The sequence below is a fragment of the Ensifer sp. genome (assembly GCF_031989085.1).
Lineage (GTDB): Bacteria > Pseudomonadota > Alphaproteobacteria > Rhizobiales > Rhizobiaceae > Ensifer.
Genome location: NZ_DALZXU010000007.1, coordinates 56,243 through 113,913 on the forward strand (window position 1 = coordinate 56,243; position 57,671 = coordinate 113,913).

Sequence of the window (57,671 nt, forward strand, 5' to 3'; positions counted from 1 at the left end):
AGAATGGCGACATTCAGCCTCCCCTCCTTCCGACCGCCGTCGGATTGGTCGAACTTATTCGCCGGCTAAAATTGAGGATCTTTAACACTGAGCGGGCCCTTGGGCCCAAGGTCGCCTCTAGCCGGATTGGAAAGTTTGTGCGTGAACCACTCCAAAACCCTGACAGCTGTCAGGGTTTTGGCGGAAAAGAGAGAAGCGGCGGCAATCGAGTGCAACTTTCGTATTCGGGACGGTGTTTGGCTCGGCAAACACCCGTTTTGCAATGATAGAAGAAGACAAGTTTCGATCTATGGGGACTGCGAAAACCCTGACAGCTGTCAGGGTTTTATTTCGATCAGCCAACCAGCCAGCGTCACAATAAAGATCGCTACGGTTTGCTTGGCCTTGAGCTGGCCAGGACCTTGTTGATCTCCTGAGCCAGTTGATCCTGCGAATACGGCTTTCCTAGTCTAGCGACCTCAAGCTCCAGACCAGGTGGTAATTCTGAGTAACCGGACGCAATCAGAATCGGAAGATTAGGCGCGATAGCCCGGACGGCTTTCGCCAATTCTCCGCCTGTCATACCCGGCATCGAATAATCTGTAATGAGCAGGTCGAAGTCCCTACCCTCGCCGAAGAGTTTCAGCGCCTCGGCGCCGGAGTGAGCCTCGACGACATCGTGCCCTAGGTCCATCAGCATGTCGGCGGAGCTCATCGCGATCAGAAAGTCATCATCCACAAGCAGTATCCGTTTCGGTCCGGAGGGCTTGCCGGTGGCTGGCGGTGCGATGGTCGGAAACACCTGCTCTGCCACGACGGAATTTGATACCGGTATCCACAATTCGGCTGTCGTGCCCTGTCCGAGAGTGCTCGCCAGGTTGAGGTGACCTTTCAACTGAAGTGCCAGGCCGTGGATCATCGAGAGGCCGAGACCCGTACCCTTGCCAAGCTCTTTCGTGGAGAAGAATGGTTCGACTGCTTTCTTTAACGTCTCCTCACTCATTCCGTTGCCGTCATCTGTGACGGAAAGAACGACATATCCTCCGGGTGAGAGCTCAACTGTCGACGATGTCAGGTCGGTTTGCCGGAGTTCAATTTGAATGGTCCCACCTTCGGGCATGGCGTCGCGAGCGTTGACGGCAAGATTAAGCAGCGCCAGTTCAATCTGGTTGGCATCAGCAGACACAAGTGGAAGATTGTCAGGCGCGACAGTGCGAATGACGATCGTGGATCCGACCGAGCGCCTTAAAAGGTCTTCCATTCCAAGAACCAGCGCCCGCATATCCACGTCGTCGATACGAAGATCCTGCTTGCGAGAAAATGCCAGGAGCCGTTGGGTGAGGGAAGCGCCGCGTTGGGCGCCCTGTTGGGCTCCGTCGATCAATCTAAGCGCCTTGACGTCCTCGCCCACATACTTGCGTAGCAATTCGAGATTGCCGAGAACCGCCATGAGGAGGTTATTGAAATCATGGGCAACGCCGCCCGTTAGCTGGCCAATAGCGTCCATCTTCTGCGCGTGACGGAGTTGTTCTTCCGCGCGTTCCCGGTGATTTACCTCCGCCATCACAGCGGCATGCGCCTGTTCCAACTCGCGCGTGCGCTCCGCAACACGTTCCTCCAAAGTCTCGTTAAGTTGCCGCTGATACTCTTCTGCTTCTACACGCGATGTCACATCCGCTGAAACACCGACCAGTTTTGTCGCCTTGCCAAATCGGTCTTTGTAGAGCTGTGCACGGACTTCGGCCCAATGGGTAGAACCGTCCTTCCAGAACGTACGATACTCAATGGAATAGTCCGCCCCGGTCTCAATGGTCGCCTTGACCGCCGCTTGCATGCGTCCAAGATCGCTGGGATGGATAGTGGCGAGCAGATCGGTATATGTGAACCGTTCTTCCGGCGCGTGCCCGAAAATAGCGCGACAGGTGGCTGAGGTTGTCAGCTCGTTCGAGGCAAGGTCGAGTTCCCAAGCGCCGAGCCGGCCAGCACTAAGCGCGGTCTGTAGGCGACGTTCGCCCTCATCGAGAGCCTCGATCCGCGATCGCGCCTCATATTGTCGGCGGCGTCCCCGCATTGCCGACCGTGCCACGCTGATGAATGTCGTCGCGTGGAACGGGCGCTCAACGAAGCTGACATTGCCCAACACCTCAGACAATCTGGCGGCAGCCGGGTTGCGTTCTGGTCCCCCACCACGATTGGTCAGGATGATGAAGGGAAGGTCTGACCAGCTGGGTTGCGTCTCAATCCAGGCCGCAACGGCTCGCAGATCGGCAGACCGAAATGCTTCCTCGGTGAGGACAGCGAACGCGACCTCATCCCCCAGGCTTGCGACGAAAGACGAGAGATCCGACGTGATCTTCGATCTTATGCCCGCCTCTTGTAGGAGGGACGCTGCAATTTTTGAATCTCGGCCGACTGGAGCGTGGATCAGGCCGACTACGTCGCTGTTAGGAATGGTTGTCGCCCTCGTCTGCTATCGGGAGGAGGGGAGGGTGCTCTCCGACGAAATTGGGAACGCCGCGAAGCACGCCTTGAAAGCCGGAAAGCGGCTCGCCCAGTGTAAGACCGGCATTGGAGATCCGAAACTCGCGTATGGTATCCTCGTGCGGGCCGGTCCGCTTCTTAATGACCGATACCGCGCGCCGTACTTTGCCAAGCGCCTCGAAATAGCGCAGCAAAACAACGCTATCTGCCAGATACGTGACATCCACGGGCGACTTCATATCCCCGACAAGGCCGTGCTGGGCCACAGTGAGGAAGGTATTGGCGCCCTGCCGATTCAAGAATTGCAAAAGCTCATGCATGTGCAGGATGAGTGCATTTTCCTCCGGCATGGAAGCCTGATAGCCGTTGATGCTGTCGATTACGACCGTCTTGGCATCGAAGCTGGCAACGCGGCTTCGCACACGTTGTGCAAATTCGCCCGGGGACAACTCTGCCGCATCCAACTGCTCGATGTGAATGAACCCGTCGTCCTGCATTTTTTCGAGATCGATGCCCAAGGACTTGGTGCGCGCAAAAAGCAGCCCCAGCTCCTCGTCAAAGATGAAAATCGCGGCTCTTTCCCCGCGTTGTACTGCCGCAATCACGAATTGCAGAGCAAACAGACTTTTGCCGGTCCCGGCAGGGCCGATCAGCAGGGTGCTCGATCCTCGCTCAATGCCGCCACCCAAAAGGCCGTCGAACTCCGCCAAACCGCTAGAGAGCGTTGTCCGTTCGAATTGCGTTTTGTGCTCGATGGCCCGCAATCGGGGGAAAACAGCCACGCCGCCGGTCTTGATGATGAAGTCGTGGTAGCCGCCACGGAATGATTGGCCACGGTACTTGATGACCCTCAGTCGCCGCCGCTCCGATCCATAGTCGGGAGCGAGTTGCTCGAGGTGGACGACGCCATGAACGACACTGTGCACGGTCTTGTCGAGACTGTCGGACGTCATATCGTCGAGCAACAATACCGTTGCGTCAGATCGCGAGAAAAAGTGCTTCAGTGCCAGAATCTGGCGGCGATACCGAAGTGAACTCTGCGCAAGAAGCCGAATTTCAGATAGGCTGTCTATGACGACGCGCTGTGGTTTGATCCGCTCAAACGCCTCGAAAATGAGCTTGGTTGTTTCGCCCAGCTCCAGGTCGGACGAATAGAGCAGGCTTTGCTGTTGGTCGTCGTCAAGGAGGCTTTCTGGTGGAACGAGTTCAAAGATCTCAATCCTGGGATTGATCTCCATACCGTGGGATCTGGCGGCGTCTCGAAGCTCTGCATCGGTTTCGGAGAGGCTGATGTAAAGGCATCGCTCTCCTAGGGCGGCACCTTCGAGGAGAAACTGCAATGCGATGGTCGTCTTCCCGGTTCCCGGCGACCCTTCGAGCAAAAAGACGTGTCTGCGGGTGAAGCCACCGGAGAGTACATCGTCAAGACCTTCTACGCCCGTCTCCGCCTTTTCGCTCAAAACCTGATCCATACTTCCTCCGAAATTTCCCCTGTCACCTAGTGCATGCAGGTAGAGAAACAAGGCGGTGGTGGTAGCCTCAACGTTCAAAATCATCGCGCACGCCGGCGGAAGTTTGAGGTGATTGCGCGTGCGCCGATAAAATCCGCGCGCCCAGGAGGACCGCGTTCGACGTCCCGTGTGACAGGCGGTTAGACGACCAGCCGCGCGGCCCGACCGTGTCTGCGTTCCGCGTCGTTGTAATAGCGAGCAGCTTGCGTCACCGACTTGTGCAGCGATTGCTGCATTGCTTCGGGTAGGGGAATGCCGCGGTTGGCGGCTTCGGTCATGTAGCCGGAGCGCAATCCGTGCGCCGAGAACATTGTCGGATCGAGCCCAGCCTTCTTGCATCGGCTTTTCAAGATCAGGTTGACCGACTGCGGCGTGAGCGCTCGTCGATCAATGTTGCCCCATTGGTCGACACGCCGGAATACCGGTCCTTCGGCAATGCCAGCCACGTCAAGCCAGCTTTTCAATGCCGCCACTGGCCGGCCGATGAGGACAACATGCTCGTTGTCGTCATTCGTCGTCGTCTTCGTTCGGCCGAGGCGGATCGACATGCAGGGGAGGGGAGGGGAATCAGGATCGGCCGAATCTGCCCGCACGGGGTCCTCGTCCATCAGGTCCTCGACGCGCAACGCCGCGACTTCCGATCGGCGGCGGCCACCGGAAGCGAAAGCCGTCAGAAGCAGCGCGCGATCGCGCAGGTCGACCACGCGTTCGCCGGCGCAGACCTGCAGCAGCTTGGTCAGGACATCGGCGGTCACCGCCTTTTTGCTCTTTCGTTGACGCGGCCGACTGCTGGCACGGACGGCAAGTCGCAGCGCCGATTTGAGCGACGGACCATCGAAGGCTCCGGCTAGACCGCGCCAACGGGTGAGGATTGACCAGCTCGTCAGCCGCCGCCGTACGGTCTCGGGCGCATGAGGCCCGTCGGCACGCAGGAGGCGCAGGCCCCGCAGGCCGTCTTCAACCTCCGTCGGCATGCCATGGGATGGATCCTCTGCCCGCTTGATCGGGTCCCATAGGTGATGGGCAACAAACTTCAACAGGAGGGCCTCTGGTGCGGGCCAGGGTAGGGGAGTGCCCGCGGCGAGCTGGCACCAGGTCTCGAGATAGCCGAGGTCGGACGCCAGTGCCCTGAGCGTATTCTCGCCCATGCCTTCGCCAGCGAGATGCTTGAGCGTCGCGACGTCGTCATCGGTGAGAAGCGTGGCGAGTTGATCGCGTCGATCAAACGGCAGGATGGCGTCCAGGGCGTCGAGTTCTACGGCACGCCGTTGGACGGCATCGGAAGGTAGTTTTTTCGCCAATTTTGCGTCTCCGCCAACTGTAACGCAGCGCTTTTTTAGGCGATTTTCGACTCCCTGGCCATTACTATCAATACGTGATGCCCACCCTCGTTCTCGAGCCGTCAAGGGGCGAATTTGGAGACGCCGAATAGGGTCGCCGAAGAGGCTAACTGAAACCTCGCCCTTGGAACTGGTGCAGAGTTCCCTCCGAAATAGAGGTTCATGACCCTAACGGTCGCTTGCCCAAGGATCAGCTTTCTGGAATTAGGTTGGTGCGTGCCATGACGTTTTCGAGCCGGGCGAGATGCTTGTGCGGCGGCATCCGCCATGGGAGTGGAAAGCAGTCTGTAGAGAAAGCGATCCGCATAGGAGTTGTGATGGCCGTTTTCATTCGAGAGGCACATGCCGAGGACAGGGATACCCTCGGAGCACTTAAGCTGCGGTCTTCGCTGGCTTGGGGAGATCATGTTGAGGAGTTACAAGCACTTCCTGATGCGAGAGAGGTCCCGGTCGCTCATTTGCAGTATGCCATCGTCGCCGAACTTGAAGGGGAAATTGTGGGCTTCACAACGGTCCTTTCGGGTAAACGGGCTATGCAGGCCGAACTTGAGGACCTGTTTGTCGCGCCGGAGGTATGGCGAATGGGTGTAGGCAGAAAATTACTCACCGAAGCTGAGGGTCGTGCAATAGCGCTCGGGGCTCGTACGCTACGAGTCGTCGCTAGCGAACGAGCTCGTCCATTCTATGAAGCTTCAGGCTATCGGTTTGCTCGAACGATCGCGACGGATTTTTCGCCTGCGGTCGAACTGCATAAAGACCTGCGGTAAGATGCGGCGGGTCGAATTCTTCCGCGATAGTGGCGACGCTGCTACATGAAGCCGTGCGCCGCTCATGACAGACGCCTAGTTGATCACGCCGTTCGGCCGAGGTCTAATCTGCTGGCATGTCGATCGCTTTGCAGCGGCCGGCCACCTTACCTGTCATGCCACGGGTTTATAATCACCAAACCGACAGTCTCGAAATCCGCCACATTCCGAGTTGCCAGTGCGGCGCCACGGGAAAGCGCGATCGAGGCGATCTGTGCGTCGAACTGACTGATTGGGCGCCCCGCCTTGCGGCGCTCCGTTGCAATTGTTCCATAAACGTCTGCGGCCTCCCGATCGAACGGCAGGACGCGACCGGCGAGATCTTGCGTAAAGATCGGCAAGATTGCCGCTTCAAGATCACGCCGGCGCCGACCATCGGGAAGCAGGCGTAAGCCATATAGGATTTCGGCTTCTGTGATCGTCGTCGTGAATACGGCCGCTGAAGGCTGTTCCGCTAGCCAATCGACAACCGCGGGCTCGGGAACCGGCAATAGCAGTTCAGATAGAATGTTCGTATCGAGAACTATCACAGCGCGGAGAAATCCGGGGCGTCACGGATCGGTTCGCGAGCGGGAATTTCCAGTTCGACGCCGCCGAGCGGCTGCAGTCGCGCGCGGATCGCGCCAGCGAGGTTTCCCGGCGTTGTCTCCTGCTGAGCCAACACCATTTTCAGGATATCACGGGCCTCATCTTCCATCGATCGCCCATGAGTCGCTGCGCGGACACGCAGCCTCTGTTTCAATCGATCGTCAATGTTGCGAATGGTCATGCTGGCCATATAATTCCGTCCCCATTCATCATTGATTGCATATAGTGCAATGATGGCACTTTTTCAATTGTAGTGACAGCGCGTTCAAGCCGCGCGCACGAGCGGGAAATGTCCGCGACACAAACCTGCTGTCGGCGCGAACACACAGTTACTCAAAGCTGCAGCTGATTACAGACTCCAAAACCATCACTATCGATACTGAGTACCTATCGATAGTGAAGGTTCCAGCTATGGGCCATACGAAGTGAAGAACCATAACTTTCAGATAGAGTTCGCTTAGTAAATCATTTACCATGATTTCAATGCCTTACGATCTCGCCAAATTGCCCATCCAGACCCTGCTGCGGCCAATCTCCGACGCCGGCATTGCGCTCGCCCGTCTCGACGAGCGCATCGCCCGCTCACCGGTCGGCGAAGGCTTTCTCGAACGCGCCCACTTTGCAGACGCCTGCGCCTCGTTGTGGATCGACGGCGAGCTCGTCCACCTCGAGGATCTGGTGTTGCATGACGCCGGCCACGACATCCGCACACCCACCCACGAATTGACGATTGCCCGCGACGTGCTGCGTGGTCGCCGACGCATCGCCGCTCAGCCGCCCGGCTGGGCCGTCAGCCCCGACGGACTCCGCACGCTCCGGCAGGTGTGGCCCGCGGCATCCCTTCTTGTCGACGGCCTCGTTGGAAGTGTCGCGGCCACGACGGATCCTGCTTCCGTCGAAGCAGGGGAGGGGGAGGACCCACCCAAGCAAAGTTCCAGTCCGTTCGACGCCGAGCTCGCCGCCATCGATGCGCTGCTGGCGCGATCGGACGCCGCCATTGAAGAAGCAAGGCGGACCGGCCCCGCCAAGAGCGCTCGGGCCGAAAAGGATCCGCTGGTCTACGATCTCGATTGGGACGAGGACGAGCGCCTCGCGGAATGGCGCGGCGTGCTCGCAATGATCGGTGATCTGCCGTCGGTACTGCAGGCGATCGTTGCTCTGGATGCCTGGAACGAACTGGCTGTGCTGCAACACGCACCCTGGCTCGGTCGGCTGCTGGCGGCGTCGATCCTGCGCCAGGCCGGTCTCACCACCTCGGCGCACCTCACCGCCTTTAATCTCGGCCTGAAATCCATCGCCGTTGATCGCCGCCGGCATCGCGATCGCGAGACCCGCCTGCTGGCGATTGCTCAAGGGTTGAGCGCGGCCGCCGAGATCGGGCTGAAGGAGCACGACCGGCTCGCACTGGCGCGGCAGATGATGGAGCGCAAGCTCATCGGCCGGCGCATCTCGTCAAGGCTGCCGGAACTGATCGAGCTGGTCATGGCAAGACCGCTGGTCTCGGCCGGCATGGTCGTGAAGACGCTCGAGGTCACGCCGCAGGCGGCGCGGCGAATTGTTGGCGAGCTTGGTCTTCGCGAGATGACGGGGAGAGGGAGGTTTCGAGCGTGGGGGGTGCTATGATCAATGACGCGGGTCGCCAGCAGAAATGCGACAATTCTTTAGCTTACGATCTCTTGGCCTACACGTCCCTTCGCGTCTCGGTCAGGCTCCAGCAACCCTTGTGATGTCCGTGTGATATTCAACTCCGGCCAGAATGCGGGATTTACAATGTATTTTGCATTCGGATCGCGGTTCAGTCTGATTTTAATTGGTCTCGGGTCGTAATTCACCGTGTAGATATAATATTCGCTTCCCGATGCCCTCACTCCAAGGATCCCGTAATAGAGGAGGAAGTCGATCACGGCCTCACAGCGATCGTCTTCGATCCCGCTGGTCTTCAGTATGGTTTTCAGTTCCTCGTCCGAAAGGGTGTCGGGTGCGTCGAGGAAATGATAGAGAAGGTCGCGAGCTTCAGGGAATACATCCGTGAGCTCCCGATCCAGTTCCGAGGTGATGTCGGTCGAGTAAGCCTTCAAACCCTTCTCTATGTCCCCTTCCTCTATTCGGTCATGGCGAAAGCTTGTCGCAAAGCCACGGCAGTGGCTGAGAATTTTGATGATGTTGCGGGGTCTCATAAGCGATCGCTCCGTTAGAAACGCGAAAGTCTCCTCGCCCTGAAAGTGCGGCACGCAGATTTGGCGCCATATTGCGTCGAAAGCTCGTTCAGTGCCCTCAATGCCTGCAGCGAGGCGAAGCCGAAGCATCTCCTTCAGCAAATCTGGGTCGGACCAGTCGAGTGTGGCCCTCATCTCCTTACCGTAATCGGTAGAGTGCCTCATCAGATGGTCGTAAACGTCGTTCCGAATGAAAATTACACAATGGAAATCGTGCTGGTCCCGTCGCATTTCCCGTTCGAGCTTGCGTCCAGCATCAACAAGGCAGCGCAAGACGATAGCATCGAGGGCGTCAAAACCCTGCGTGCTCCACCCACGGTCTAGATTGTCAAACAGTACCCATACCGACTTCTTAAATTCCAGATACTCTGACACCCTTCGACGTAGCTCGCGAAGGTCATGCGAATAGAGCAGCTCCGTAACCTGAGCGGTTGTCAGACGTTGCCCCTCATTATTGGAGAAACGAGCTCGGTACTCGTTGACGATACGCTGAGAGAGATTTGAAAGGCGCTCTGCAAAGTCACCGTCGGTGGAGAGGTCCGGTGATTTATAGGCGTCCGACAAGTCGACGTAGAGCTGATATAGCTCATGGTCTTGGCGGTAAATCTGCTGGTCCTTCTCAAGCAGCTTGTAAGCAACTTCAAGGAGAATAAGGTACTCCCAAAAGGCGGTAATGAGATGCTCGCGAGCGCCTTCTGATAGGTGATCGAAGATTTCTTCCTTAAGCTTTATCAGCTGATAACCATCGGGCCTAAGATCGACAACAATGTTGCGCTTGTCTTGCCTGGTTTTGTCACGCACGCTAATCCACAGCGCAGTTTTGCCAGATCCTTTCCTACCTACCACGAGGTTGACTTCGCCTTTTAGGGCGCGCTCATACTCATGGGTTCTCAAGTAGTAGCGTCCGAGAGTGGGCATCTCATTTTCGGCCCGAGGATCTCCGAACGTTAGGGACTGTAGCTTCGTGAGTGGTTCTTCAGATGTTGGTTCGAAACCAGCGTTGTAGGCGACTATCGACGGACAAAAATCGGCGACCGCATTTACAATGTCTTCTTCCCGTTTGAAGGGACGAACGACGTCACGGATGTCTAGGGGTACGGTGAACGTACTGGGCGCTACGATTAGAGTGGGTTTCTCCATCCCATGCGCGAGACCCGCAGCGAACATTATCCTTATGTTATGCACCAAGAATCCAGATGTCGCTTGGCCTTGGAGTGCTAGGAATATGCCGGATGATTGGCTAATTTGCTGAATGGCATCAGTAGCACTGAGCCGAAGATCTTCGTCGGCGTTAAAGCTTCTATAGGAATAGAAACCGGCTTTCTTCATCCGCGATACGAGAAGCTTTTCTGCTTGCCCTACAACCGGAGGATCAACGGTATATATAGGCGCCTTTTTGTTGAGTAGAGTGGTGATAGGAAGCGGGGATTCGTCGATGTGAGCCGTCAAGCGAGCTTGAAGGTCGTCAACTGTGGAATATTGGTGGTAGCCGAGCGTGTCGAAAATGCCGACTTCACTAGCGAGCGATTTATCACCATCGGTTTCTCTATGCCGGACTAGGAAAACTCGCTTTCCACGCCCAATTGCGAAACCCACCTCATAGACAACGTTTAAATTGAGCGTCGTGATATCAGCCACAACGAACGGCGACTCCGAGATTTTCCCGAGGATTGGTCCTACCAATTCGGTCCCTGGGACATCGTTGAATTCCCATGGTTCGTAACGAACCGGTATAGGTTTGGAGTTGGCGCGTCGAACGGCATCAAAAATGATCTTAGAAACCGCCGGTTCTCTGGAGGCGTATGCAACGAAAGCAATCTTGGCATCTGTATTTGACATGCTGGCGGCCCCTCCTGTCCCACAACTTGTAGCCGAGCACTTGGGGAGCCGCCACGCTTTTCTGGCGCCTAACTCACTAGTCAACTAAATAAGTGGCTATATCAGCCGCACGAACACCCAGCCACTATTGACTTTCCATGATCGCGCAAGGCCTCGCTCCACGAGCTTGCCTGCTGCGCGATTGACGTCCCAGACGAGTTCATCGATTGCATCGGCTATTTCAACGGCATTGCGCGGGTGAACTTCATCCATCGCGCTCAGAACAGCCTCCTCAATCTCCGGATTGTAAGCCGGTTCACTATTTCCTTCTTCAAATCGGTCACACCACAGAATGTGCCCACGCCACACGATGAAGTGGCTTTCGCATCCTCCTTCGCGCCATACCGAGGGAAAGAGGGTAAGTCCTTCTCCCCGCATGTCAAAGCGCCACGCCTTGTCGGCGCGGCTGTCGAGATTGATTACCAGGGTCTCGCCGCACCCATCAGGGCACGCCATGACAATTGATCTGGGCCGTGAGCGAAATACCATGGATGTGTCACCTGGGGCGAGAAGTGTTGCTTCAGCCTGGTCTCGATACTCGGCATCACCGATCATCCTGACCATTCGTGCGGGGGCTGTCATTTGTCGCTCCTATTGTGACGTGTCGGCCGGACCGGCAAATGCCAGGTCGGCCCTTTGGCGAGGGCGCCCACGGGTGAGCAAACCACACAGTTCGGCTGCACGGCGACAGCCATCTCCTTCACTCGACCACGAATTCCATCATAGACCTGATAGCGCGGTTTGATCGGAACCGGCGTAACAGCCCCGAGCAGCATGGTCATTGCGAGCGAACTCACGGTAGAGTTGATCGATAGAACCGCGGGTTGGGGTTCGCCGGCACCTTGGACATAAGGGTCCGCCGCACGTTGTTCTGGTGACAACATTTCGCGCCTGATCGCCTCACCGTCGAGAGCGCCCGAGCAGGTCAGGCACGGAAGGCCTGGGGCGAGCATCTGCACGCGTCCAGTAATGTGACTGACGGATCCGTTCGCAACAGTAATGCTGACGCCCATATCGATCACGGGTACCAAATACTGATACGCCACTTGGTTAACGACCGCCCGGCTTGCGTGGGAGTCTGTGCATAACAGTACGAAATCGAAGATGCTGATGAGCTCCGCGACTTCCTCGTCGACGATGTCAGCTTGAAGCGGGACCACCGTGGCATCAGGGTTAATGGCGCGGATCATTCTGGCCGCGACCTCGACCTTCGGCTGGCCAACGTCGGAGGGGATGGAGCCGACGAGACGGTTAAGGTTCGTCTTCGCTACTAGGTCGTGGTCGATCACCGTGATCCGCGTGGCGCCCAGATGGGCAAGTTGCTGGCACTCGAGCGATCCCGTCCCACCCGCACCGATCACGCCGAAGTGGAGGCGGCGCAACAGCCGTTGCCCAGGCACTCCGAATGCCCGGACCTGCCGATCGTCGCGTTCCTGATCGGAGACGCCCTGCATGGGCGAATGGAGCAACAGCCTCTCTCCCACCTCCCATACGTCGATCTCATCGTCGTTTCCGAGAGAGCGCGCACGGCATCCCTGCGTCCCGATCACCAGTGCGACATGTGGCACTGGTGCCGCTCGCCGAGCAAAATACGAATCCAGTTCTGTCTCGCCCGCGTCGTCGATCGGCGAGAAACGCGGATGGCCGGGGCTGGCGGGATGCGTGTGGATCGCGATGACGGCCATGCCGGTGACCCTGCTGCGGTTTGCAACCTCGATGAGGAAAGACGGTTTGAGGATCGCAGATACGCAGGTGCGGCTCTCATATGCGTCGTCTGGCACGGGTCCGGCGTCGGCGACGATCCATGTGTCGCTATGCGCATCGTGATGGGCATACGCGATGGCACAGCTCTCCAGGTCATTGGTGTCGAGCAGCGTCGACGCCAGTTCGGAGTAGAGAGGTGCAGGAAAGCGGACGCGGCTCATTGGACCTGCCTCATTCGATCGATCACCACATTCATCCACGTCGACAGTGTGTCGCGGTTGGGGTTCCATGGCCCCGTCAAATGCCATGAGAACCACAGTGCTGGCTCGACGGTCTCCGGGACGGGAGTTGACGCGGAGTTCTGTGGTGGACCTCCATGCGCAAGAAGGAGATCGGGATCCGCCCAGAAGCAGTCGAGCTGCGCAAATGGATATCCAGGCGGGACGATGAAGCGGATGGTGGTCGAAGACTTCGACCACCCCTCCGGCAGGCGGACGCCCGGCACGGTGACGAGCGTGGTGCCGCTCGGCAACTGCTGGGTCTGAACGTCGCCGAAGCGCTCCCGCAGCTGCTCCAGCTGCATGTCGAACACGCCGGGCATCAGCCGAAGTTCGCCTTCGGGACCGACGAGAAACGGCGGACGCCATGCTTCGGAACGAGGCTCACAGCCTCATCATCGGCGATGATGCGATCCGGGTCGTCGCCCTCACCCTCCAGCGACAGGTCATGCTGCGGATCCCAGTCAGATACCATCGCCTTGATCTGCGCGCCGGTCAGCTTCTTCTTATCGGTCTCATAGGGCTTCCCGTTGACGAAGAAGATGTAGGTGACGTTGTTGGGCGCAGTGATGAACTTCTCGACGCCGTTGGCGGCGAGATCCGCATCAGTGCCCGGTTCGATCAGCTTGTCCTTGCCGCCACGCACCTCCAAGAAGACCGCCTCATCGTCGTTGATGCCAGCGAGCGTACGCAGCACTGCTTCAGGGATGGAGGAACGGCCCCACACGATGCGCGCCTCGTTGAGCTTGACGCGGTAGAGCGGGTCGGTGCTGAAGGTGATGAAGCGGTAGGCAGCACGGTCGCGCAGATCGACCTCCTCGTCCGCCCGGACATCCTCGAAGTCGCCTTCGGAAGTGATCACGAACAGTGAGTGGCCGTCGATGTCGTTAATGCCGGCCTTCTTCAGGATCTGGCGGCCGAGCGGAACCGGATCGTCGAGGATAAGCGGGTGAAAATCGACGTTATCGACAGCGAGCGAGACCCGGTAGCGACCGGGGCGCAGGGGGCGATCTTCCTGCACGGCGAGTGCGACATCATCGATGTCGGAGTTTTCGATAAGAGACATATTTCTATTTCCTGTGGACCTCGGCCTGATTGCGTCGGTCTCACAGGGTCAATCTCGCCAGCATCGGCCGACCGGTAATTTTGGTCAGAGATTTTTTTGCAGGCTGCCGTCGGCCACTGGACCGCAGGTAAAGAAGGCGGGACAGAAGGGGCATGTGCGGTCGGATCGCTCAGGTGTGAAGCTTCCGCTCTCGATCGCCGCAAAGACTTCGGCAAGCTTTTCCGTCCTCTTGCCGAGAGCCTTATCGTCGAACTCGACCCTTGTAGTGTGATCGTCGTCGCCGAGGTGGACGATCTCGACCGTACAGCCGGGAAGTGAGTTGGCGGCCGCCATCTGGAAGGCGGCGTCAGCGAGGCTTTGTCCGGTCTTGGAGGATCGGTGACCCGTCCGAACCATCCGCACGATATGCCGTCCACCAGGAGCCATCACGACATCGTCTGCACTTGCCGAGACCGTTGTCGTTCCGATGCCTGCCCGTAGAGAAGGCGGCATCGAGCGAGTTGTGCCTGCTCGCATCACCACGAATCGCTGGACAAGCAGGGTCGCGACTTCGCGGTGCAGGCGATACTCGTCCCCAGCCAGGGGCCCTTCAGACCATCTTTGCTCCAGTAATCTCTCCATGTCACCAAGCGACACGATGGAGGGATCAGTGGCGGCTATCTCTGTCACGATGGCGCGCACTAGATCGTGCATTGTCGTCATGGTTGTTGGCGTGCGTCGACCGCCGACGCCAAGCACATGGGTGTACAAAAAGCGCCGTGGGCACCGATCATACAGATCCAGTTGCGCTGTCGTGATCTTGATTTCGGGCCCCAATGTGATTGGGAGCGGCTCATCCTCGGGGTCCGGTTTCCGGTTCGCATGCGGCGTTGCCGCGCGAGTTGTCGTTACGCCCAGCCGTGCGATGAAATCCGAGGGATTGCGTCGATTGCCGTTCGCCATTCGGGTCGCCGAGTAAAGTAGGAGGCGGTCCCGTGCACGAGAGGCGGCGACATATAAAAGGCATTCCTGCTCAAGTGCGTGATCCGCAGCGGCCACAGCAACCGTTCCGCCTTCTCCGCCAGCGATCATGCCATCTGGAATCGGACAGGCCGGCTTGCGTGCACTGCTGGGCATGCTCCCCTTGTTCAGACCCATGACGTGCACCACGGGGAATTCGAGTCCCTTGCTACCGTGAATGGTCATCAGCCGGACCGCGTTGATGCCCTGAGCGGCCAACGGAATCTGTCGAAGATCCCGTTCATCGGCGAGCTGGACAAGCCGCCTGATCCCGTCGAGCGTGCGCTGGATCGGCAGGCCCGGCCCTGGACGTTGAGCACGCAGAAAGCCCATCAGCTGCCAGATCGCCACTCCCATGGCGCGACTCGAGATATTGTCCGTCGATGTGATCAGCGCCGCCGTTCGTGTCCGGTCAAGCATGACATGCGCCAGCACGGACCAGGGATGCGCATCGGTGTCAAAGCCGTCCAGCATGTCGCCCGCCAGGCGCATGGCGTCAGTGTCAGCGGCGTCCAAGGTTGGTAGCGAGCGCGATGAGCCGGCCCAGGCGAGTGGTCCGGCTTCGGTCTGCCGGAGGTGCTCGACCACCGTTGCGGCACCCGCCAGACTCAGCCCCGTCGACAATCCCTGGAGCGAGGGCTTGCGCACCACTCCCATGGCCCGCCTGTCGACGAGCAACGACAGAACGGACAGCAGATCCTTGACCTCGGGTCGTTCAAAGAGATTGCCGAGGTAGAGAACCGGAATTCCTCGTCGCTCCAGTTCACGACCCATGCGGTTGAGCCGGTCGTTGCCGGGGCAGAGCACAGCCTGGTCGCGGAAGGCGACGTCCTGAGAATGGCGCAGAATTTCGTCGGCGAGTGCGTCCGCCTCGTCGTCGTTGTCGCCGAAGGTAACATGCTCCGGCGGGGCACCGCTGGACGGTCGATCTGCTTTGAGGGAGGCATCGCCGGTGCCAGCCTGCATGCTTCCGCCGAAATTCGAAAATGCTCCAACGATCTCGGGAGTCGAGCGATAGTTAAGACGCAGCCTATCACCAGTGCCACCGGGGAAGTCCTCGATCTTGAAGCGCGACATGTTGAACGAGGATGCGCCACGGAACCTGTAGATGGCCTGCCGCGCATCACCAACGGCCCAAAGGTTTTTGCCACCATCCGTCAGTCGCTGGAGCAGCCTCACGCTGCTGCGATTCACGTCTTGATACTCATCGACGAGGATATGGCTATATGTCGCGCGCAGGATCGAGACTGCCTCAGCATCGGACTCGAGCAGCTTTACGGGCAGTGACACGAGATCGCCGAAGTCTACCGCACATGCCGCGAGCTTCAACTCCTCGTATTTCTTATAGACAAGCGCGACTTCGGCGCACCGCTCAGCGGCATTGCGGGCCTCGGGGTCGGTGGCCTTGTCCAGCATCTCCCGCGCCAGCGCGGCATAGCGGTCAGCGTCCGCGACCTCGTCTTTCGCCCGGGATATCGCGGTGAGCATGTCCTTGAGGGGACGGTCGGGATTCATGAACTCCCGATGATGGGTGAGGTTGAGTGCGAGATATTCGCGCTCCATGATCGCGATCGCCTCGCTGCGATCCATCATGCGGGGCTCTCTCGGGAAGCCCAGCTGCTTGTGGTATCTTCGCACCAGATCGAGACCGAATGCGTGGAATGTCCCGACCCACATCGCCGACGCTGCCTCTGGCCGCAGTCCAGCGATGCGCTCAGATAATTCTCCGGCAGCCTTGTTGGAGAAGGTTAGAACAAGGATCGATCGGGGATCGATTCCTTCATCGACGAGGCCGGCGACCCGCCCGACGAGCGTCTGCGTCTTTCCCGTTCCTGGCCCGGCCTCGAGAAGATAGGGGACCACACGATGCCGCGCGGCCTCGCGCTGCTCGTCGTTGAGCGGCTTTGGAGGTTTTACCTCGGTCGCCTCGGCTTCCGGCTCGACCGCTGGAAGCAGCAGCGCGTCGAGAAGCTGCAGCGCGACGACGTCGAAGGGCGCCCCCAGCTTCGTCGCAATCTCCGACGCCGTCATGCCCTCAAGGTGGAGTGTGCGAGCCCGTTTGCGCGGCAGCAGGAGCTCGCGACCGAACAGGTCCATCTGGACCTCGCGGCGCTGCCGCCTGCTGTAGTCGACGACCCGATCCTCGCCAACGGGGGCAGCTTCCGCTGGCCGCGTGGGATCGACGTCGTGGGCGACGTGCTCGATCCGGTCGTCGCCGAGCGCGGCGTGACCGAGTTCGTGGCCCACCAGGAAGGCCTTGAAGAAGGTCGTTCCCGAGTCCTCGTGCCTGATGGCACGATTTATGGGATCGAACTGTGCCCGGCCGCCCTCTAGGATCGCGCTGCCTGGCTCGACGAGCTCGATGTCCAATTCCAGACTGGATGCGGCGGCTTTAACGAGCGCCTCGGGATCCCAGGGGTCAGCGCCCTTGGAGACCACCTCATCGTGAAGCACTGCGGCACGATGCCGCGCGAGTTCGACAGCGTCCATGGGTCAATCCCGTGAGACCAGCAACTGCTGCCGTCGCTCATCCGGCACCTTGCACTGCTTGAGCAGGTCCTCGAACGTGATTTTCTCCTGCTCGGCAACTGGAGCATCGTCGGCCTTGTAGCTGACGCCAGACGCAAGTCGAGGTGGTGCTGCCATGAAGCGGCGCAGGTCGTCCACGGTGGAGCGGAGGCCGCGCGCAAGAGCGTCAACGAACCAAGCGGGCACGCTCGCGATGTCTACGAGTCGGGAGCTAAATCCCTGGATCACGCCGCTGGGCACATCAAGGGCACGACGAAGATTAACCAGGTCCTGAGGGGAGACGTTGGCGAAGGGATCGACCACCGGCGCGGGTGCTTGGCTCGGCGACGTGGCACGGAAGGCAGCAAGGGACGCTTCTACCCAAGCCTCGTCGGCCGGCACGGTGGTCCCTTCGGTCGCACGCTGCAGTCTCAGATCAAGAGAAAGGCTGATCAACGCGTCCGAAAGGCCGGGATACAGCCGGAGGTAGCGCTCAAGGGTCGCTTTGTCATGCTCCTGCTCGACTGCGAATGAGAGGAGGATCTCCTCTGCGTTGTCTTTGCGGCTGTCAGTCATGGTCGTCTCCAATCGACAGAGCCTCGCGTAGCAGTCGGTATGCTTCGTCACGTCGATTCCGAACGGTTTTCTCGGATTTGACGCCTATCGCCTTTCGGATCGTCATGACGCTATCGTCCGAAGAATCAATTGGCATGTCCCTCATGATCATTTCAACGACTCTGCCTAGCTTGTCTGGTAATGCCCTTATCGCGTCAGCAACTCGAGACCGGTAAATCGGGTCGTTGGAAAGAAGCTCTTCCTTAAGGTCAAGACTTCCCACGGCTCGCTCCACCGCGGCCGAAGGTTCACCGGTCTCTTCATCAGCTTCGATTGACTCTGTGCGAGCAGCCTGTCGCGTCGCCTGAAACATCGAAGTCTTGCGAAGTGCGGCGATGGCGGCAGCAAACATCACCTCAAAATAGTCAAGGTCAGTCCCTGGCTCGGCCCTGTCCTCAATTAGCCTCTTAACAAAAGTATCTCTGACGCGGTCGCGTGCGTTCGCTGCGTGGACGTTCTCCGAACGATCGGCGCTCTCGCCCGTAACACGCGGCAGTGCCGCGGAAAGCCGACGCATGAGTTCGCGGAAAAGTTCGTTGAAATAGCTTTCGTCGTTATCATGCCGTGTGCCGCGGATCAGATAGACGATAGCCTCAGACGCTATATAAAGCGGTGATGATGCATCGCGGATCTTCAGGGCAGTGACGATATTTTCGCGAGACTGCTCGGTTAGCCTCTCCAGCGCTTCCTCTACTTCCCTACGACGCGTATAGGGTGTGCCATCAGATCGTCGTTTCGTTAATGGTTTTACGCGTCGAGCACTCAACGGTCACCTCTATCCAAAAAACTCATCACGGCCGGTCTACCCTCCAAATACAGCGGCATTGATAGGGCGTATCGACTCTCAATCACGAACCGCTCGATTCGGCATTCCATTGTAAGTTGGGATTTGCGCGTGGCCAAGCAAGAGGGTTTTTGTATCGAAAAGAGAGTGGATACTTGGCGTTGGCACTTTTATGTAACCATTCGCTTGCTCAGCGGTCGACTACGGAAGCAAACTTTCTGCGCGAACTCTGTTCTCCTGACGGAGCCGAATTGACCGACGCAATCGGCCTCCGGGGTTTCAAGCCCTCGAAACGCAAAAGCCGCGAAAGGCCTCAGGACCTACTTGCTTCCAGGCGAGCCCAGTATATCTCAAAGCCTTGTTCCGGTAACTGACGTTTGGCGGGCCACGCTGCACAGCATTTTCGTCACCTGCAAGACAACATCGCGACTGCCGTATCCCAGAACGTGTGGCTAAATTAATCCTGTGGGACGGTCTCAAGGTACGCCTTGATGCCGGCTAGAGCTACGTTCATATCGATCCGATCTGAAAAGGGATCCATAAGCAACAGGAACTGCAGCATTTAGATCAAGCCCATCGCGATGTTATTGCAGATCAGTCTCCGCTCGATCTTGCGTGACAACCTAGACAGGCAATGTTTACTGGTATTTCGATATTCTCGAAAAACTTGATTCTTTCGGTATTGCCCCGCTCAAATGACCCTCGACGGATTCCTGACCTTCCTCGGACTAGCTGCTGCAGTCTTCGCGATTATTCCGCCAGTTGCCAGGTTGCGGATCCGCTTGCAGCTTGTTCCGCAAGCCTTCCTCGCGGCCGCGGCATTGGTGCTCGCCCTCTACTTCGAGTTTTTTCAGTTTCTCGCCCTGCCTTGCCTGCCGGCTTTTCGGATTGTCTGCGACGGGCTCGTAATCCAGCCCGGCGGCGCCTTTACACCTGCGATGGCTGCGTTTCTCGTTGTATTGGTCTGGATGCTACTCGCCTGCTTGGTGGCGATATGCCTTCCACCGAGCCAGCGATCAATCCGCGGAATGGCAGATCTCGTCGAGCAGCTGTTCCATCAGCAGCGCTATGGTGAGGCGGTGGACTTCGTCCTTCCGCACGTGCGTTTCTTGGAACGTGCCCAAAACCGCAAGCTCTGGAATCAAAAGTTGAAAGACCGGTTCACCGGCGAGCGCATCCCCGATCTGGAGGAATGGCTAAGTAATCCCGAACGCGCGGAGAAGAAGCGGAGGTGGCTAGCGCCATTTCGGCTATTGTCGAGGGGCATTCCAGAGGGAGGACATGCGCAGGAGCACGCCGAGCGAATCTTGAATTCCCTTTACCTAAGCCGTCAATTTATGGATTACGCCGCTCTTCAGCGCCCCAGTGTGACAGCGGTGCTCCTGACGCTCGATGCCCATCAGCGTTTCGACTTCTCCAATCGACTATTGGCAAGCCTCGCATCGTCGCAGGGAAGCCGCCTGTATGAAGAAATTGAACGCAACGCCAAATATGAAGGCGTCGGCGACAATCTCGTGGTCGGCCACAACTTCATCTTGCGCGCGTATTTCTTGGACGCGAGCGTGGCCGAAACGCTTGCGGCTTGGAAGCCGGTCGGCGATTTTGTGCTCGATTATATCAGGAGTGACGACCCCGCCGTGCGAGCGCAGCTCCACGGAAAGAGCGATGGTTTCGACCAACGGAGGTGGCGAGACCCTATCGCCTTCGCCATTGCCTACTTCGATTTGATGATCCGTTCGGCGTTCAGTCAGGACATCAAGGATCACATGTGGCTAGCCTACCTCGACCACTTCGTTGACGAGCTCGTTGGGGTTTACGATGCCACCGGTCCGGACATCGATCAGGACGATGAATTTCCCACCTGGAACGCTCATCTGATCTATGAATGTATCAATACCTTGGGGCACTGGGTTCAGTTCATTCGCGAAGCGCCCGCAGGATCGGTTCATCAAAGTTTTCCGGAAAGCCTTCACCAAGGATCGGCAGGCATTCCCGCGAATGCGGCGCGTTGTCTTGGCACGTGCCTCTACCATGTCCTCCGATCCGACCGGGTGGGCGATACCTTTGCAAGGTATATGGTCGAATGCGTCTTGAGGGACATCAGGTATCTCGTCCAGCCCGGAGACGCGGCAGCTCGAAAATTCCTCATCCGCTCAATTGTCACTGGCGGCGGCCGCGACAATGCACATGATTATGGAGATAGGCTGGCATACCTACTCGGCGGCATCGATTGTATCCTTTTGAATGATGTCCCAGATTTTCTCGATGCCGCGAGAGTTGCCCACCCTCTAGCGGATTTTCCCGAGTAAAGGCCTTATGTCGATCTCGGCGAATCGGGAGTAACTTTCGATTTGGGGTAAGCGGTCAAGAAGCCATTGCGGGATTTGGTTGAGCCCACGTATAGATACGTAACAAGCCGACTTCCTGGGCCACTAGGTCTCGCCGATTATTGTGAGTATTGAGGCGTTGGAAGATTTCATAGCATTCGAGAAACATGTCGATGCTTTTGTTGAGGGTTTGCCGATTGCGAAGCTTTCGGCTCCCACACTACTGCACCAGTTCCATCAGTTTATCTTCTCAGCGATCCATATGTCCGGCGGCGATGAAACCAAGCGGGTCGCTGGCGAGACGATCGCATATCGAATGAGCTATTTGCTGCCTTGGCTGGCCGGTCGAGACTGGATCCAACCGGCCTCGGTTCCGGAAATGATGGCAGCCTTCAATGAAGCTGACCCAAAGAGAGATCAGTTCAGAACGCTTTTGAAGTACAGCCATTTTTGCGAGTTCGTGCCAGCGGTTCACCGGGGCCAATATGTCGTTGCGCGATCCGAATCAGGGTTCTCCTTCAAATACCGAAATGAAGCGCTCGAAGAGGCCGAAGCGAAAGACATTATCGTCAGCGAGCTGGCGATCAATTTCTTGCTGGGAGAAGCGTTCGATTTTGATGATCGGCTCTTTGCATTCGTTGAATCGAACGCAGACATCGATCCTGCGCAATTGGTGCCGATCGCAATTGAGCGCGCGCAACGGTTCGCAAGAGATCTCGTGGAGCAGCCGCTGATTACGGATGGTGGCATAGGAGAGGTTTTCGGGTTCGAGCGCGAAACCTACAAGCAATTGCAGGCCAGCCTGTTCGGATTGGCGTCGGTCGCGGGTGAAATTGCGACTATGTTCTGTGGACTTTCGCTCATGCAGAACAATAGCGAGCTCTTTGATCGCAGCATGAGCTGGTCGACCATCCTGTGGCAAGAGCCCGTATGGACTCAGATGCTCGAGGCCATCTCGGGACAGGGGGCCGAGGTGATCGAGAGTTTTCTGAATGCCTTTACCTACCACTTCGAACGCCCGACGAAACAGCGGGTCGGCGGAGAAGGCTACACGCCACCTTTTTACAAAATAGGTTCCTCCCGCTTGGCCTTCGTCGACACTATGATGGTGTTTTGCCACGAACGGAATGCGATTCAGGGCTTTATGCGAAGCCAGCCTTCCCGCTTTGATGAACTCGTTTCACATGACCTTGAACCCACGCTGATTTCCGCTTTCGAGGAGGCGCTTCAAGGCTCTCCAGATTTGCGTGTGTTCAAAAATAGAAAATTCAAGGGCGGTGAGTTCGACCTTCTCATCATCGATCCCGTTACGCAACACATCATCATCTGCGAAGCTAAGGCACCTATGCCCCCGCAGGGTGTGCGCGGGACGGAACGATTGGCAGGGCGGATCCGCGAGGGGATGAAACAGTTGTCCAGCTTCATTGCCCGGCCAAACGAAGAGAAACTCCGCGTTCTTCACGAAGTTACAGGCCTGCGATTCGACAATCCAACCTTGGATTACGCAATTTTAGGGAGGGCGTGTTTCGGTTTGCTGGATGTGTGGACACAGAAAGAAATCACGCCCATCACCCTGCCGCTCATGCGCTTGGCGATTGCACGCCTCAGAGAACGAAAAACTGGGATCGCGGCCAATCTGACGACTGTGGTCAACGAGATCTGTAATGAGATTTTCGCCGAAGCAAAGTGGTTTTGGCGCCTTGAGAAGATTGAACTCTGCGGCTCGGTGATCGAAATCCCGCTGCTGGCTTACGAAAGAGACGTTATCGAGAAATGGATGCGTGCCGCCGGCGGTCGTTTGCAGACCTAAGCGTGGATGCGCCTTACGGGCCGGACAGAACTGTGCTTCCAGAGCAATGCAAGCCTTGTTGCCGTAATGTTCACCCTTTGGGCCACGGGGATCGCATAATGTATCGACGGGAACGTCCCGGCGCCGGAGGGTTCGGTCTCAGTTTGGCTCAAGTTTGGCTCATGAACGTCAATTGAACCAAGCGAAAATGCGCAACTTTTTCAGATGGTTATAACGTAGTCTTGGCCGGCTTGGCGCATGATTTTGGTGCATGATCGAACGATATACCTCGTTTTGAGCCAAACTACGGGAGGCTGTAACGTGTCCCACTCCGAACGCCTTCCGACTTCAATTTGCCATCTCTTACCAGTTGCTCAACGCTCCTTCGAATTCTCGATCGCGGAATCCCAACTCGTTTGTGAATATCTCCGATTTTCGATTGAGGGTACCGGCCGACGTCTTCAACAATAAGTGCAACCAACCGATGCGGTTCGATGCGTTTCAGGGTCGTTCCACTAATGAAGGCATGGCCGCGTAAAAGAGCCGGATCCACGAAGTAGCGCGTCGCCTGTGTTCGCCCAGAGCTTTGTACGAGGTTCCATTCCAATAGACGCCTGATCCAGGGCTGCATCGCCTCGATCGATAGGAGCTCGAGTTGTCCGGCAAGTTCCCGCGCCGTTAGCGCCTCATGTTGAGCGAGAAGGCCAAGAGCAATACGTTCGCGCTGGGTAAGATGAAATGTCTCATCCGCCTTAGCGATGAAATCGATAACCTCAGGTTTCAGGATACGTCTGAGTATCGTGACTTGAACGCGATCATGCATCTCTGCTAGCTCAGGCGCCGGACGCCCTTGGGAGAGCAGAACCTCGTACACTTTGTCGTAGCCGCTACCTTCACGCTCCATTAGCTTCAGATCATGAAATAGTTTAGCGAGATGCTCGTTACGGCGCACGGTCGTATGGAGCACATTTTGGGGCGTGACGCCGAGCGGCAGAAGGCCAGGATTTACAACCTCCAGCCTATCGGGGTGCAAATTCAGGAAGATGTCGCCTCGCTGCGTATATGGCCGGTGTACCAATGCATTGACGACCAATTCGCGGACGACCACTTCATCAAACGCTGGCACATTTTGGCGGAAGAGTCCGTCGGGTAGCTCGTATGACTCTTTAAAGTCCGGCACTTGCTGCCAGACCTCTTCGATAAGCTAAATGGGATTTAAAGTGTGGTCGTCCCATACCAGCTTGTTAACCTTCTGGCCCTCTTCATCATACTTTAGAAACTGAATAACCGGAGCAGTCGTCAACTGTGCGCGGCGAAACTGCTGTCCGACACACAGAATACCGAGATTTGTGAGATATGGCCCTCGAGCCATCTGATAGTGATCCAGCAACTCGTCGGCCGACTTCTCTTTCACGGACGGTTTGACCCGATCGGACGTGCGAAGTGCTGAGAGTACCGTCTGAAGTTTTGAGGGGTCGGCATCGGAGCGCGGTACACTCAAGGATGTCTGTGTTTCCCACGGCAAGGCCGCCCGCTCAGATGCCAAACGCATGACATCGTCCCCAGTCACCGGCTTGCTCTGATCTGCGACTCGAAGGTAATAACGCCCGTCTGTAGTTGAGGCGACGCCTGTCGACCGAGGAACCGAGAGTTCGATGTATTGGCCGCCGTTCACCGCAGTGGTGACATTTGGCAATGCGGTGACGTTAACGGTCCTCTCGCCTAGCTTACGTCGCAGCAAATCTGGAAGATCGGCCGGAATTTTCTGGTTGGGTTCGGGGACCTCTTGACCATCTTCAATGCCGATACTCAATGTACCACCTGCGGCATTTGCAAAGGCGACGCAGTCCTTAGCCAATTCGTTCCAGTCCGCGGTTTTTCCGGTTACCGCCCGAAGGGACTTCTGGTCATGGAGGTGACCCTCTAAGCTCAATCTTGTTGATCCCTCTAACATACTCGGTAGTCCGGCGCTGGCGCGCAGTGAACAACACCGAACGGCATTCAGCTACTATCAGCTATTCCACTGTGAAACCACTATTCGAATGGAAAACCAAAATGCCACCAAGATCTCTTACCCCAGGTAGAATTCAGAAGTATCTAATTTAAACTCGTCCTCAATCCCTAACTTCTTTAAGATCGCTGGCAATACTTGGTGGATCGCTCGCATTCCGCATAGAAGTTCGTTCATATAAACATCAGGGTGTATCCGAGAAGAGTTAAAGCCGAGGCTCTCTCGCTCTGCTTCCACGCCGAGTGCTCCGTGCGACGAGTACACCATGTTCAGCAATTCAGCCCGAAGTGGAATACCGGCTCGAAACGCTTTATCTTTGACGATGTTGAGCCATTCTTCGAATTCTTTCGTGGTGCGCCGCTTAAATTCGGTAAATTTCGGGGCAAAAGCGGGTTCAACTTCCAGCTTGGAGGCAGCGAGAAGGATAAGCGACGCCTCAATATTTTCGGCGTCGGTATCAAATAGCTCTAGATCTTCATCCATCATCAGTTCGGCGACATAAGCGGCGTAGAAACCGTAAACGTCATTAAGTGACTTGTAGATCTTGTATACGAGTGTCGCATGAGGATTTCTTTCTAGAGCTGTTTCCTTCGTGTCATCCTCGTCGTCGAAATAGATTTCGTCATAATCGAAGTCTAGGTCGCCCGGGAATTTCGAAGGAATAGCCACGCCCATTTCCCGCAGAACATCAAAGGTGCTCCAGCTCAATAGGCCCAAATCATCGTTCAATGGCTGAGTCTCATATCCAGTCTCAGCGCTGTCGTTGGCGTTTCGAGCCAGATGATGGAACAGCTTATCCCATTTTTTGGCGTTCTCCGGAGAGCCAGCCCAATAGACAAATGAAGGCTGTTGATCGCCAATCTTCGCTAGCGCTCGCAGGCGATCCTCCATCTCGCGTGACATGTGCTCACCCTTCTTCCACTTGCTTACTTGTGTGGGCGAGACGTTGAGCGTTATGGCCAGTTCCTTTTGCGAACATGACTGGGCTTGCAGCGCCAGTTGGACCAGGGCTTCACTATCCATACCAATGCTCCAGAATTTAGTGTGCTTGCGTGTAAGTGTAGGTGATAGATAGCGACCATTTAGGTTATTTGCAATTCAATTTAGTAAACATTCCGGGGTGCGCTATGCCGCCTCCCAGACTTGGTTGAGGATCCTGGCAGCAAGCGCCGCCTTGTCCTGCGGCAAGAAGCGGCCGTAGTGGTTTGCAACCATCTCCGGCGTATCCTGGATGGCGTAGCTTGCCTGCTCGTAGGACCCGGTTTGCTTGAGGATATGCGTCGCAAGGACATCTCGGACGTTATGGGGACCATGCGGAAGCAAGCCCTTAATGGCGCCGCGACCGGTGTAAGGGTTGTAGATGCCATAGCGTTGGATCGCCGTCCGCCAAGCCTCGTAAAAGGTCGTCTGGTCGTAGGACGCATCCTTGGTCTTGGTTCTGACCGTCTTCACGAACAGGGTGCCCGGATCTTCGGCGCCGGCGAGCAATACGGCGCGATGACGCTCGATATACGCGTTCAGATGGGGATAGAGGTCCTGCAGGTTCGGAAGGACCAAGCGGAACGGTTTCGAGCCGAAGAATGACGAGTTCGCATTCTTGAAGGCGTTGGAGGGGATCAGAACTTCCCAGCCGCCATCGCGCTCGCTCCAGCGGATCTCACCACGCTTCATGTCTTCAAGACGGCGCTCCGACGTGGGGAAATGTCCCCGCGGGCAAACAAGGAGTTGCCGGAGGTTCTTCTGGCGCAGTCCGAGATGGAGGCCAAGGCGCAGCATCAGGAAGGATCGAACGGCCTCGGCAGCGGGACGCGGATAGCGCTCCTCGTGCGGCATCCGCCTGATGATTTCGTCGGTGATCTTGCGATACTCAGCGAGCGGACTATCGGCCTCGAGCACGGACATGATCGGCTCGAAGGGGTCGCGGTGCACACGCGCGACACGCTGAATCTCCCTCGAACGTTGCGACGCATGCTTGAAGACGATGTCGCACGACGCATGCCAGTCCTTTTGAGCCGCAGCGATCTCCGCAGCTGTCACCAGGCCGGGGATTGGTCTCGTGTTCTGGACGAGCTCCGGATGTTGCCACATCCATCCGGTTTCGGGACGAACCATGCCGAGAAGCACGCTCAACATGTCTTCTTCCCATGTGGTGTAGAAGCCACGGCGCTTCTCTCGCCACTGAAGGTACCAATCCCATATCCCCGGGAAGACAAGAAGACCGAAGGTCAGTTGGCTGAGGGGCACACCATAGCCTTTGACAGCGCTCTTAGGTGAAGCTGCCAGGGCGCCGAACATGAGGCCCAGATGCTCAATCTTCTGTGCAGCCGTCTCCTCTCCCCAGACGCCATTGCGCTGGAACCCGAGCGTCGTCAGGGTCGCGGTCTTGAAGCGTACGAGGTTTGCCATCTCCATCGCGAGCCGGGGAGGGGCATCGACAACGCCAGCAAGCAGGTCCGGATCTTCGATCGCCGCATGATCGGATGTTCCACCCCATTCTAAGTCGTTCGATGCAAGCCGCGGCGAAAGCGAGCTTCCATAGGAGATGCCAGGAAAGCGAATGGCATATCGCTGCCGGATCGCGGCTGCCTGGAAGCGTCGATAGTCGGTGGTGCCGGAGATGATCACGCGGCGTACCCAATCGAGGATCTCTTGGCGCTTGCTGAAGGGCAGGCTGTTGAAGTCATCCGGCAAATGCCAGGCGAGCCGTCGCCGCTCTGCAGGGCTAACGTCACTCTCGAACTCATGTCCGGACGCCGATCGCGACTGATGTGGCAGCCGTTCTTTGAAGTATCCGACGGGGAGACGGTAGCGTCGTTCAATGAGGGCGAGGATCTCGAAACTGTCCGTCGATCTTGGGACGCGCGTGCCGTTCGTCCAACTCAGCAGCGTCTTATTGTCGAAGGTCGGGTGGTCGCCGGCGACTGCGCGATGAAGATGCCAGTAGGTGTCACCATGCCGGCGCATGTGGTAGTTCAGCGCTTCTCGGAAATCTAACGGATTTTCAGTCCAATTGAAGAGGGGAACCGGATGCTCTTCGATCGCCCGTGGTGGGATTCCAGGCTTTGCCTTCGGCTGCGTCGAGGGTGTTGGTCGTGGTGCGGTTGAAGATTTGCTCGCCTTGACGTCAGGTTCGCGGCATGCGCTGTGCGACGCTTCGATCGGCGGTGTTGGTGTTGGCCGGTCATGCTCGACTGGTCGCTCGTGATCGATCCAGCGGATGATCGCTTCGAGCCCGGATTGCAGACCCTTCTTGAGCGCGGGGGTCATCTCGTCTTCCAAGCCGCAGGCGTCAGATACGGATCGCCAATCGATCCTGCCCATCCGCATCGGCGGAGGCTTGCGGTAAAGGATCAAGCTGGAGAGATAAGGCTTGATGTTTTCCAGGGTTCGCCTGGAAACGAGTGGCGCGACGCGGACGTCGCAGAAGTCGGAAATCTTACGCTGAAAATGAAGTGATGAAGCAGATTGGGTTTTCATGAGATCCAGAATTCGTATCGCTGATCGGCACGGGTGCCGGGGCGTGGCCTGCTAAGGCCATGTGGTAAACGAACTCTAAATTCGACCTAGAGATGCGTGTGAAATCGTATCGGCAAACGCTCAGGCTGTGCTAAGCGTCAATCATGGGATTCGGGGTCTTCATTCATCGCTCAGATTCGATCTACGACGACAGCCCGGCAGAACAGTACCAGTTTCCAAGCCAATATCTTGGACGGGTGCGCGCCTGCCTTGGCGATTGGATTGTCTACTACGAGCCGCGCAAGGTTGCGGCGACGCGAGGCTATTTCGCTGTCGCCAAGGTGGCCGAGGTCATCCCAGATCCAAAGGCGCTGGGCATGTATCTCGCGCTCATCGAACCGGGCAGCTATCTTGACTTCGTCAATCCGGTTCCTTTCAGCGGAACAGAAGGTGTGGTTGAGCGCGGCGTTCTAAACGAAGAAGGCAAGATATCTGGCAGGGCCCAGTCTGCGGTGAGGCCTATTTCGAACGCCGACTTCAACCGTATCGTGGGCATTGGTCTTGACGAGCAAGAGCCAGAGTTGCCGCGGACCGGGGAATTGGACAGTAGGACCTCGGTTGAAGGACTGGGGGAAGGCGTTCAAACGCCGTTCGTATTCGAGCAAGAGCGCAACCGCGTCACACAGCTCTCGTCACGAATTGTTCGTGACCGATTGTTCCGCCGCCTCGTCGTTCAGGCCTACGACAAGCGCTGTGCAATCACTGGCTTGAAGCTCATCAACGGCGGTGGACGCGCCGAAGTCGATGCAGCGCACATACGGCCGGTTGAGGCGAAAGGGCCTGATATCCTGACCAATGGTATCGCTCTGTCCGGCACGGCGCACTGGATGTTCGATCGCGGCCTGATCAGCCTTTCCGATGACCTCGACATCTTGGTTTCCAGGCATGCCAACGATCCAGACAGCATTCAAGGGCTGATCAACAAGACTGGGCGGGCGATCGTGCCCACGCGGGCATTCGAGAGGCCGCATCCACATTTCCTGCGCTGGCATCGCGAGAATTGTTTCAAGCAATAATTCGTCGCCTTGGCTTTCAGTGGAGGAGAAGAATGACGGGGGACCCGCCATCATGCGCGTCGGAATATGAGAGGGAGCTAGCATGAACCGCAAGGAATTCGTCCAATCGCATGGCGCTGACTGCAAAAATTGGAACTGGAGCTGGTCTTTCGTCAATCATCGTGAGCGTTTTGTCATTTTTGGTATGTGGCAGAGCGAGCAGAAGAACCGGCTTGGCTGTATCCTCCGCAAGAACTGGGAGATCAGCGCTAAGGGACGCAAAAATAACGGATACGGCCAGGCTCTCGAGCATATCAGGCTCATTGAAGCCGAAGGCTACCGGCTTCAAACCTTCCCTATGCGAGGGGTGGCGAGAAACCCTCAAGAGGGAGAGCTTTCACCCGCAGCGATTGCTGAGTTTACCCCTGAACTGTCCGAAGGTCGGTTGGTTGTTCTCGCAGACGGCTGGTATGTGGACGTTGACCAGGATGTTTATGAAACGATCGCAGAGGTCATCGATTCCGATGATCCGGACAGCGGCTTTCGCGAAGGGGCGATGTTCACCGTGGTTGTCAACGGGTACGAGCGCAACGCCGACGCCCGTAAGGCCTGCCTTCGACACCATGGCCTAAGCTGCAAGGTTTGCGATGTCAATTTCGGCAACACTTATGGTGCTCTTGGCGAAGGATACATCCACGTGCACCACATCAAGCCCATTCACAAATGTGGTGGCGAATACATTGTCGATCCGATCGAGGACCTCATACCAGTGTGTGCCAACTGCCACGCGATGCTCCATCGCCGTAGTGAGCCACTGACGGTCGATGAGCTTAAAGCGATCTTAAGTGCTCAGAGGGCGAACGCCGCCGCCAGGAAGAGCCACACCGCAGACGATCTGGGAGGTGTGGACTCCCGACGACATGACCATGCCGGTAACGGTACTGCGTGTGAATCCGCTTAACCGGGCAGTGGACCTATGGCGGGTTCGTCAGTCGAGTCCGATTACCTTCGCCGGTGCAAAGGTCTGGAAACTCTTTACCCCGGAAATCATACCGGACTTGAAGAGAGGTGTGCTGACGGCCCCCTTCATCCAGCATTCCCTCTTTTTCTTGAGGTAGGTGAAGGCAGCACACCGGTCATTGTCGATGCAAGCCAGTCGGCACTGAAGTGGCGTCGCGTTCGTGATCGACGCGCGAACGCCGAGGTCGCCTCCAGGCAGATCGACATCCTCGAACAACGCCTTCTTTGGATCGATCGTACCCATGCTAAATGGCGTTGGGTCTGGATCAGCGCTCGCCAGGAATTTCCCAGAGATAGCGACCGAATTTCCATCCGCGCGACCTTCGTTTGCTTTCAGAAAGCAATTCGGTCCGCGCACAATCTTCGGATTGGCATTGAAGGTGAACGCTTTACAGGTGCCATTCATTTGCAGGCAGGTTGAAGCACATTCAACGACGTCGACCGTCCTCTTCGAAGCGAGGTCATCGCCAAACAGGTCAAGGCCAGTGTAGACGGCGATCCGCGTCGGCTTACGGGCGAACTCTTCAATTGCCGACAGCTTGTCAGTCTGACCGGGATCGATCGGCGAAGGGTTGGTAGCGGCCACTTGTTGGCTGTTTGGTTCAGGGGTGGGGACTGCGGTTGAGTTGGCCGTCGAGGGTGGTGCGCCCTCAAGACCGGCGGCCGGGGTTGTGGAGACCGGCTCGTTCGAAGCTGTCGCGACACCCTTGCTATTGAGCTTGTAGCGAATGATTTCTTCGCTCGAGAACACATGCATCTGCGACGGAGGCGTCTTGAACATCGTTGTCATGACTTCCGCCGGCGTATCAAAACGAGCGAGCATGTCGATGATATCGGAAATCGACAGCTGTGCGTTCACCAGGTCGTTCGTTTCACTGGAGATCTGGTGGACGCCAAGCTCACCGTCTACCTGGCGCTCGACACCCGCCATAAAGATAAAGGCGCAGGCGGAATAGCAACCTTTCCCTTTCGGGATAAAGGTGGAGAGGCGCCTCTCATGCACGTCGTCAGCAATCAGCAGTGCCATCTGGACAGCGCCGCCGACGCTGTCGAGCACCAGCAATCTGGCTTTCTGAGAAGCATGCAGCGCCCGCCTGAAATTCAAAGCGGAATAGAGGTCGATCTCGCCCGCGAGGGTGATGACGCTGGGGTCGCTCTCCTCGAATGAGAAGGGACCAAATTTCTTTGTGGCAGCGAGCGCTGGATTACCCACAAGCGAAAGGGCCAGGCAGAATGCCCATATGCGAATGAGGCCGAACGGAAAACTCGGCAAGATTGATACTCCCCTGCTCTGTTTATATTCAGAGAACATTGATCAAATTGAAGTTGCAACACAAAAAAGCCGCAACGGTTAACAGAGGGACGGGTCAAGGATCTCGATCGGAGATTTCCGTGTGTGTTTGAACGATAGTGCGGATAACGGTCACGAGCCCGGCTACTATTTCGTGGCTTGCCGTCTTCCAGAAAGCGTTAAATGATACAACCCAGGGGCGGGGAAGGATCATGCGACGATTTCTTGTTGGCGGGGGCGTAGCTGCAACATTGATCTATTGGCTCGGCACGAATAGCGGCGAGCGAGCGGCGGTCAATGAAACGCGGCTGCCTCCGGCAAGAATTGTTGTGGGGTCTGCGCCTCAGAAAGACAAGTCCTCTGCAACGGTTCAAAGCGCCGACACGGAAGTGATCGCCACGGTTTTCGTGCGCGGCAAGCGCGTCGCCTTACGAGAGGGACCGGGGAAAAAATTTCCGATCCTCGATCGCTACGATACCGGTCGGCCGGTCCGCTTACTGTCTGTCGACGGCGAATGGTCGTATGTCCAAGACGACCTTACACGGCGGGAGGGGTGGATCGCATCACATCTCCTGAGTTCCGACACGGAGCCAAAGCGCGACAAATCTGCATCCGGAGAGTCCTCCCGTGTAGAGCCAGGCAAAGTCCCGCGGATTTCCGATTCCGTGATCGTGCAGCGCATCATCGCCGAGTCGATCTCCGGTTATAGTGGCTCGTGCGCATGCCCGGAGAGTCGCGATCGCGCTGGGCGGCGTTGCGGGCGTAGGAGCGCGTATTCGAAGCCGGGAGGTGCTGCTCCAATCTGCTATCCCAGCGACGTCTCAAGAGCGATGATCGATGCGTTTCGCTCGCGATTGTAGGCTCTGCTATGGACGGCGCTCGGGGCCGCCAGCACTCGACGTTCACCGAGGGCCACGGGAATTCATGATCGATTGAACGCGGAAGTCCAGTGCGTGCCCTGCGAAGAAGACGTTAAACCGCGGCAGCGGCGCCTTCAACGAAGGACTTGTTCATTTGATGTTCGCGCTTTGTGCGTTTAGGATCGCATAATGTATCGAGCGGAACCGTTCATTGACCGGCAGTTCATGGGGTGTAGGCCAGCCGCCGCTCTCTAATTTCGAAAAGCGCTCGTCGCCATCTAGCCTCCGTGATGCTTTCCGCTCTGCAGCTGCGCCTGCGACTGTCATCTAACTTGCAGCCTATGCTGGAGAAAGTTCGGGACGATTGCAGGTGGTGGTTGCGGAGAAACATGCAACGTTTGGCCGAAGCCATGCGCGAGGCCGAGCAGGCGGTGCAGGAACTCGCCAAGGCCAGCCGGCGACTGTCGGCCATGACCATCCGCAGCCCGGAAACCGGAGTAGTCCAGGCATCGGCGATCACCACGATCGGACAGGTCCTGACACCGGGCACCGAACTGATGCGGATCGTGCCGAGCGAACAGAAACTGGAGATCGAAGCCTACTTGCCAAACCGCGACATCGGTTTTGTCGAGGCGGGGCACGAGGCCGTCATTAAGGTCGAGGCGTTCCCGTTCACCCGATACGGCATCCTGCACGGCAAGGTCTTGCGCATCGCCACCGATGCCATCCACGAACCGGACGCTCGACAGCTAGAAGAAATATCGTCTGGCAATCTGCAATCGACCGTTCCGGTCAGCAACGCCCAACGCGTCCAGAACCTCGTCTATCCTGTTATCCTCGAGCCGATTGAAACCGACATTCAGGTTGCTGGCAGAGCCGTTCCACTGGCACCAGGCATGACGGTGACGATCGAGATCAAGACCGGCCAGCGCCGCATTCTCGAATACCTGTTCTCGCCGCTGGCCGAGGTCGCGTCAGGGGCAATGAAGGAACGGTGAGAGTCATCAAATATTAATGACGATCAGGTGTTCGTTGCTGATCCTTTCGCCTCGCCGGTATAAACACAATGGCCGTGCAAACCGCCTTCAAATGGGGCTATCGAACAAAATCGCGCGACTCGGAATTTTTATCTTCATCGCTCTTTCGCTCTCCGGATGCGAGTGGCTTGGGTTCCGCAGCTGGACGTGGAACCAAAAATTGACCGTGACGGTCGATACGCCAAACGGTCCCGTTTCAGGCAGTTCCGTTACGGAAGTGGGGGTAACGATCCCGCCCGAATGGTGGGGTGTTGGTGACTTCAAAGGTGCCAGCAGCAGCTATGTGTCAGGAGAAGGCGTCGTCGTGGAGGTATCGGAGGGGAAGTATTTGTTCGCTCTTCTCTATGGGCATGACACCGCATACCGGGCCTTTGCTCTTCCTGCAACAAAGACGAAAACGACGGGAAATGTGTTTCAAGAATATGACCGACTGGAACGCTTGCGGGCGACACGCAGTCTGAAGCCTGAATGGTACCCCATGCTTTTGGCGTCGACCAATGACATTGATCGCGGCGATTTCGAGGAGGTCGGACCGGCAAACTTCTCAACGGTGTTCGGGCCGGGATACAGACTGCGCTCTATCGATATCTCGATCACGGATGAGGATGTCACGCACGGGGTCCTAGTCAAGTATCTTGGCTGGTGGGAAAACTACAAAGACGCAAACGGCAATAAGAAGATCCCAAGATATAGGAACGTCAGTCCTAGAGGTTGGGATAGTCTTGGTGAGCTGCATTTTTGGTCGCGAAAAAACATTCCTTGGTAGGATTTTACATGTCGGTTTCAAACGAATGTTCCGGGAGAACGGAACATTATGGCTAAGTGGTCTTTTGTTTTCGGAATTGTTTCAGCCGTAGGTATTTTGTTTGGTGTTTTCAGCTACCAGCGGGGCGACATTTTCGGATTTCGCTTCTGGTCGTGGCATCAGAAGCTAACGGTCACGGTTCAGTCGCCAAATGGACCGATTTCTTCAAGCGCCGTTGCCGCGGCATCTTGGGAAATGCCCCCGAGATGGTTCAAAATTGGTGACTCCGGGGGCTGGCACGGGGCGGGAAAAGTCCGAGGGGAGGCGATTTCTCTTGAGGTCAGCTCTGGCAAGTACCTGTTCGTTCTTCTGGATAACTATTCCGCGAACACAGCAATTTGGACATTTGCAGAGCCTACGCTTAATCCCGAACATCCCGACTCATACAAGCGCACGCTTGATCGATTGGAGGACACCCGGGAAATCCGCCGTCTGGCACCCAAACAATATCCGCTGCTAGTGACCTTCGTTGATGTTTCAAACCCGGCGAGCGTTCAATTGGTAGATCCGAGCAATCTAGCTGGCACTTTCGGTCCGGGTTATCGACTCCATTCAATTGCCCTCTCGATTACCGATGAACCAGTGACGGATGGCAATGTGGAGAGCGCCTTGCCGTGGTTGAAGCGAATAGGCCAGACGCGCCCGACGCTTATTCCCAATCCGCCGCTCTACCGCAAAGACGCCAAAAATCCCGATCTGCAATACCTAATGCCTGGCTCGTTCTCAACGGAGTTGTACCGATGACTGTTTCTCCGAGTCTTATGATGGCAATCCTGTCTATGGACTCTCTACATTCGTGGAGACGGAGCGGGGGTCAGGTCGACGACCAGTATGTTGGCAACGCTCTGACTATTGATCCAACCTCATGGGAACTGGCGCCGTAGAGAACGATGTGTGGCAGCCCGCTGGTTTTACGCCAGTGTACAATCGGGACTGTAGGACGGTTATCTGTTAGCGGTGCGCGCCTTACACCTTGACATGATCTTTTTGGCTACTTCGACAATTATCCCAGTTATTTAAGGTCGCAGCGATTTGCCTTACGCGCTCATCGAGTGGTTTAGAATTGCGCAGTAAAGTTCGGCCACATTGGTAGCGACGATTATGAGCTTGTGTTAGGAGCGAAAATGCGGAACGCCGTTCTGTCGTACATTGTTCTAGTTGTGGTCATCAACGGATCGCCCGTGCAAGCGCAGACGCGAATCTCATATGAGAAAGCACCGTACAATGACACAGTAATTCAATGCGGTGCGTTGTTCGCCTTACTTGCCGACGGCTATGAAGACGCGGGCGAGAAAGGTAAATTGGCCGAATATCGAGAGAAGTTCGCTAAGCAATTGAAGGCATCTGAGGAAGAATTTGAAAGCGTGGGGCGGCCCAAGCAAGAAGCGAAACAAATTTACCAGGAACGTCGCGGCATTCTGGCTACGATGGTGGAAAAAGATACCGAAATGACGGCGGGCCTCATCCGCTTCTGCGATCAAAAATATCCGCTCTAAGATCTTCCCACAGTGAAGGGGCAGACGCCATTTACCCAAGTTTTTTCCGTCTGCGCCGGATCAGTCATGCTTTAGCAGTTTGCGCGTTCAGGGTAGTAGAACGATAGCAGTTCACTGACCTGGCTCTGCTTCTGACCGTTGACGATGGCAGTGAGGTAATCAAAAGGATCGAGCGTTGAGCTTGCAAGTCTCGGGAAACAATGGTTGCCCAGTTCTCGGCTCCGGCACCATGCCCCGCCGAGCCGCTAAGCTCAGATGATCGTCACCTTCTTCCTAGGTCTTGTGGCAAAGCTGCGGTTTTGTTTGCCGGCTTCTCGACATCGCTCGCCATCCCTACGGCACCGCTGCGCTCCGTGTTGCTCGCGTTCTGGGCTCTTGAGTCACATAACGTATCGAGCGGGAAGGCTGTGATCGATTCGCTCATCACTCCAACGCAGAAAGCCGGTCGAGGGCCTCGTTGGGGTTGAACCGGAGTATCGCTGCGATTTCGAGAAGCTCTACAACATCCACACGGCGTTGGCCACTTTCGAGGCGGGCGACGAACGACTGATACTCGCCCAATTTGGCAGCGAGTTCCGTTTGCGTCAGGCCTGCGGCCTCACGCTTTTCAATTAACAGGGCGATTAGCGCCTTGTGCCTCGTCGTTCCAAGCGTTTTGGCCACAATGCCCACCTTGTTCAAGATGGGGTTTTCATCTATATCTGATTTTCAGTTATCTTAAATTCAGATAATCGTGAGTTGCCCGGCCTCACGACCCATGGAGCGATGTAATGGAACTTCGCCAACTGAGTTACTTCGTGGCAGTTGCCGAGGAGCTGCATTTCGGTCGGGCGGCGGCTCGGGTGTGTATCGCTCAGCCGGCGTTGAGCTGTCAGATCCAGTCACTGGAAAAGGAGCTCGGCGTGCAGCTGTTTATCCGCTCGACGCGGCGGGTGGAACTGACGAGGGCAGGGGCGGTCTTCTATGATCGCTGTATCCGGATCCTTGGCGACGTCGATCTGTCGGCCGAGATGGTGCGCTCGGTTGCCGGCAAGGCGGTGAGGAAGATCCGGATCGGGACGGTCTATCCGGCAACCATCGGCGTGCTGCCGGCGTTCCTGGCGCGCATCGGTCGCAAGTATCCTGATATCGAGCTGCACATTTCCAGTGGCTCGACCAACGACATCATTCGCGGGCTGGAAAACGGCCAGATCAATCTCGGCTTCATCCGCCCGGTCGAAAACATCGGTTCGCTCCGGTTCTTCTCGATCGCCCATGAGCGCTACCTGCTGGCGCTGGAGAAGAAGAGCGCGCTGCTCTCCCGAAGCGAGATCGACATTGAGGATCTTAAGGGCGAGAAGATCATCTCGTTCTCGCGGCAGAACCTCTCCTATACCGAGCGCTATTTCGCAGAGAAGTTCGAGGAGCATGATCTGGCTAAGAGCGTCGCCTATACCTGTGACGACACGTTCTCGCTGGTGTCGCTGGTTTCAGCCGGTCTTGGCATCGGCTTTGCGCCGGAATGGACGCTGGATCTGCCCAATCGCAATTTCGAGCTTCGTAAGGTGAGGGGAGTGGACTTCAGGATCGGGCTCGGTGTCGCCTGGTCGAAGGATGATCCTACGGCCGCTCGCGACGACATCATCGATATCGCTCGGTCGTTGGTCAGGGCGGGCAGGTGAGACGGGGGGAACTTAAGGGGCTGGACGTGAAAGTGAAGGGCGCAAGATGGACATTCCCATCACGAGCACCGCCTGTTGCAGGTCGGCGGCGACGACACGCTGATCGGCGGACCGGTTAGCGACATGTATGTTTTTTGAATAAGGGGACGGTCACGACAACAGTCCCGATCTAGAACAGACAAAAACTCAGCCAGGTTCGGCGCTCGCGCCGACGAAACAACCACTGCAGGCACTTTGCCGAATTCATTTTATGCGGCTCCGCCGCTCGATATCAGCGGTCACTGCGGCCGCTTCCCTACCGATCTCCCTAAGCAGGCCGGTGACCGGATTGTGGAAGCCGACGAAGTAAAGGCCGAGCTCGGCGGCTTGGCGAGTGACGCCGCTCTTGCCAGGCCACAATGCCGTCGGCAGGAACTTCGCGAAACCCGGCCGATAGCCGGTGGCGAAGATGACGCTGTCGAACTCCCCATGCTCACCGGAAACGAAAAGGGCACCACGCTCGGTGAAACGCTGGATGTCCGGTGCCACTTTGATGTTGCCGGATTTGATTGCTGCCACCGTGCCGACATCGATGACCGGGATACGTCCGGCGTTGATCTGCTCAAGAATGCCATGGTTCGGCCTGGCGATGCCATACCTTTCGAGCTTACCCAGCGCGAGGTCGAGGATGATGGGGAACAACCTGTCATTCACCGCTCGCGGCAGCGGTTGAGTTGCGATGCCGACGATCTGAATTGGCACGCCGAACAGCTGGCGCGGCACGATGTGGACGCCATTTCGTACCGACAGCGTCGGGCGGGCGCCGCGCTCGGCAAGGTCGAGCGCGATCTCCGCGCCAGTGTTACCCATGCCGACGACCAGAACCGACTGGCCAGCGAAGGGCGCAGCCTCAGTGTAATCAGCGCTGTGCAGTCGTCTACCCTTGAAAAGCTCCATTTCGGGTAGGCTGGGAACGAAGGGCTCGGCGTTGCTGCCGCTGGCGATCACGACGTGGCTTGCGTTGAAGGTCTCCGTTTCGGTCTCGAGCACGTAGCCATCCTCCTTGCGTCGGACGGACTTGACTGTCTCGCCGAAGCGCGGTCGTAGATCGAAACGCTCGGCATATGCGTCGAGATAGGCGACCATCTTCTCGCGCGGCACATAGCGCGGATAATCCTGCGGGAATGGCGCGTGCGGCAGCGCGGAGAAAGCCTTCACCGTATGCAGGTGCAGCCGCCGGTAGTGACGCCGCCAGGCCGGGGCGATCTCATGCGCCATCTCAAGGATGACGAAATCGAGCGCCGCCCGTCTTAGGCAGGCGCCGACCGCAAGGCCGGCCGGCCCCGCTCCGACAATGACGACATGGGTATCCACGCGATGGTCGCTCCTAAGATGGAGTCTAATTTGACTGGGGTCGGCGGACAAGTAGGAGGGGGCGCCGTCTCCCGGCATACCCCTACTGCATTGCCTGGGCAGCGTTTCCATGCTTTCGGCGAAACGTTGTATTGGGGCGGACCTTGGCAAACTGCGAGAAACTGATCGGAGTAGCCGTATGAGGGTTCTCTTAGTCTCACGATGTGAAGTTCTTAAACGGCATCTTAGGTTCGATCCCGTTTAAGGCGAGGAATAGGGAGATCGCCATAAACCCTAGAGTATCAACGATTTCCCGGCGCCTTCTCGGAGCTTGCTCCACCTGGCCGTTGATCGGTCAGCGTTCGAAACACGGTCAATTGTGACTTGAATGCTAATGCGGACAGCCGCGGCTGGCGAAACTGCCGCCTCACGACCAAAGGGAACATTTGCAACAGAATTAGACAACTGGCAGAGGATGCCTGCGTCTGCGCATTTGTCGGAGCAGATGTGGAACAGCGTAGATGCCGGGTTCCTTCTCGCGTGCATGCACCGTGAATTTCTTGCTCAAATACTCAGCCCTCGAGGCAGCGATCGGACGATGACTTTTCTACCTCGCATGCAAAACACAATCGACGGCTTCACTATCACGGCCAGCGACTCGCGGTCCTGGAGCGGTGCCAGTGTCACCATCTGGGACGTGGCGTGTGCGCCTTCGGTAGGGGGCTCTTATCTTGGGGACGATCCGCGTCTGTTCATCGTGCTCGATGCTAGAGGTGGGCCACGGGGAATGCGCATGACGCTCAGGAATGGCCGGACGTTCTCCAGCCCCATCGAGAGGCCAACCGTCTCCTACATACCCGCCCATCTGGAGCTGGAACTCGAGGTTATCGATCAAACTTTTCTTCGCCATCTCGATGTCCATTTCAAGCTCGACGTTCTGCTCGGACAATTTGGCGACGACATCGATCCCGACCGCATCAACACGCCTCGCCTGCTGATGGACGATCACCGCCTGATCGGGCTCGCTAGGCTGATCGCGGAGGAGTTCAACAACCCTGAACCCTTGCATGGGCTCTATGGCGATGGCCTTTGCCTGGCGTTGATCATCGGCGCCCTGAACATGGAGATCTCCAGCCAGTCCAAACGCAGCGGGCTTACCGACTGGCAGTTGCGACGGACGCTCGAGTTCATCGAGGCCAACTGCCAACGTCCCATCCGCCTGCAAGAACTGGCCGATCTCACCGGGCTGTCACCTTCGCTTTTCAGTCACGCCTTTAAGGCGACGACCGGCGTGACGCCGCACCAGTGCCAGATCAATGCAAGGCTCGGAAAGGCAAAGGAACTGCTGGTTGCCGGTAAGTTGCCGCTGCGGGCGATAGCTGCTGAAGCCGGGTTCACGGACCAAGCCCACTTCACGCGCATTTTCCGGACGGTCGAGGGAACGACACCGGCGCGCTGGCGCCAGACAAAGATGCTCTGACGGCTCCGCCGCGACTTGGATGAGTTGCCTGTGCATCTCTCCAAACCCGTACAACGGCGGCCGGAAAGGTACAATCCTCACTCAATAAGTTGACTTATTTGCTCATCTTCAAGGTCGACTACCGCAGATCGGCCAGCGCAATCGGGATGATGCAGATGAACGGTATGAAAAGACACTCAGTCACGCGGGCATGGGGGCGAAGCCTTTTGGCCAGCGTGGCGGTCGTCGTCGGAACGGCCCCGGCGGCAGCGCGAGACCATACACCAGCTACCGAGCTGGAAGCCATCGTCGTCAGCGGTACTGTGCTCGGAGATGACGGTCGCGGGGCAGTCGATGGTTACCTGGCCAAGACCTCGCGTGTTGGCACCAAGACCTCCACGCCGCTGTCGAAAGTAGCGCAGTCGATCAGTGTTGTCGGCAGCAAACAGATCAGCGACCAGGGCTCCACCACGGTGATGGAGGCGTTGCGCTATACGCCGGGCGTGCGCTCGGACTCCTATGGTGCCGACCAGCGCAATGAGTGGTTCCTGATGCGCGGTTTCGTGGGCGAGACCAGCGGCATGTTCCTCGACGAATTGCAACTGACGACATACGGGTTCGCCACGTGGAAGATGGATCCGTGGTTGCTCGAACGCGTCGAGGTGGTGCGCGGCCCCTCCTCCGTCCTTTATGGCGGCAGCACCCCGGGCGGCATCCTCAACATGGTTTCGAAGCGGCCGACCGGACAAAGCGGCGGCGAGGCTTTCACAACGGTCAACAGCCATGGTCATGTCACGGCAGGTGTGGATGTCGAGACGTCAGACGAAGAGGGCGTCTTTTCGGCTCGCTTCGTCGGCCTTGGCGCCAAGGGCGCAACCGAGGTCGATTTCAGCGACAACGACCGCCTGGCAATCGCACCGAGCATTATCTGGAGCCCGACGGATGAAACGCGGCTGGAAATCTATGGCAACTACCAGCGCATGGACACCAACGGCCAGAATTTTTTGCCCTATGTCGGGACCGTCGTCGACGCTCCGATCGGCCGGATCCCGCGTGACTTCTTCTCCAGCGACCCTGCGGTGGATGAGCATCTTCGCCGCCAGGGGATGGTCGGATATCGCTTCGAGCACAGCTTCGACAACGGGCTGACGGTACGCCAGAATGCCCGCTATGGCCGTGTCGCGGTCGATTTCACGACGCTCTACGGCGCGGGCTGGGCGCCGCCGACCGACGGCCGCGAAAGGCTGAACCGCTACTGGTTCGGCAGGTACGAGCGTGCTCGTGTTGGCAACATCGATACACAGGCGGAGTTCGCTCTTTCGACGGGTGCCATCGAGCACACTATCCTCGCCGGCGTCGACTATCGCGTTTCCCGTCACGAGCAGGCGGGATTCTGGATGCCGGCGCCGCCGATCGACGTCGTTGCGCCCATCTATCGCGAACCCCTCAAGCGTCCCACCCCGCAGGCGGAAGATACCACCACGAACACTCAGCTCGGCGTCTACCTCCAGGACCAAATGGAGTTCGGTGCGTGGAATGCCGTGCTCGGCGGGCGCTATGACACGGTCTGGTCACGGTGGCGGACCCCACAAGGTGCCCAAACCCGTGGGATCGATGGCGCCTTCTCGGGTCGCGCCGGATTGATGTACCATTTCGACAATGGCGTCTCCCCCTATGTCAGCGTCTCAAGCTCGTTCGTGCCGGCAGTCGGGACGGACACGGTGACCGGACGGCCCTTCGAACCCGAAACCGGACTGCAATACGAGGCAGGAGCGAAGATCACGCCGGCCGGCTTGGACAATACCTCAATCAATCTTTCCGTGTTCGACCTCACCCGCAACAACGTTGCGACGGGCGACGGTCTCGGCAACTACCGTCAGCTTGGCGAGGCCCGCTCGCGCGGCCTCGAGATGGAAGCAATCGCCGAATTGACCCCGTCCCTCTCCCTCATCGGCGCCTATACCTGGTACGATATGAAGATCACCGACGGCACCCCCGATGAGATAGGCAAACTGCCAACGGGCGTGCCGCAGCAGTTCGGCAGTTTATGGGTGAACTACGCTTTTACCGGCGAAAAGACCGAGGGGCTGTCAGTTGGCGGCGGCGTGCGCTGGATGGGCAAATCCTTTGCCGACGTAAAGAACACGCTGGTGGTGCCGAGCTATACCGTCGTCGATGGCGCGCTTCGCTACGAGAAGGAGCGCTTTTCGCTTGCACTGAACGTCAACAACCTTTTCGACGAGCAATATGTCGGAGGCTGCGCCAGTCCGACCGCGTGCTACTACGGCAAGGGGCGTGAATTCCAACTGACGTTGAGCACGAAGTGGTGAGGCCCCTGGTCGCGACAGCACATGAGCGATGATAGGCTGGCAGCGGAACGACCAGTGGGCCGCAATACGAACACGAGCCGCCGGGACAAGATGTGCCGGCGCCGTGCTCTGATCCTGCAGCCGGCGAGCGGGGAAGTCGATCCGGTCCAGTCGTACCTTCGGCTTCACAAGCTTACTGACGCTTGCTCGGCACGCGTTTTTCAAACCTCGATGATGTCCTGGATAAAGTACGGCTCAAACATCCGCTGTTCACGATCAAGGGCTGACAGGTGCCGTACGCTGCAGCGCAAGATCGCCGAGCCACGGTAGCCCGGCGGTCTTGCGTTGGATGAAGGAATGGTGGTCCGAGAGGTGAGGGGGCTCCATTCTCTGCCAAGCCCGGCAAAGCGTACTAGCGATGAAATGCCGGCGACGCAAAGCCGCTTAACCCGCGACACCTTCAGCGATATCGCTGCGCACGCCCGCGGACCGCTGGATGCCCTTTGACTTCTTGCGCCCGCACTCAGCGTTCAACAGCCACATCATGAGGCAAGGCAGGAGTAGAAGCGTCAATACTGTCGCACTCGCCAAGCCGCCGATAATCGCGAATGCCATCGGTCCCCAGAAGATCTGCGAGGCGATAGGTATCATTCCGAGAATTGCGGCACAGGCGGTCAGCACGATCGGCCGAGCCCTGTGGACGGATGCCGCCACGACAGCGTTCAGTGGGGACATGTCACGGGCGACGTTTTCGTCCACCTCCTGAATGAGGATGACCGCGTTGCGGATAATCATGCCGGCGAGAGCAATCACGCCCAGCTGTGCGACAAAACCCATTGGCGTGCCCGTCGGAAGCATGGCGGCAACGACACCGATGAGGCCGAACGGTGCCATGAGGACTGCGAGAGCGGTCCGAGTGAAGCTCTGAAGCTGCAGCATGAGAAGTGCCAATATGACGACCAACATGACCGGAACGACGGCGAACACCGAAGAGTTGCCCTTTTCAGCTTCCTCGACGGTTCCGCCGGTCTCAATGGCGTAGCCGAGTGGAAGTGAGGCACGCAATTCGTCCAATCGGTCACTGATCGCCAGATCTACCGATGCGGCCTGCGCCCCTTCGGCGACATCCGCCTGGACAACGATCATCGGTTTGCCCTTTTGCCTCCAGATGATCGGATCCTCCAATCCGTAGGCGACAGTGGCAACCTGGCGCAGCGGGACTGCGGTCCCGTTGGACGTCCGCAGGGTCATGTTGTCGAGCGTGGCGATCGATGTCCTGTCGGCAGAAACGCCTTTTAGGACGACGTTGACGAGCCTGTCGCCATCACGGATCGCGGTCACGTCGGTCCCTGCAAACGTCGCTGCGATCTCGCTGGCGATCGACTCCGAACTCATGCCGAGTGCACGCGCCTCGATCTGGTTGACAAGAACGGTAACGTTTTTTTGCGGTTCGCCGGCGGTCATGTTGATGTCACGCGTGCGGCGATCCTCGCCGGCGATATTGGCCACCTGGAGCGAAATCTCGCGCACCTTGGCATAGTCGGGACCCAGAACCCGGTACTTGAGCGGCCAACCGACCGGCGGGCCAAGCTCGAGCGGCGACACGCGCGTAACGATATCCGAGAAGTCAGAAGCCAAGACCGCCTCAAGGCGTTTTCTAAGGTCGTCTCGTTCCTCCACACTCTTTGCCACGACCACAAACTCCGAGACGTTGTCGTTGTCGAGAAGCAGGTCCATCGGAAGGTAGAACCGTATTGATCCGGACCCGACATAGGTCGTGAACTGATGCACGCTCGGGTCTGCCCCCATAACGGCTTCGAGCTGCCGTGCACGTTGTTCCGTCGCGTCGCGAGATGCATTCTGCGGAAGCGTCAGGCTGACAAGGAGTTCGGCGCGATCAGATGCCGGGAAGAACTGTTCTTCCAGTTTAGTCGATCCAAACAGCGAAAGTGAAAAAAGCACAAGTGCCGTTCCAAGCGTGAGCCAGCGATGGTTCAGCGACCAGCCGAGGAGGCTGCGATAGGCATTCAGGATTCGACCGTTGCCGTGGTTCTGGTGAGCTATGCGGTCCGGCAAGATCCAGATTCCGATGAGGGGCGAAAACAGGACCGCGACGACCCAAGAAGCAACGAGCGCAATGAGCACCACCATAAACAGCGAGAAAGTGTATTCCCCGGCGCTCGAAGCGGCAAAGCCGATCGGAATGAAACCGGCGATCATCACGAGCGTGCCCGTGAGCATCGGAAAGGCCGTGGTTTCGAAGGCGAAGCTGGCCGCGGACGACTTGCTGTCGCCGTGCTCGAGCCGAGACACCATGGCTTCGACCGTGATCATGGCGTCGTCGACGAGCAAACCAAGGGCGATGATCAGAGCGCCGAGAGAAATGCGCTGCAGACCGATGCCCGCCATGTCCATACCCAAGAAGGTGATCGCGAGGACCAAGGGAATGGAAGCGGTGATGACAAGACCGGCACGGGTGCCAAGGGTCACGAACGACACCGCGAGGACGATAATGATGGCTTCGATCAGCACCTTCACGAACTGCCCGATGGCGTCCTTGACGACGGAAGCTTGGTCTGCGACCTGCTGGACTTCGATGCCATGCGGCAGCTTCGCCGCAACGGCCGCCATCGTGGACGTGAGGGCTTCGCCGAAGGTAAGCAGGTTACCGCCTTCGGCCATGGAGATGGCGAGCGCGATGACTGGAACGCCGTTGACGCGGACGGAAGGTGCAGGTGGGTCGACGACACCGCGAGATATGTCGGCGACATCCTCCAGCCTGATGTAGCGGCCTTCGACATGAATCGTGAGGTCGCGCAGGCTCTCCTCCGACGTGAAGGCACCGCTCACGCGCAGCGAGATCTTTTCTTCGCCAGTCCGGACGACCCCTGTTGGCGCGACCGTATTCTGAGCGCGGATCGCATCGATCATCTCCGTCGGGCCAACGCCCCAGCCGGCAAGCTTCGCCGACGAGAATTCGATGACGATCTCTTCTTCCTGAACTCCGAGAACATTGACCTTGCCGACATCCGGAAGCGTCAGGATCTCAGCGCGGACGCCGTCCACCTGATCGCGCAGTTCCCTCGACGAATGGCCTTCGGTTGAGAATGCGTAGATTATCCCGTAGGTATCGCTGAATTCGTCGTCAAAAAAAGGCCCTTGAACGCCTTCCGGAAGCGTACCAGCAACGTCGCCGATCTTTTTCCGCACCGTGTACCAGATCTCCTTGACCTTGGCGGGAGGTGTGTCGTCGCGAAGGTTGACCATCACGACCGATTGGCCAGCGCGCGTGTAGCTTTGCGTGTAGTCGAGAAAGGGCGTCTCGTTCAGCTTCTTTTCAATCTTGTCCGTCAGCAAATTGACGGTATCGCTCACATTTGCGCCCGGCCAGGCCGCGGTCACGACCATTGTCTTGATCGTGAACGGTGGGTCCTCGCTGCGCGAGAGCCTCAGGTAGCTCCATGTGCCGCCGAGCATGACGGCAATCATCAGAAAGACGATGAGTGACTGCCGCTGAAGGGCCCAAGCAGAGAGGTTGAAGTTCTTCGTAGATGGAGTGGCACTCATCGGCCTGCGTCCTTCTCGATGACGACCGCTTCGCCGTCACGCAATTTGCTCACGCCGGCAATCGCGACGAGCTCGCCATCGGTCAACCCATGTGAAATTAGAACCGACGTTCCCGTGTAACGCTCCGCCGTGACGGCTCGGCGCTTAACTGTGTTCGTGTCGCGCTCCACCACGAAGACTGCACTTCCGGTGCGATCCTGCGTGATCGCGGACGACGGTATGGAGATCACCTGCTTTGGTGACAGCACCACTTTTCCGCGAACTGCGGCTCCGAAGGGCATATTCCTTCCGCTGGCGTCCAACCCGATCTTGAGCCGGTAGGTGCGCGTTGCAGGGTCGGCAGAGGGCGTGACCTCCCGGATAGCCCCCTTTGCCGTAACCGACGGATCAGATACCAGCGACACAGAAACGGTCGGAACGTTTTCTTTGAGCTGCAACAACTGAGCGGGAATGTCGAAAACGGCATCGCGCTCAGTTTCGGAGATCAGGGTAACAACCATTTGGCCGGCACTGACGACCTGGCCCTGGTTTGATCCCACCGCCGAGATCACGCCATCATATGGGGCCCGAAGTTCGGTGTAGGACAGGGTCTGTTCGGCGCTTGCAAGCCCGGCTTGCGCTGCGGCGAGCTTTGCTTCGGCGGTCGAACGGGTCGCATCTGCCTGCTGCAACTGCGCTTTCGATGCGGTGTTTTTCTCGAACAGGTTTCGGGTCCGCTCGGCGTTCAACCCTGCAAATTCAAGCTCCGCATTCGCATTCGCAAGGTCGGCGCGGGCGGCAAGAACGCCGTTGACGCTCGGACCACGCTCGAGCTTTGCAAGAACGTCGCCAGCCTTCACCAACGAACCATTTTCGACCCGGAACTCCACTTGGCCGTGCAGCCGAAAGCTCAACGCCGTTTCGAGACGGGGACGAACCTCGCCGGTCTGCTCAACTGTTTCTCCGGCCTCATGAAATTGCACTGCCACGGCGCGCAAAGGCCGTGCCGGCCTTTGCGCCTCCGACTCGTCCGAGCATCCTGCAAGAATAGCCGCCCCAAGCGAGAGAAAGCCAACAATAAAGAGCCGCATTGTCATCACTCCTGGGCCGCCAGGCCGCGCAACATGTTGTCTATGATTGTGGAGAGAAGATCGGCCGGCTCAGAGAGCTTCATTGTCGTTTCAGTGATAAGAAGGGTTACGCCTCCATGCGCCGCCGCCCACAGGGCCTGGGCGACTGCCTCCGGATCGGCCCCGCGAAAGGCCCCGGCTTTCATGGCTCCATTGACGCGCTCGACCAGGTGCTCATAAGGGAGAAGGTCCTCCGGATGCGAGTATCCGTCCTCCAGGCCTTGGCTGTTCTCCAGAAATAGAACCTTGAAGCGATCGTGGTCCTCCAGGCAAAAGCTGGTATAAACCGCAAAAATCCGCCGAATCGCGGCGATCGGATCACCTTCATCAGCACCGATTGAGTGGACGCGCCTCCTCAGGTCGGCCAGCGCATCGGCCCAATAGGCATGAAGTATCGACTGCTTGGATGGGAAGTATCGATAGAGCGCACCGGGTGTCAGTCCGACGCGACCGGCAAGCGACCTCATCGAAAGCTCGGCCAAACTGCTTTCACCGACGATTGTCGCTGCTTCCTTTAGAATTCGCGCTTTCGTGCGCTCGACTTCAACTTCACTCATGGGTTGACGTGGCATCGGATTCCCTTTCTATAAACGCGTTCAGTAAACGCGTTTATAGAATAGTCAACCCGAGAATATCAAAAAGGGTGAGGCTCACAACGGCTGCCTCCGCGCCGAGCGTCCGGACCACGCCGGTTTCCGTCCGTTAAGAGTGCATGGGCAAAACGGAGGATCGGCGCAGACGCGATGCGTTCGGCCCCAGCGCAATCGGCGAGAAATTCCAATCGTGCTCAGGAAACCAAAAGGTTTGCCAGCCCGCCCCGTGGAAGAGCCCAAAAGGCGAGCGTTTGCTGGTCCAGAAACATGGGCGCTTCAGGAATGGCCCGTAGCCGCAGTTCAGGGCTGCGCCTCAACCTCAAAAGGCACCGTTTCACCGCGGAATGGTATGATCTCGGATAGACCATACGCGGGTCTATAATCTCCGGTCTGCACGATGCGGTATGTTCCAGGCGCAATTTTGTCCGGGATCTGCCAGGTAACCTTGGCGCTGAGGCAACTGATGCTGGCGCATTGCCACAGCGGAATCGCCTTCCACTGGATCGTTATGCCCCAGCTGCCACTGCGCTGGATTACCTCCCATTTGCCATCGGCGGTGCGCCGTTCGACGGCGGCAAAGCTGTCGCCCGGACGCAATCGGTTCATCGGATGCCCACTGACGAATTCTGCGCTGACGAAACGACGTTTGTCCGAGACTTCCAGCGCCACCGTTGGATAGGTGGGCGCCGGTGATGTGATCACCCTGCCCATTTGCTCGAATAACGGCACGCCGTCCCACCGCGTCGGGCGAGGCAGTTGGTCTTCGGGAGTGTCGGCAATCTTGACCAGAAGATCGTCCGGCCTGGGGGCGAGGATCGTTCTTGTCGGCGGGGCGTTGCCGATCAGCGTTGCGGCAAGCCGGTCGAGCGCCTGTGCCAGCGCCGGCTGACTCCACTTCCCCCACGCGGTGTAGCCGCCCTCATATTGCATGCTTGAATATTCCTCCGGGGTGACGATGTAGCCTCCACCGGAGTCGTCGTCCGAGGTATTTGGTGCTTCGCCGGCCGCATAGCCGAGCACGAGCACATCATCGACGTTGACACCTAGGGTCTCGGCCAAGTGGCGACGGATCCGATAGCCCGTCATGACCGTCAGTTCGAAGGGCACGACAGCAAAATGCATCTTTCCAAGCTTGAAAACCTGCATGCCGACGGGGCGTGGTTGCAACGCAAGGACGGCTTCCTTGGGAGCTTGGCAATCGATGAGCTCATCGGATGTCGGGACATTCACGAAACTGCCAAGTCCGGCCACCTGCAGCATGGTTTTGACAGGTTCGGAAACGACGGATGGGCCGTTCAGTGCCCAGATGAGGTATCCCGCAGTACTGTAGCTGTTGTCAGCCCCTTCATCGGCCAGTGTCGTGCCAAGATCCTCGGTGCTGCCGGCGGCATGCGACGCGCCCCAGGCCGGCGCACAGGTCGTTTCTTCTTTGCCGCCCGTGTACTTGGCAGCGACGCGCACGCTTGCCAAATCAGCGAGGCCCTTGCGGTAATTCAAGCCTTCCGCCCCTATGACGACGCCATCATCGACCGGCCGTGCCGGTTGCTCGACCTGTGCGTAGCCGTTGCCGTCGGCAGGGGTTGATGACTTCGCGGTCATCAGCGCCATGGCTTGGTCGGCAAGCGCCTCGCCGACGGCTTTCATGCTCTCGAACGGGCCATGTCCGCTGAGGCCGCGTGCGCAGCCCCATTGATGACGCGAAGCTTCCGTGCGGTCGGTACAACGATCGAAATGGATGTTGCTCGTCTGATCACCGGCATTGGTTTGGGCGAATGCCGCAACAAAACGCTTGCCGTGCGTGTCCGTGCTCATCTCGCTTTCAATGCGGTACGCGGCATAGCCGTAACTGTCGCTGCTGATATAGGTGAACCCCTCGTCCACCATCGTTGTGGGGTGAACGCCAAAGAAGTTCAGCAGGCCCACCGACTTGCCGTCGCGCCAGAAGGCAAGCTGTGTCATGAGCGGATCAATCTTGAGCGGAAAGACGCGCCTGTCGGCTTCCGCGTTCAGGTCGAATGCCTGTTCGGACCGGTTGCGGGCGATTGACGTGAGGTTCCCGCGGCTGACTGTGATCTCGCCCGGTGCCTTGTCACCGACAGCGGCGACGACCGCGTCGACAATGCCGTCAACGACGGCCTTAACGACCTTCGGCTGGTCCGTGTCCTGGGTCGCCGGGGCGCCATGCGTATGGGTGCCCGCCAGTACGAAATTTGCTTCGGTGAAGCGGCCCGGATACTTCTTCTGCAATTTGTGAAGCACTGCATGCTTGATTGGATTGTTGCCGTCCGCCGATTCCACAACAACAAACAGAAGTTCGGTCTTCAGTTGCGGATCGCCAACAAGAAAGGCCCTGGCAAACAGGCTTGATTGCAATCCCTCGAAATCCTCCGTTATGGTCCAGCCGGAACTGACCGAACCCAACGCAACAACAGTCAGTTCGCCGGCGCCAAGGCCAATTTCGTAGCGCCGCGATGCTTGCGCGGCGTGTGGCACTCCAATCGATAGTACCAAGACGACAATCTGGATCATCAGGTGCCAAATCATCATTATCTTTCCTCCCATGGAAAACGACGAAGCAAAAGTGAGTACAAGTCAGCTTTTGTGAAGGTGGCTGAATGTCAGTTACTTGAGGGTCGTGTGGAGGAAGCAGCGGCTTTTGTGCATGGGTCCCCTGTGCACAATGCCCTTGCGGCGAGCCCGCTCCCCCAGTGGCATGCGAACGACCGGTTGTCATCGCTGACAGGCCGCCAAGACGGTCTGCTCGTGGAGACCGTCTAGAAACTCAAATTGTAGGAAAGGTTGACGCCGTAGGCCCAGCCGGCGGCCGCAGCCGCGTTGGCTGCGCCATTTTCGGTCTCGGCAAGAGGCGCCAGGTAGGCCGCGCTCAAGCCGCCGCGCAGCTCTCCGCCGAATGCGTCTTTCATCGATCCGCCGACCGTACCGATCCAGGTGTTGCCGCTGCCAAGCTCCCATCCAGTCGAAGTACCGTGATCGTAGCTCAACGCGATCAAGCCCGACGCCTGTTCTGTAAACGCATGACCGACACCGAACGTCGCCGTCCAGCCGTCGCGCCAATTGTGAATTGAAGTATCCGAAAAAAGCTCGCTGTCGATGCTGAACTTCTCCAGCTTGCTCCAGTCCTGCCAAAGCAGCGAGCCGAAGACCAACCAGCCGGGGGCGATGCCCGTCTGGGCCTGGAGCTCGATGCTTTGGGGGACGATGCCCTCACCGTAAGCGGAAACCGTGACGCTCGGATCTGTCGAACCCACCAGATCACCGGGCGCGGTAAGCCTACCCTGCGCGCCGTAGGACGTACCTGATCGATACATCAGCTGGGTCCTGAAAGCGATTTCGGGAATGTCGTAAGCCACGCCGACACGCAGGCCGTACGCTGTGCCATCGAGATCCACATCGGCCAGAGCATTAGGGGCCAGCTGACGGGTCAGATCATAGGAAAGCCTTTCCTGGAACACGCCGGCGAGCAGATAGACGTTTCCCGTATCGAGCTCAAACCTGGGGGCGCAGGTCAAGGCGGTTTCGGTTATCAGCAATATCTCATCGAGTGTGCCATTGGCTGCCGGAACGGAGGCCTCTGTAAAGCCGCCATAAGGCTGGGAAACCGTAGCCGCGCAGCTCAATCCCTCGAAAAGCGTCAGCTTCATAGCGCCCGAAAAATAGGAGAAGGACGCCGCCGTATCTTCTCCCGCCTGGGGGCCGCGGTCAATCTTGCGATGCGGTACGACATAGGTGACACCTGCGCGCCAACTGAAACGGCCGGGATCAAACAGGATATCCAGTTCTGCAGCGCCCATGGCGTACCCCCCGGCACGGGCGGAATTTGTGGTGCACCCTGCCAATAGGGCGATGCATGCAATGCGCGTAGTCCACTTCATAGTTGCTCCTCCCAGTGTGGTTTCTCGCGTGCTTTTGCACGACGTTTTTTGTCTCCTCGCCGCCAACATAATCCGACAATGTGTCATGTTGCAATAGATGACACATTGTCATGTTGGATGTTTTCGTGTGCCCTATGGTTGGTAGACCTGCTTTTTTTGTTGACAAAGAACCTGATCAATCATCACATAAAAGATGACATATTGTCATGTTTTGGAGTTTGATAGGGAGAGTAGGCATGGCGTCGCAGAAATCATGGGCTCACCATCGACGGCATGGAGGAGAGCCGTGACGGTGCGCTGGCAAAATTGGTCAGGATATCATTCGTCGACGCCGCGGACTCGGGTCGAGCCCACGGACCTCGGTGAACTTTGCGATGTTGTTCGCACGGCTTCAGCACCGCTCCGCATCCTGGGAACCGGCCACTCGTTTACGCCGCTGGTCAAAAGCGACGGCACCATCGTCTCGCTCGACAAGTTTTCCGGGATGCGCAATCACGACGCGGATGCGTTGACCGTCACGGCCGGGGCGGGAACGAAGCTCGGCGAGCTGGCAATGGCGATGCACAAGATCGGGCAGGCCTTTCCCAACATGGGAGATATCGACAAGCAGGCTTTCGGCGGTGCGCTCGCGACCGCGACACATGGCTCCGGCGCAACGCTGGGTGCCTATCATACGCAGTTGGAAGCGATTGAGATCGTCGATGGGCGAGGAAAAGTTCGCGAGTTCTCGCGCAAGAAGAACGTCGATGATCTCCTTGCCGTGATCCCCGGCCTCGGTGCGTTTGGGGCGGTGACCGAAGTCACATTCCGCAACGTCGCAAGCTACCGGCTGCGGCGGCGCCGCTGGACCTTGTCGATCGAGGAGATGCTCGATCAGTTCAACACGATGATGACGTCACATCGTTCGGCCGAGTTCTATTACGCCCCGTTCTCACGAACGGCATTGTTCGTCGCCTCCGATCTTTCGGATGAGGTCGCAGTGACGCGGCCACCCGACGAAGACGATGAAACGATGGCGATGCTCGCCAGGGTACAGCGACTGACCGGTTGGGCACCCTGGTTACGCAAGACGGTTCTCAAGACGGCGCTCGCCGGGATCTCCCGCGAGGACTACGTGGCCGACTGGCTGACCGTCTATCCTTCGGAGCGCAACATCCGCTTCAATGAAATGGAATATCACGTTCCGATCGAGGAGGGGGCTAGCACCGTAGCAGAGGTGATTGCGCTCATGGAGGCGCGCTTCTCTGATGTCTATTTCCCGATTGAAGTCAGGGTCGTTGCGCCAGACGAGGCATTGCTCAGCCCGTTTTACAGGCGTCAGACGGCGTCGATCGCCATCCATCACCAGGCTGGCTCCGATCCATCGCCCTACTTTAATGCGATGGAGCCGATATTCCGCAAGCATGGCGGGCGCCCGCACTGGGGCAAGATGCACAATCTCACCGCCAGTCATCTTCAGGCGAGCTACCCCCGCTTTCTGGAAGCCATGTCCGTCCGTCGCGATATAGACCCTCAAAACCGCTTTGTTTCACCTTACATCGCCACGCTTTTCGGGATCGACCTGTGAGCCCCGGCGCGTATTTCGGGTATGTGACTCAGGCCTTGCGCAGGGCAAAGATCCATCAGCCCGCCCTGGTGCTTGATCGCGATCGCCTCGACCGCAACATTGCCTTGGTCAAGGCCAGGATGCCTGCGACGATGAGCTTGCGTCTCGTGGATAAGTCGCTGCCATCGTTGCCGCTGCTGAAACGTATTTCGGACGCGTTTGCAACCAGGAGAATCATGACCTTTCACCCGCCGGTCAGCCGAGCGGTTCTGGACACGTTTGCCGATGCCGAGTTGCTGTTTGGAAAACCGATGCCGGTCGATCTCGCGCGACAGGTACTAACGCAATGGCCGCCGAGTGCCACGGACCGGATTGTGTGGCTGATCGACACCCCGCAGCGGCTCGCCGAATATGCCGGATTGGCAACCTCCATTGGCAACGCCTTGCGCTTCTGCTTCGAGGTGGATGTCGGTCTGCACCGCGGCGGCTTTCGCACCGCCGACGCGTTGGCAGAAGCACTGGCCGGCCTGGCGGAGATGCCTAGCCTACAATGCATGGGGGTGATGGCATATGAGGCTCATATCGGGCACATGCCTAAGCTGTTCGGCGGTCCATCGTTGGCGCAACGCAACAGCATTCGCCAGTTTCGCCAGTTCGTTGCCGTGCTGCGGTATGATCAGCGCGACATCCTGAACCTCGGCGGATCAACCACGGCGTTGACCTACGAAGCCGACGTCGGCGCCAACGAACTCTCACTTGGCTCTGCGTTTCTCAAGCCGACCGATTTCGATGTGCGAAGCCTGGCTCAGCTCTTGCCTGCGATCCATATTGCCACTCCCGTGCTGAAGGTTGGTGAGGCGCAGCTGCCGGGACCGGCGATCGCTGCGCGCCTGTTGCTTGGCGCGGGCATCGCTCCTCGCCGCGGGTGCTTCGTCTATGGCGGAAAGTGGATGGCCGATCCCGTCTGGCCCGTCGGCCTGACACGGAACTCGACTTTCGGGCAATCCACCAATCAGCAGTTCTTCGCCCTGTCGAATGCCGCGATCATCAAGGTGGACGACTACGCCTTCCTGCGACCGACGCAGAGCGAGTTCGTGCTCCAACAGTTCGCATCGATCGCGGTCATGTCGGGAGGAGACGTCATTGAGTGCTGGGACGCGTTGCAGATGCAGTGAGGCCCGCAAACTCTGCGTGATTTTCGGATTGATGACGCCATGCGAGAGAATTCCGCGCCGCCATTCATTGTCGCTCCAGAGGCGCGAGAGCACGAAGCATGCATTCGTCTGACCAATTCATGAAAGGCGACGGTGATCGCCGCCTAGGGAGTTAAGCGATGAACACACACACGGCCGAGCCGCAAAACGCGATGCTTGTCGAAATGGCCCGCCGTTTCGAGCTGCAGCACACGCTGACCCGCGGGGGTCCGGCGCCGACACTGGCGCAGCGAAGACACGCGCTCGACAGGTTGCGGCGCATGCTCGTCACCCATCAGGCGGCGTTCACGAAAGCGATATCCGAGGATTTCGGTAATCGTTCCGTCGACGAAACGCGTGTGCTCGAGATTGGACTGCTGATGGCCGCCGCCCGCAACGCTCGCAAGAATCTCCATCGCTGGATAAAACCACGGCGTCGCCATGTCGATATAGCGTTCCAGCCGGCGAGGGCATGGGTTCGGTATGAGCCGCTCGGCGTCATCGGCATCATTGCCCCGTGGAATTACCCGCTCTTTCTTTCACTTGGGCCGCTCATAGACGTCCTTGCGGCCGGTAATCGCGCCATGATCAAGCCGTCCGAGCTAGCCCCACGGCTTTCCGGCCTCCTGGCTCAAACGATCGCCGAGACTTTCGATGAGACCGAGGTGACGGTGATAAACGGCGGGCCGCAGATCGCCGAGGCCTTTTCGGGCTTGCCGTTCGACCATCTGATCTTCACCGGGTCAACGACGGTCGGCCGCAAAGTCATGCAGGCAGCGGCTGCGAACCTGACGCCGGTGACGCTGGAACTCGGCGGGAAGTCGCCTGCCATCCTGTGCGAAGACTTCGATATCACTAGAGCCGCGCGAAGCGTCGCCTTCGGCAAGTTCTTGAATGCCGGCCAGACCTGCATCGCGCCCGACTACGTACTTGTGCCGGAGCACAAAGTCGAGGCGTTCGCGCAAGCGGTGATCGCACATGTCGGCAAGTCTTATCCGACGTTCGCGGACAACGACGACTACACTTCGATCATCTCGCAGCGCCCCTACGCTCGTCTGGTGGCGGCGATTGACGAGGCCCGGGCGGCAGGAGCGACTGTGTTGGCCTTGCCTGGCGATCGTGGCGCGCGCAAAATAGCACCGACGGTCGTAATCGGCGCGCCGGCAGATGGCGTTCTGATGCGCGAAGAGATATTCGGGCCGGTGCTCCCTGTAATCGGCTACGAGACTATCGGAGAAGCGCTCGCCTTCATCAACGGCCGCGATCGCCCGTTGGCGCTTTATGCATTCAGCAAAAATGACGACATGCTGGAGAGGATCCTGGACGGTGCTATCTCGGGGGGCGCGACCTTGAATGGCACCCTCCTGCATGCTGGCCAGGACGGAATGGCCTTCGGGGGTGTCGGTTCGAGCGGAACCGGCGGCTATCACGGATATGACGGCTTCCTGCGCTTCAGCCACGCCCGCTCAGTGCTGAAGATCGGATTCGTCTCCGTCTTCGAAAAATTGGGGCCGCCTTGGGGCACACTGGCGCGGCGGTTGTCTACAATTCTGGAATGGCGAAGCAATCGCTAATCTACCGATCAAGCCCAAAAATACAGCTGTTGTGCAAGAGTTCATTACTCGAAAATGTCCGCGACCTGGCGGCGCGTCAGCATCTTGTAATCGTCGAGCATCCGCCGCGCCTGTTGGTCGTCAAGGCTCAACAAAAGCCGCATCAAGCCGCCGATCAGGTGGTTGAACATGAAGAGGATCCGCCGGAACTCGTCGCGTCTCGCGGGAACCACCCTATGCTCGATTGAATCGTAAAGGACATTCGCGTGCCAGCGACTGTCCTGAACATCCAGGTGGCCGAGCGTCTTGTCAGCCAACACCGCGTTGATCAGGTCTGCCATAGCCGGATGGCGCCGCACCGTCTCATAATACTCGTCCAAAAGCTGTTCGGTGGCGATCACAAAGTCCGCGGGGTCTTTAATGGTGGCCGCAACGGCGGCCGTTCGCGCCCTGGAATGCGCCGTCATTGCGGTGAAGAGCTTCTCGACGATGGCAGATTTGTTCGGAAAGTACTGATAGATCACGGAAAGAGGCATAGCCGTCGCGCGTGCAATATCGCGCATTGAAACTGCATCGACGCCCTTTTCTCCGATGAGCATTGTGGCGGCTTCGAGGATGGCCTCCACTTTCTGTTTTGAACGCGCCTGCTGTGGCCGGCGACGCGCTTCCGCTTCGCCTGTGCCGTTCTTGCCAGCGATGTTCTGGGACCTATCCATTGTTCGTACTTAATTTTGACGGGCGACAAGATCAAGCCTCGCGTGTCGGACGTGGCCGGGCGAACCTTGCTCCCGTGCGGATCGCGCAGTCTGCAGCGTCAAACTTCACCAGAAACAGCAACTCCTCGAACAGCGGATTTGCACGTGTGTTGGCGATCGCTGCTGGCCTTGGACCTTAGTGCGGTGGGCTCAAGTCGCCGTGCTGGCCCCGTGTTTTAGGAAAAGACTCCTGCATCGTGATCCAACGTCGGCCGATCGCCGACGCGGCAGGATCGGTTGGAGGAGCGTGCAGGTGACAGCGTTTGTCGTGATTGTTCTCAAGATCGCCGCATGAGCGTAGCGGATGGCGTTTCACCGAAGTGCCGGCGGTAGCTTTGAGCAAATCGGCCGAGTTCGAAGAAGCCCAGCTGGGTTGCGGCGCTGGTTACGGTTTGCGACTCGGAGTCGGATAGCAGCAGCTGCCGGACAGATTCGAGGCGGCGTCTAGTGGCATAGGCGTGCGGCGAACAGCCGTAGAGTCGCTTGAAGCTCTTTTGCAGCGATCGCACCCCGACGCCAGCCGCGGCGGCAATCTCCTCTACGCCGAAAACCTCGCTCAAATTTGCGTCAATCCACTCACGCGCGCGTTCGGCCTGAACTTGACTGCCTTCGCAGACGGCCTCGCTTTCGAGCGGTGCTGACTCGGCCACACACTCGACAAAGAGGCTGAGTAGTAGGCGCTCGGCATGCAGGCGCGGTTTCCCTAGTTGCACAAGCGGCGAGCTTTCGTTTTCAATTTCCTTCGCCAGCCAAGCGGTCAGGGACCTCAGGGATGCGAGATTATGGGACGGCCGGAGGCCG

At 58.0% G+C, this 57,671-nt stretch carries 44 protein-coding genes (1 of these 44 cut by a window edge); 17 read left to right on the forward strand and 27 right to left on the reverse strand.

Features of this window, described 5'->3' with window-relative positions; all coding sequences use genetic code 11:
* Positions 1 to 367 precede the first annotated feature (367 nt).
* The 3 genes from RTP54_RS23800 to RTP54_RS23810 all read right to left on the reverse strand — a co-directional run bounded on the left by RTP54_RS23800 (position 368) and on the right by RTP54_RS23810 (position 5,272).
* Positions 368 to 2,431 carry an ATP-binding protein gene (locus RTP54_RS23800; protein ID WP_312366223.1) on the reverse strand — a complete coding sequence of 688 codons (2,064 nt, stop codon included), beginning with the start codon at positions 2,429 to 2,431 and terminating at the stop codon, positions 368 to 370.
* Positions 2,424 to 3,932: an ATPase domain-containing protein gene (locus RTP54_RS23805; RefSeq protein WP_312366042.1), complete on the reverse strand. Its 1,509-nt coding sequence runs from the start codon at positions 3,930 to 3,932 to the stop codon at positions 2,424 to 2,426. Before RTP54_RS23805 ends, RTP54_RS23800 begins: the two co-directional genes overlap by 8 nt.
* 179 nt (positions 3,933 to 4,111) lie before the next feature.
* Positions 4,112 to 5,272, reverse strand: coding sequence for a site-specific integrase (locus RTP54_RS23810; RefSeq protein WP_312366043.1), 1,161 nt, complete (start codon positions 5,270 to 5,272; stop codon positions 4,112 to 4,114).
* A gap of 356 nt (positions 5,273 to 5,628) precedes the next feature.
* On the opposite strand from RTP54_RS23810, the gene RTP54_RS23815 reads away from it, so the two are divergent.
* Positions 5,629 to 6,078, forward strand: coding sequence for a GNAT family N-acetyltransferase (locus tag RTP54_RS23815; protein WP_312366044.1), 450 nt, complete (start codon positions 5,629 to 5,631; stop codon positions 6,076 to 6,078).
* A gap of 146 nt (positions 6,079 to 6,224) precedes the next feature.
* Here RTP54_RS23815 and RTP54_RS23820 read toward each other — a convergent pair whose 3' ends face one another.
* Both RTP54_RS23820 and RTP54_RS23825 read right to left on the reverse strand, forming a co-directional pair.
* On the reverse strand, positions 6,225 to 6,647 hold the full coding sequence (locus tag RTP54_RS23820; protein WP_312366045.1) for a type II toxin-antitoxin system VapC family toxin: 423 nt from the start codon (positions 6,645 to 6,647) through the stop codon (positions 6,225 to 6,227).
* A complete protein-coding gene (locus tag RTP54_RS23825; RefSeq protein WP_312366046.1) occupies positions 6,644 to 6,895 on the reverse strand; it encodes a FitA-like ribbon-helix-helix domain-containing protein in 252 nt (83 codons plus the stop codon). Before RTP54_RS23825 ends, RTP54_RS23820 begins: the two co-directional genes overlap by 4 nt.
* A 284-nt stretch (positions 6,896 to 7,179) precedes the next feature.
* On the opposite strand from RTP54_RS23825, the gene RTP54_RS23830 reads away from it, so the two are divergent.
* Positions 7,180 to 8,328: an RHE_PE00001 family protein gene (locus tag RTP54_RS23830; protein WP_312366047.1), complete on the forward strand. Its 1,149-nt coding sequence runs from the start codon at positions 7,180 to 7,182 to the stop codon at positions 8,326 to 8,328.
* Positions 8,329 to 8,366: 38 nt separating this feature from the next.
* Here the strand turns inward: RTP54_RS23830 and RTP54_RS23835 are convergent, their stop codons facing one another.
* From RTP54_RS23835 to RTP54_RS23870, 8 genes are all read right to left on the reverse strand, one after another.
* Positions 8,367 to 10,760: a P-loop ATPase, Sll1717 family gene (locus tag RTP54_RS23835; protein WP_312366048.1), complete on the reverse strand. Its 2,394-nt coding sequence runs from the start codon at positions 10,758 to 10,760 to the stop codon at positions 8,367 to 8,369.
* 96 nt (positions 10,761 to 10,856) lie between these two features.
* Positions 10,857 to 11,381: a DUF6527 family protein gene (locus RTP54_RS23840; protein WP_312366049.1), complete on the reverse strand. Its 525-nt coding sequence runs from the start codon at positions 11,379 to 11,381 to the stop codon at positions 10,857 to 10,859.
* A complete protein-coding gene (locus RTP54_RS23845; protein WP_312366050.1) occupies positions 11,378 to 12,724 on the reverse strand; it encodes a ThiF family adenylyltransferase in 1,347 nt (448 codons plus the stop codon). Before RTP54_RS23845 ends, RTP54_RS23840 begins: the two co-directional genes overlap by 4 nt.
* Positions 12,721 to 13,104 (reverse strand): E2/UBC family protein, encoded by a 384-nt coding sequence (locus RTP54_RS23850; RefSeq protein WP_312366051.1) that lies wholly within the window; start codon positions 13,102 to 13,104, stop codon positions 12,721 to 12,723. The genes RTP54_RS23845 and RTP54_RS23850 overlap by 4 nt, the downstream gene beginning before the upstream one ends.
* Positions 13,104 to 13,847, reverse strand: a complete 744-nt coding sequence (locus RTP54_RS23855) for a multiubiquitin domain-containing protein (RefSeq protein WP_312366052.1) — start codon at positions 13,845 to 13,847, stop codon at positions 13,104 to 13,106. Before RTP54_RS23855 ends, RTP54_RS23850 begins: the two co-directional genes overlap by 1 nt.
* Before the next feature lie 84 nt (positions 13,848 to 13,931).
* Positions 13,932 to 17,336 carry a UvrD-helicase domain-containing protein gene (locus tag RTP54_RS23860; protein ID WP_312366053.1) on the reverse strand — a complete coding sequence of 1,135 codons (3,405 nt, stop codon included), beginning with the start codon at positions 17,334 to 17,336 and terminating at the stop codon, positions 13,932 to 13,934.
* A 3-nt stretch (positions 17,337 to 17,339) separates the two neighbouring features.
* Positions 17,340 to 17,930 carry a hypothetical protein gene (locus RTP54_RS23865; RefSeq protein ID WP_312366054.1) on the reverse strand — a complete coding sequence of 197 codons (591 nt, stop codon included), beginning with the start codon at positions 17,928 to 17,930 and terminating at the stop codon, positions 17,340 to 17,342.
* Positions 17,923 to 18,735: a DNA-binding response regulator gene (locus tag RTP54_RS23870; RefSeq protein WP_312366055.1), complete on the reverse strand. Its 813-nt coding sequence runs from the start codon at positions 18,733 to 18,735 to the stop codon at positions 17,923 to 17,925. The genes RTP54_RS23865 and RTP54_RS23870 overlap by 8 nt, the downstream gene beginning before the upstream one ends.
* A gap of 713 nt (positions 18,736 to 19,448) precedes the next feature.
* Between RTP54_RS23870 and RTP54_RS23875 the strand changes: the two genes are divergently transcribed.
* Both RTP54_RS23875 and RTP54_RS23880 read left to right on the forward strand, forming a co-directional pair.
* Entirely contained in the window at positions 19,449 to 21,062 is a 1,614-nt protein-coding gene (locus RTP54_RS23875; protein ID WP_312366056.1) for a hypothetical protein, read from the forward strand.
* A gap of 157 nt (positions 21,063 to 21,219) precedes the next feature.
* Positions 21,220 to 22,890: a hypothetical protein gene (locus RTP54_RS23880; protein ID WP_312366057.1), complete on the forward strand. Its 1,671-nt coding sequence runs from the start codon at positions 21,220 to 21,222 to the stop codon at positions 22,888 to 22,890.
* A gap of 283 nt (positions 22,891 to 23,173) precedes the next feature.
* Here RTP54_RS23880 and RTP54_RS23885 read toward each other — a convergent pair whose 3' ends face one another.
* From RTP54_RS23885 to RTP54_RS23900, 4 genes are all read right to left on the reverse strand, one after another.
* On the reverse strand, positions 23,174 to 24,049 hold the full coding sequence (locus RTP54_RS23885) for an ATP-binding protein (RefSeq protein WP_312366058.1): 876 nt from the start codon (positions 24,047 to 24,049) through the stop codon (positions 23,174 to 23,176).
* Between the two features lie 24 nt (positions 24,050 to 24,073).
* Positions 24,074 to 24,802 carry an ATP-binding protein gene (locus tag RTP54_RS23890; protein ID WP_312366059.1) on the reverse strand — a complete coding sequence of 243 codons (729 nt, stop codon included), beginning with the start codon at positions 24,800 to 24,802 and terminating at the stop codon, positions 24,074 to 24,076.
* Positions 24,803 to 24,940: 138 nt separating this feature from the next.
* On the reverse strand, positions 24,941 to 25,903 hold the full coding sequence (locus RTP54_RS23895) for a helix-turn-helix transcriptional regulator (RefSeq protein WP_312366060.1): 963 nt from the start codon (positions 25,901 to 25,903) through the stop codon (positions 24,941 to 24,943).
* Between the two features lie 102 nt (positions 25,904 to 26,005).
* Entirely contained in the window at positions 26,006 to 28,357 is a 2,352-nt protein-coding gene (locus RTP54_RS23900; protein WP_312366061.1) for a hypothetical protein, read from the reverse strand.
* A gap of 143 nt (positions 28,358 to 28,500) precedes the next feature.
* Here RTP54_RS23900 and RTP54_RS23905 point away from each other — a divergent pair, with 143 nt between their 5' ends.
* Entirely contained in the window at positions 28,501 to 29,412 is a 912-nt protein-coding gene (locus tag RTP54_RS23905; RefSeq protein WP_312366062.1) for an HNH endonuclease, read from the forward strand.
* An 82-nt stretch (positions 29,413 to 29,494) separates the two neighbouring features.
* Entirely contained in the window at positions 29,495 to 30,352 is an 858-nt protein-coding gene (locus RTP54_RS23910) for an HNH endonuclease (protein WP_312366063.1), read from the forward strand.
* Between the two features lie 27 nt (positions 30,353 to 30,379).
* Here the strand turns inward: RTP54_RS23910 and RTP54_RS23915 are convergent, their stop codons facing one another.
* Positions 30,380 to 31,684 (reverse strand): PAN domain-containing protein, encoded by a 1,305-nt coding sequence (locus RTP54_RS23915; RefSeq protein WP_312366064.1) that lies wholly within the window; start codon positions 31,682 to 31,684, stop codon positions 30,380 to 30,382.
* Between the two features lie 230 nt (positions 31,685 to 31,914).
* Between RTP54_RS23915 and RTP54_RS23920 the strand changes: the two genes are divergently transcribed.
* The 5 genes from RTP54_RS23920 to RTP54_RS23940 all read left to right on the forward strand — a co-directional run bounded on the left by RTP54_RS23920 (position 31,915) and on the right by RTP54_RS23940 (position 35,900).
* Positions 31,915 to 32,562: an SH3 domain-containing protein gene (locus RTP54_RS23920; protein ID WP_312366065.1), complete on the forward strand. Its 648-nt coding sequence runs from the start codon at positions 31,915 to 31,917 to the stop codon at positions 32,560 to 32,562.
* Between the two features lie 290 nt (positions 32,563 to 32,852).
* Entirely contained in the window at positions 32,853 to 33,560 is a 708-nt protein-coding gene (locus RTP54_RS23925; protein ID WP_312366067.1) for an HlyD family efflux transporter periplasmic adaptor subunit, read from the forward strand.
* A 34-nt stretch (positions 33,561 to 33,594) separates the two neighbouring features.
* Positions 33,595 to 34,365, forward strand: a complete 771-nt coding sequence (locus RTP54_RS23930; protein ID WP_312366068.1) for a hypothetical protein — start codon at positions 33,595 to 33,597, stop codon at positions 34,363 to 34,365.
* A 48-nt stretch (positions 34,366 to 34,413) separates the two neighbouring features.
* Entirely contained in the window at positions 34,414 to 35,148 is a 735-nt protein-coding gene (locus tag RTP54_RS23935; protein ID WP_312366069.1) for a hypothetical protein, read from the forward strand.
* Positions 35,149 to 35,528: 380 nt separating this feature from the next.
* Complete coding sequence (locus tag RTP54_RS23940; RefSeq protein ID WP_312366070.1) at positions 35,529 to 35,900, forward strand: hypothetical protein; 372 nt, start codon at positions 35,529 to 35,531, stop codon at positions 35,898 to 35,900.
* Positions 35,901 to 36,323: 423 nt separating this feature from the next.
* Here the strand turns inward: RTP54_RS23940 and RTP54_RS23945 are convergent, their stop codons facing one another.
* Positions 36,324 to 36,563 carry a multiprotein-bridging factor 1 family protein gene (locus RTP54_RS23945; RefSeq protein WP_409517203.1) on the reverse strand — a complete coding sequence of 80 codons (240 nt, stop codon included), beginning with the start codon at positions 36,561 to 36,563 and terminating at the stop codon, positions 36,324 to 36,326.
* A gap of 107 nt (positions 36,564 to 36,670) precedes the next feature.
* Here RTP54_RS23945 and RTP54_RS23950 point away from each other — a divergent pair, with 107 nt between their 5' ends.
* Entirely contained in the window at positions 36,671 to 37,561 is an 891-nt protein-coding gene (locus RTP54_RS23950) for a LysR family transcriptional regulator (protein ID WP_312366071.1), read from the forward strand.
* A 243-nt stretch (positions 37,562 to 37,804) separates the two neighbouring features.
* Here the strand turns inward: RTP54_RS23950 and RTP54_RS23955 are convergent, their stop codons facing one another.
* On the reverse strand, positions 37,805 to 38,914 hold the full coding sequence (locus RTP54_RS23955; RefSeq protein WP_312366072.1) for an NAD(P)/FAD-dependent oxidoreductase: 1,110 nt from the start codon (positions 38,912 to 38,914) through the stop codon (positions 37,805 to 37,807).
* 577 nt (positions 38,915 to 39,491) lie between these two features.
* Here RTP54_RS23955 and RTP54_RS23960 point away from each other — a divergent pair.
* Both RTP54_RS23960 and RTP54_RS23965 read left to right on the forward strand, forming a co-directional pair.
* On the forward strand, positions 39,492 to 40,373 hold the full coding sequence (locus tag RTP54_RS23960) for an AraC family transcriptional regulator (protein WP_312366073.1): 882 nt from the start codon (positions 39,492 to 39,494) through the stop codon (positions 40,371 to 40,373).
* Between the two features lie 164 nt (positions 40,374 to 40,537).
* Positions 40,538 to 42,682 carry a TonB-dependent siderophore receptor gene (locus tag RTP54_RS23965; RefSeq protein WP_312366074.1) on the forward strand — a complete coding sequence of 715 codons (2,145 nt, stop codon included), beginning with the start codon at positions 40,538 to 40,540 and terminating at the stop codon, positions 42,680 to 42,682.
* Between the two features lie 423 nt (positions 42,683 to 43,105).
* Here RTP54_RS23965 and RTP54_RS23970 read toward each other — a convergent pair whose 3' ends face one another.
* From RTP54_RS23970 to RTP54_RS23990, 5 genes are all read right to left on the reverse strand, one after another.
* Positions 43,106 to 46,228 carry an efflux RND transporter permease subunit gene (locus RTP54_RS23970; protein WP_312366075.1) on the reverse strand — a complete coding sequence of 1,041 codons (3,123 nt, stop codon included), beginning with the start codon at positions 46,226 to 46,228 and terminating at the stop codon, positions 43,106 to 43,108.
* Positions 46,225 to 47,298: an efflux RND transporter periplasmic adaptor subunit gene (locus RTP54_RS23975; RefSeq protein WP_312366076.1), complete on the reverse strand. Its 1,074-nt coding sequence runs from the start codon at positions 47,296 to 47,298 to the stop codon at positions 46,225 to 46,227. The genes RTP54_RS23970 and RTP54_RS23975 overlap by 4 nt, the downstream gene beginning before the upstream one ends.
* Before the next feature lie 5 nt (positions 47,299 to 47,303).
* Positions 47,304 to 47,894 (reverse strand): TetR/AcrR family transcriptional regulator, encoded by a 591-nt coding sequence (locus tag RTP54_RS23980; RefSeq protein ID WP_312366077.1) that lies wholly within the window; start codon positions 47,892 to 47,894, stop codon positions 47,304 to 47,306.
* A 336-nt stretch (positions 47,895 to 48,230) separates the two neighbouring features.
* On the reverse strand, positions 48,231 to 50,477 hold the full coding sequence (locus RTP54_RS23985; RefSeq protein ID WP_312366078.1) for a neutral/alkaline non-lysosomal ceramidase N-terminal domain-containing protein: 2,247 nt from the start codon (positions 50,475 to 50,477) through the stop codon (positions 48,231 to 48,233).
* A gap of 227 nt (positions 50,478 to 50,704) precedes the next feature.
* Positions 50,705 to 51,742 (reverse strand): outer membrane protein transport protein, encoded by a 1,038-nt coding sequence (locus RTP54_RS23990; RefSeq protein ID WP_312366079.1) that lies wholly within the window; start codon positions 51,740 to 51,742, stop codon positions 50,705 to 50,707.
* A gap of 367 nt (positions 51,743 to 52,109) precedes the next feature.
* On the opposite strand from RTP54_RS23990, the gene RTP54_RS23995 reads away from it, so the two are divergent.
* The 3 genes from RTP54_RS23995 to RTP54_RS24005 all read left to right on the forward strand — a co-directional run bounded on the left by RTP54_RS23995 (position 52,110) and on the right by RTP54_RS24005 (position 56,136).
* Entirely contained in the window at positions 52,110 to 53,390 is a 1,281-nt protein-coding gene (locus RTP54_RS23995; RefSeq protein ID WP_312366080.1) for a D-arabinono-1,4-lactone oxidase, read from the forward strand.
* A complete protein-coding gene (locus RTP54_RS24000; RefSeq protein ID WP_312366081.1) occupies positions 53,387 to 54,544 on the forward strand; it encodes an alanine racemase in 1,158 nt (385 codons plus the stop codon). Before RTP54_RS23995 ends, RTP54_RS24000 begins: the two co-directional genes overlap by 4 nt.
* Before the next feature lie 158 nt (positions 54,545 to 54,702).
* Positions 54,703 to 56,136 (forward strand): coniferyl aldehyde dehydrogenase, encoded by a 1,434-nt coding sequence (locus RTP54_RS24005; RefSeq protein WP_312366082.1) that lies wholly within the window; start codon positions 54,703 to 54,705, stop codon positions 56,134 to 56,136.
* 44 nt (positions 56,137 to 56,180) lie between these two features.
* Here the strand turns inward: RTP54_RS24005 and RTP54_RS24010 are convergent, their stop codons facing one another.
* Together RTP54_RS24010 and RTP54_RS24015 are read right to left on the reverse strand one after the other, a co-directional pair.
* Positions 56,181 to 56,831, reverse strand: a complete 651-nt coding sequence (locus RTP54_RS24010; protein ID WP_312366083.1) for a TetR/AcrR family transcriptional regulator — start codon at positions 56,829 to 56,831, stop codon at positions 56,181 to 56,183.
* 317 nt (positions 56,832 to 57,148) lie between these two features.
* Positions 57,149 to 57,671, reverse strand: partial view of a helix-turn-helix domain-containing protein gene (locus RTP54_RS24015; protein ID WP_312366084.1) — the 3' portion only. Its footprint extends 428 nt past the window's final position; only the last 523 of its 951 coding nucleotides appear in the window; its start codon lies off the right edge, out of view; the stop codon is at positions 57,149 to 57,151.

Excerpts from the sequence above, each read along its gene's own strand:
- RTP54_RS23910 (WP_312366063.1), top strand. The coding sequence starts at position 29,495 with ATGAACCGCAAGGAATTCGTCCAATCGCATGGCGCTGACTGCAAAAAT.
- RTP54_RS24005 (WP_312366082.1), top strand. The coding sequence starts at position 54,703 with ATGAACACACACACGGCCGAGCCGCAAAACGCGATGCTTGTCGAAATG.
- RTP54_RS23825 (WP_312366046.1), bottom strand. The coding sequence starts at position 6,895 with ATGGCCAGCATGACCATTCGCAACATTGACGATCGATTGAAACAGAGG.
- RTP54_RS23965 (WP_312366074.1), top strand. The coding sequence starts at position 40,538 with ATGAAAAGACACTCAGTCACGCGGGCATGGGGGCGAAGCCTTTTGGCC.
- RTP54_RS23830 (WP_312366047.1), top strand. The coding sequence starts at position 7,180 with ATGATTTCAATGCCTTACGATCTCGCCAAATTGCCCATCCAGACCCTG.
- RTP54_RS23865 (WP_312366054.1), bottom strand. The coding sequence starts at position 17,930 with ATGACTGACAGCCGCAAAGACAACGCAGAGGAGATCCTCCTCTCATTC.
- RTP54_RS23990 (WP_312366079.1), bottom strand. The coding sequence starts at position 51,742 with ATGGGCGCTGCAGAACTGGATATCCTGTTTGATCCCGGCCGTTTCAGT.
- RTP54_RS23815 (WP_312366044.1), top strand. The coding sequence starts at position 5,629 with ATGGCCGTTTTCATTCGAGAGGCACATGCCGAGGACAGGGATACCCTC.
- RTP54_RS23970 (WP_312366075.1), bottom strand. The coding sequence starts at position 46,228 with ATGAGTGCCACTCCATCTACGAAGAACTTCAACCTCTCTGCTTGGGCC.
- RTP54_RS23805 (WP_312366042.1), bottom strand. The coding sequence starts at position 3,932 with ATGGATCAGGTTTTGAGCGAAAAGGCGGAGACGGGCGTAGAAGGTCTT.
- RTP54_RS23900 (WP_312366061.1), bottom strand. The coding sequence starts at position 28,357 with ATGAAAACCCAATCTGCTTCATCACTTCATTTTCAGCGTAAGATTTCC.
- RTP54_RS23855 (WP_312366052.1), bottom strand. The coding sequence starts at position 13,847 with ATGTCTCTTATCGAAAACTCCGACATCGATGATGTCGCACTCGCCGTG.
- RTP54_RS23920 (WP_312366065.1), top strand. The coding sequence starts at position 31,915 with ATGCGACGATTTCTTGTTGGCGGGGGCGTAGCTGCAACATTGATCTAT.
- RTP54_RS23905 (WP_312366062.1), top strand. The coding sequence starts at position 28,501 with ATGGGATTCGGGGTCTTCATTCATCGCTCAGATTCGATCTACGACGAC.
- RTP54_RS23980 (WP_312366077.1), bottom strand. The coding sequence starts at position 47,894 with ATGAGTGAAGTTGAAGTCGAGCGCACGAAAGCGCGAATTCTAAAGGAA.
- RTP54_RS23975 (WP_312366076.1), bottom strand. The coding sequence starts at position 47,298 with ATGCGGCTCTTTATTGTTGGCTTTCTCTCGCTTGGGGCGGCTATTCTT.
- RTP54_RS23940 (WP_312366070.1), top strand. The coding sequence starts at position 35,529 with ATGCGGAACGCCGTTCTGTCGTACATTGTTCTAGTTGTGGTCATCAAC.
- RTP54_RS23935 (WP_312366069.1), top strand. The coding sequence starts at position 34,414 with ATGGCTAAGTGGTCTTTTGTTTTCGGAATTGTTTCAGCCGTAGGTATT.
- RTP54_RS23840 (WP_312366049.1), bottom strand. The coding sequence starts at position 11,381 with ATGACAGCCCCCGCACGAATGGTCAGGATGATCGGTGATGCCGAGTAT.
- RTP54_RS23860 (WP_312366053.1), bottom strand. The coding sequence starts at position 17,336 with ATGGACGCTGTCGAACTCGCGCGGCATCGTGCCGCAGTGCTTCACGAT.
- RTP54_RS24010 (WP_312366083.1), bottom strand. The coding sequence starts at position 56,831 with ATGGATAGGTCCCAGAACATCGCTGGCAAGAACGGCACAGGCGAAGCG.
- RTP54_RS23925 (WP_312366067.1), top strand. The coding sequence starts at position 32,853 with ATGCTTTCCGCTCTGCAGCTGCGCCTGCGACTGTCATCTAACTTGCAG.
- RTP54_RS23895 (WP_312366060.1), bottom strand. The coding sequence starts at position 25,903 with ATGGATAGTGAAGCCCTGGTCCAACTGGCGCTGCAAGCCCAGTCATGT.
- RTP54_RS23845 (WP_312366050.1), bottom strand. The coding sequence starts at position 12,724 with ATGAGCCGCGTCCGCTTTCCTGCACCTCTCTACTCCGAACTGGCGTCG.
- RTP54_RS23875 (WP_312366056.1), top strand. The coding sequence starts at position 19,449 with ATGACCCTCGACGGATTCCTGACCTTCCTCGGACTAGCTGCTGCAGTC.
- RTP54_RS23985 (WP_312366078.1), bottom strand. The coding sequence starts at position 50,477 with ATGATGATTTGGCACCTGATGATCCAGATTGTCGTCTTGGTACTATCG.
- RTP54_RS23835 (WP_312366048.1), bottom strand. The coding sequence starts at position 10,760 with ATGTCAAATACAGATGCCAAGATTGCTTTCGTTGCATACGCCTCCAGA.
- RTP54_RS23950 (WP_312366071.1), top strand. The coding sequence starts at position 36,671 with ATGGAACTTCGCCAACTGAGTTACTTCGTGGCAGTTGCCGAGGAGCTG.
- RTP54_RS23960 (WP_312366073.1), top strand. The coding sequence starts at position 39,492 with ATGACTTTTCTACCTCGCATGCAAAACACAATCGACGGCTTCACTATC.
- RTP54_RS23850 (WP_312366051.1), bottom strand. The coding sequence starts at position 13,104 with ATGCCCGGCGTGTTCGACATGCAGCTGGAGCAGCTGCGGGAGCGCTTC.